We start from the raw sequence: 53849 nt of genomic DNA on the forward strand, positions 1-53849 counted from the left end.
TGTCGCTTGCCAGGGTGATGGGACCACCGTTTTGCCATGAGCATGGGACCGGTTGTTTCCGGTTACTGGCCGTTGTGATGGTGACTGACGAGATGGCTGCTGGTCAATTCGGCTGGTCCGAATTGACCGGCTTTGCGGGGCGGGGTTTCTGACGTTGCCGGTAGGACTCGCCTTCGACGACGAGTTCGTAGGCCGCGGATTGGAGCCGGTCCATCGCCGACTGCGCCAGCAGTGGGTCGGCCATCATGGTGAGAATCTCTGGGGGTTCGCGGTTGCTGGTGATGATCGTTGAGGCGGTGCGGTGGCGTTCCACGATGATTTCATAGAAGTCATTGGTCTCGGTGGTTTCAAGCCGGTGCAACGCGAGGTCATCGATGATGAGTAGCTCGACGCGGTGCAGTTTGCGTACCTCGTCTTCATAGCTGCCGTCTAGCCGTGCCCCGCGTAGGCGTTTGAAGAGTTTGTCGGCGCGTTCGGTGTGCACGCTGTGGTGACGTCGGACCGCGATGTGTCCTAAGGCGTTGGCCAGGAACGTTTTTCCGACCCCGACCGGGCCCATGATGAGCACGTTGTAGGCGTCGGCCAAAAACCGCAGCGAGGTCAACTCTGCCCACAACTGGCGGTCGTAGCTGACCGCGGCGGTATCGTCCCAGGCCTGTAACTGCATCTGCGGATCCAGACGGGCCGCCTTGGCGCGTAGTTGGGCGGATTTGCGGTCGCGGCGGGTGACCTCATCGGCCAGCAGCATCTCCAGGAAATCGTGATGCGGCAACCGATTGGATCGTGCCAAGGCGAGCCGTTCGGGCAGGGTGTCGAGCAGCTGGCCGAGCTTAAGACGGCGCATCAGGACTTTGAGGTCTGCAGAGATCTCGATCGGCTTGACCGCTGGGGTGGCGTCAGGACGGGCGGGGCTCATGATGGCCTCCGCACCGTAAAGTCAGTGGCGGCGCGCACGAATCTGGATGCCGTGGGCGACGGCTTGGGGATCAGCGGCAGCTGCGCACCGGCGCCACGGGTGAGCATGCGCTCGATCAGGCCGACGTCGATGACCTCGGCGTCCAGCGCGCGTCGGCAGGCATCATCGACCGCCTCCGCGCCGTGGCGGCGCACCAATCCCAACAGGCGGTAGACCTGGCGCATCTTGGTCCACGGCAGCGGGTGTTCTAACACCGCGGCGGCGTAGACGCCGACATGGGTGCCGTGGGTGGCTGCCTTGCGCTGCAACGTGTTCAGATCCCGCATGGCATAGACCGACACCTCAGCGGGCAGGTCGGCGGGATCGGTGTGGCGGCGCCCCGGACCCACCACGGGGTGGACCTTGATCAGCTCACCGCGCCAATACAGTTTGACCGTATGCGCATCCACGCGGGCATCGAGGCGGCGGCCAATCAGCTCGCCGGGAACGCTGTAAAGCGCCCGCGCGATCTGCACATGCCGATCCGGGGCCACCTTGGGCCGGCTCCAGGTCGGGATGTCGAACACCTCGTTGGGCACCGGCTTGAGTTGGGGTAGCTCCTCGGCGGCGAACACCTCGACCGGGCGGCACCGGGTGGTGCCGTGGATTCGCATCCCGGCCACCTGCCCACACCACTGCTCAGCTCGCGCGCGGCAGTCACTCAGGTTCCGAAAGTCTTCTCCGGCAAAGAAATTCGATCTCACATATTGGACGCAGCGTTCGACGCGAGGCTTATCGCGGGGGCTGCGGATGCGGGTGGGGTCCACAGCGAATCCCCGAGCCTGGGCATATTCGCGAAATGCGTCGTTGAGCTTCGCGTCGGTCGCATCAGCCTTATCCACGATGGTCTTCATGTTGTCCGGGATCACCACCGCGAACACCCCACCAAAGAACACCCACGCCGCTTCGAACCCGGCGATCACCTCGCCCAGGGTCTGCCGGTAGGTGGGCCAAACGAACATGTGCCGCGAATACACCGCGGTGAAGATCAACCCATGCACCACCCGCCGGCGGCCGTCCTCGATGTCGGTGAGCAGCCCGAGTCGACCGAAGTCGACCTGCAGTTCGCTGCCGGGCTCACAATCGGCCACCGGCACCGTGGCCCGCCGTTGCCCAAAGCCCAATTCCGTTGTGGCATATCGATGCAACGTGCGATACGACACCACCACTCCGCGCCTGCCCAGTAGCGTGTGCACCTTCGTCAAGGTCAAGTCCTGTTTCAGCCACGCCTGGACCTGCTCACGCTGAGTGTCGATGATCTCCCACGTCTGGCTCTTGCCGTTGGGCCGGCTCGGCCGCACCTCGGCGATCACCGCCGCCAACAGCTCGTCAGTCAGCTGACAGGCGTCGCCATCACGGTCCAGCCCGCACGCGCGCGCCCGATCCACATACCGGCGCACCGTTTTGCGGTCGGTGCCCGAGAGCCGGGCCACCTCCCGATACCCGCGACCATCCAGCCACAGCCGCAACATCTCCTTGACTTCGATCACAGAAACCTCCCGGTAGCTCATTCGGCCAATACAGCGGCCGAGCAACCGGAAGCCCCGACGCCACGCCGGGTGGTCCCATAACTGGCAAAACAGCTAGCCAGGTGGTCCCATCACTGGCAAACGGGTGGTCCCATGCTCATGGCAAAACCGGCGCCGAGCTGGCCCCTTGTCCCTGGCAGCCGACACGGCTTGGGCAGCACCACTGCGGCGTCCCTGTCGGTGCCCTCCGGAGACGGGCAGATGGTGGCGCAAGCCTTCACCTGCGCAGACGCCACCTCGGGAGCGTTCGCGAGCTACAACCAGACCAGTAGATACAACATCGCCGGTGCATCGGGAGCCAACGAACCGCTTGTGATCGGAGATGCCAACGGTGCGGCATCACTGAGTTTCAGCGCTACCGCGCCCGGCGCCAACTATGACTGGCTAGGCGCTGCCGTCCCGCTGATTCCGTTCAGCCCCTAAGGGGGGCAAAACCCACGAAAGCTACTGCCGGATTTAACCGGAACCAAACCACGAAAGGTCAAAACACACACCCATGAGCATCTCCGCAACCCTGTACGGCGGGGTCCTGGAATCCCTCGCCAATAAAGAAATCGACCTTGGCAGCGACACCCTCAACGTCATGCTGCTCACCAGTTCCTACGTGCCGTCGGACACACATCGCTACCTGTCCGACCTCACCGGAGAGGCGGTGGGCACCGGCTACACGTCGGGCGGCAAAACACTCACGGGAGTGACCGTCACCTACAACACGGGCACGAAAACACTCACCGTAGACGCCGACGACATCTCGTGGAGTAGCTCCACTCTCACCGCACGCTACGCCGCGATCGTTGACGTCACCCCGGGTTCGGCCAGCACCAACCCGCTAATCAGCTATGTCGACTTCGGTGCTGACGTTTCCGATACCAACGGCACCTTCCAAATCAACTGGAATGCGGCCGGTATCGCCACCGTGTCCCACGCGTAAAACCGAGAGGGAAAACACCCCACACATCTACCGACGCCCTCGGCGATCCGGAGCCTGCCTGTTCTAGTGGAGCAGTTCCCGATACTGCGGACAATACGCGGTCACGGAGACACGGGTGATGTCGTCAACGTTGGCGACGGAGAGGCTGGGGTTGCTTTTCATCCCCGCGCGCCTTATGTCCTCGAAGGTGGACCCGGTGGCGAAGTCGTCGCAGATTTGGTGGCCCACATGGATGGCGTTCGCACGATTGAGGGTGTTGCGTATCCCAATCCGCTCAAGCCCCCGTAGGTAGACCTCATCCGGCGTGAGCGGCGGCGGTGGTGGTGGCAATTCCGCAACCGTTGGCGGAGGAATCGACTGCGGTGGGCTGGAACTGGCCGGAACCGAGACCGCGGGCACCGCGATATGCCGCGCCACAACCGGCAACGCGCGGCCACCCAACACAAACGCAGCCAAGCCCACCGCGCCGACGAGGACGCTAATCAGCAGCAGCCGCAAGGGTAGTGACAGTGGGCGGCGATTCGATACGACTTCCGGCGCGGAGTCTTCAACCGACCACGCCAGTTCGTCGGCCGCGACTTGGTGTTCTACGGAACACCTAGTTGTACCGCCGCTGTCTACGACGGCAGTGTTGGCGTCATCAGTGATGGCGGCCTGGGTGTCGTCACCATCGTCGTGTGCGTCCATCGTGGATAGCTTCGCTCCCTCTCGGTGAGAAAAGGGTAAGTCGCGGATCATCGGAGCACTGCCAGATCGGCCCGCACCAAATCCTCAAAGCGCCTCTGTTCGTCTGCCACGTAGCAGAGGGCATCCACCCCGGCCTGCGTGGGCCGTTGCCCGCCGGTTGCCGAAAGCACCGCCCGAGCCACCCAGATATCAGGGTGGTCGGCGCCCATTCGGTCGGCGAGAAAACAGAGCGTGGCATGCAAAAGCTGAGCGTCGCTGGTCATTTCGATGCCCCGCCAACGTCGTTCAGCCGGTCGTAATCGTCGGCCGCAGCGATCAGCGCACGAGCAAGCCGGCGGGCCTGCTTAGCAGTTACATCCTCTAGGCCAAGGTCTTTGTCGAGATAGATGAACCGCTCGACACTGCCGTCGCCGTGCTGCAGGCCGTCGATGCCGACCGCGAAGCGATCTGAGCCCCACGAGCTGCCGACGAAACGGCGATACACATTGGGAGCGCCATCCGGGCCGGTGGGACCAAGCTGCCACTCGTAAACACGCAGTGCGCCAGCGGGGACGGGGAAGGTATTGTTCGGCATGTCCAGCTCCTTAGCAGTTGGGCCATACCCCGGGACGGTGACCGCCGTCGCCGGGGCCCTCCGCACCTTGCGGAGGCCTCTCTTGCTGCGGAGAACTGGCGAACCGGATAACACCGAGATAACATCGGTCCTGCTTCGTAAGGCTAGATACCCTAGTCTAGCTGCGACAATACAAGTGGTCCCGGCTGGGATCGAACCAGCGACCTTCCGCGTGTGAAGCGGACGCTCTCCCACTGAGCCACGGGACCGGCGCCGAGATGGCGAACGACGTCGAAGACTAGCACGTGCAGACCCCGACGATACCGGCCGCATCGGCATGCCGGGCGCGACGCGATAGCCTAGACACGGCTCGTACCAAGAAATTTGTATGTGCCCGCTCACGTGGACTATCGTCGTGCTTCGCACCGGGCGACGATCTCGTCCGAGGCGCGCGGATGTAGCGCAGTTGGTAGCGCATCACCTTGCCAAGGTGAGGGTCGCGGGTTCGAATCCCGTCATCCGCTCGAAGGTGCAAGTGGCGTGGACCCCAACGGTGGAGTGGCCGAGTGGTGAGGCAACGGCCTGCAAAGCCGTGCACACGGGTTCGATTCCCGTCTCCACCTCCAAGCTTTTGGTTTCCCCGGCGCGATTAGCTCAGCGGGAGAGCGCTTCCCTGACACGGAAGAGGTCACTGGTTCAATCCCAGTATCGCGCACCAGATTTGATGCATGTCAGGGGCACTTTTTCAAACCCCGACTGGTCCGCGTGACCTAGATATGACCTGACGCTCTCGGTTGGCTGGCAAATCACCGAGAGGTATTGACCATGACTGGCAGGAACCGCAAGGTTGCCGCAGCGTTGACGGCGGTAGGTTTCGTCGTCTTATTGCTGGCGGTCGGCGATGGCTTGAATCCGCTTGAGGTCATCCTCGCTGGTGCCATCGTGATCGCCGCTATCTGCGATTACGGGCTGAAGTAACAGCGGACATTGACGGAGGTCCGCCAAGGGGTGTCCACGACCACCGACACCCTTTCATCCGCGGTCTTACCGCATAACGCGGAAGGCCCTGGCGGCTGCGCGAACAGCCCCGGGGTGTGGCCGAACTACCAGAGGAGTTCGACATGCAGAAAAGTACTCGCGCGCGCCGGTGTGCACCGATTATCCCGATTGAATCCCGCCGACCGGCCTACCTCTCGGAAGTGGCGCATATGACCGATGTCGTCGGCCTGGACGATCTGACTACTTTTGAGCTTGCTTCGCTGGCGAACCTGTTGGCGCCGGCGTACACCCGAAAGGTTCTCAAGTAAATCTGACCCTTTAAGCAGGTCACGTGGCGTACCATTCGAATCTGCAGCGTCTTGGCTTTGATGGAGGATGCATCATGTCGCGTTTCGGCAGAATCCTGGTCGCCCTTGTTATTGCTGTTGTCCCGTTGACCGCTTCGGGTTGCTCAACATGCGACATCGGGACAACGTGCTTTTACTAAGCCTTTGCTTTCTAGTACGAGCTCAAGACGGTCGCGATGGCGCCCCACGTGCTGACGGTGCCGCCCGCCGAGAATGTGGTGGACGAGTTCGCGTCGCTTACTGCTAGGGCGGCGTCGGTGCCGCTCTGGTTGTAGCGGTTTGTACCGCCCGCGGGTGTCAATGACACTGTGATGCCCGCGCCCCGGTATCCGGTGGTGGCTTCGACGATCATTTGGTCGTAAGAGCAAGTGACGGATTGTGTTGGGCCCGTTGATCCGGTCGTGCCGACCGTGGATACAACGTTGGAAACGTTCAGGTACGAGAGGGAGCCGGCGGCGCCGCGCGATGGGGTGGACAGCGCGAATGCGATGGTGCTTGCGCCGCCTGGGACATTTGCCAAGCCGAATCGGTATTGCACGGCGTCGCCGCTGTAGCCGGTCGTCAGGGAGATGTTCTCCAACAAACCCATGGGGGTGCCTGCGTAGGTACACGACGTCACTGTGGTGGCGCGGTCCATGTATATGTCTGCGATCACGTAGGCGCCCGCGGTTGCGGTGTGTGTCCATGAGCCACTGGTGATCGGAGACCCTATGGATGCTGATGCGAGCTGGCCGGTGGCGTCGTAGAGGACAGGTATCCTCATGACCCCGGACAGTCCGATCGACGGGGTGATAGTCAGCCCGACTCTGCCCGATTCGATCGGTGCACCGACGATGACACGATATTCATCGAGGTTAAAGCCAGAGTTGATGAGGCTTCTTTCAACGAGGCTGAGGGGCGTCTTCGGGACAAGTTCAAAGACGTCGGCAAGAACATCGGCGACAGCATCAAAGACGCCACGTCGTCGATCGGCGATCACGTCAAGGACGTGAGCCGGTCTATCGGCGATGCGTTCAAAGATTATCTCGACCAAGACGTCAAGGACTCGATCAAAGACCTCGGCCGCGGGCTTCGCGACGAGGTCAAAAGCGGAGACGTGCGCGGCGCTCTAGACGACATCGAAAAGACCGTCCGAGGCACCACTGACCTGATCACAGGAATCGGCGAAGCCTTCGGTGTGCATCTCGACAACGTCGGTTCGATCGGACACACCATCGGCGACACCATCTCCGATCTCGGTGACCGCGTCGACAAGGTCACCGGAAAAGTCCACAACTTCAGCACCGGCCTGCACGCTTTCAAATCCGGCGACATCAGCAAGGGAGTCAACGATCTCGGGTCCGCGTTTCACGGATTGTTGCCGGACAGCTTGCAGGACGGGCTAACCAACACCCTTCAGGTATTCAATGACACGCACGACACCATCAAAGACACTCTCGGCGTAGTCGACGAGCTAAAAGGTGCCTTGAAACTAGGCGGCGAGGCCGGCCTGGGCACAAGTCTTCTAGGCCCAGAAGTAGCGATCCCGGCGGCGTTGCTAGCGGCCGGCGGATACGCCGCATATCACTTGCCGAAACAGGTCATCACCGACGACTTCCTCTTTCGCGGCGCCGACGACTTCCTCAATGGCGGAAGAGGACCGAATAGGGGTGGGGAGTTTCCGCGGCCCGTGATTTCGCTCCCGGAGTTGGGGATGCCGCAGGCGCAGCCATCGATGACACCAACGTCGCAGCTGCCGTCGTTCGCGCCACTGGACACGCCCGACGACGCATCCGACCCACTGAACATGCGGTCAAATCTGCGGGGATATCCTTCCCTCCCCGCGAATTACGTACCCACCCCCGTTGTCCGTGACGGTGGCGGCTCTGGCGGCAGCTCGAACGTGCAGGCGCAGACCGCCACGGTCGAAGCAGGCTCGGCCACCATCATGGCGTCGAGCGTGAGTCTGGGCGGAATCTCGCTGTCGCAAGTCCTCGGCGGGGTATCGCTGCCAGGCGCAGCATCACCCAGCGCAGCAGCGAGCGATCCGCGGAACAAAGCGCTTTCTGGCCTGGGCATGGGACAACCGACAGCACCGAAGTATTGGCCCGGCTATTCCTCGTCGTCTTCGATACCGTCGATCGCCCCGCAAGATCACCACTTCGGCGGCGGCATGATCCCGGGCGATTCGCCGGGATACGACAACCATCTCGGCAGCGTCGGCGGTCGGCCGATTGGTCTTGAGGGCGGCGAGTTCGTCGTCAATCCTGATGCGACGCAAGCGAATCTGCCTTTGTTGCGGGCTATTAACAGCGGTAAACTGTCGCACTTCGACGAAGGGGGCGGCCCCGTCGCCGCACCCGCTCCTGCGCCGGACCCGAATATCACAACCCAGCCCGAACCGCCGACGAGCCGGCCTATCCAGCAGCAGCAGATGGGCCACGGCTCCGGTATCGGCGTCACAGGTGGCGGCGCGCTGGGCATGGCGGAACAGGCCGGGGTGATGGCCGCGACGATGTTCGGGTTCGGCGGCGGCGGAATGGCGGCCCAGATCGGTATGCAGGAAATGAATCTGGCGATCCAGGAGGGCGGCAAGATGGCCGCCGCTGCTGCGATGGCGCTCCCGGAAACGTTCGGCCTGGCGGGCGGCCAGATGGGCGCCCCCGCTATCGGACAGGGCGGCTGGTTCAAGAAAATCGTCGGCGGCATGTTGGGGTCGATGACGAACCTCCCCAACGTTGCCGGTGCGACCCAGCCCCCGAAGCAACACCCGCAAAAGGAGGGCGGACCCGACGCCCAGGTCGCAGACGACCCGTTGATCGTCGTCGGCCATCAGCGCGCACCTTTTCTAAGTCGGGGTATCCCAGAGACGGCACCCATAGGCTCGTGACGGCCCTCCCTTTCACCGCCCCTGGGATGCGAATCCCCCACCCGCTGAAAGGGGTTACGGATGGGGGTCGCCGAGCTCCCGGCGTACACGGTCAGCGGCCAGGTAGTAACCGCCTCCATTACGGGCCCGTGGAAGATGGGGGCTTCCACGTGGCGCGCTGCACGCCGAGAGCAGTCCATCAGCCGGGGAATGCGTAACTGACAGTCGCCGTACCGGACGACGTGATCGCATACACCGCTACTGGTTCCGCGCCCGTGGTCGGAAATTTCACGGGCGTATTGATTCCTACCGGGAAGCCGGTCGAGGCGGTGACACCAGGGCCGCCGATGAAAGCCGCCGCGCTGGAATTGATCAGCACCCCGTCGGAATCGGGGACAGCACCCACGCTGCACACCAATGTTGCGGTGGTGCCGACGCTGACCTGTCCTGTTTGAAGACCTGACATTTATGCACTCGCTTTCTTAGTGGCCGGCACTGGGGTGACCCATCCGGCCCGTATCCATAGCCTTGTTTGTTCGTCGTCGGGCGCATCGAATACGTCGCCGCCGGTGTACGGCTTGCCGTGAACGACACGGTAATTCCCGTTAACTTTGACTTTCATTGTGGCGCTTGGCGTTTCAGCCACCTTGATTCCCTTCTCGCTTGTCGTGAGGAAGACAACTTCGGGGGTAACCTTGACCTCAAGATCGGCAGACAACGGCAGGCCCCGTTCATCGAACGGCCACGGCCCGGTGCAGGACTGCAGCTGATCCCAGGTCAGTGGCCTCACGACGTCGGCAACCCGGTCACGATGTTGACGGCAGTCGGACGCGGAACGCTCAGCGCGACACGTTCTTCCGCGCGCCAGCTGAAGGTGTTGGTGGTCCACTCCGTGTCACCCCACGGGTTGAACTGCAAGAGCAGCCCGAGGCGTGTCCAGAAGATGCCGCCGCCGGCGCGCACGCTCATCACGATCGACGTACCCGCGGGACATTGGGTGGTGCACGCCACCCTGACACCCCACAAGCTCCCGTACGAGGCCGGCGTCCCCTGTTTGATGATTGAAAACGCGTTGGGCTCACCGGCTGGGCCGGCCGACGCCGGGGAGCCGTCCGCGGTCAACCCGAGCGGCCCGGTGGCCTGGTCGAGAATGTAGGTGCCGAATGACGACTTCTCGCGGCGCAGCGCACCCCAGGTTGTCGGGTGCATGATCACCAGATCCGGCTCGGCGAACGCCGCCCCCGTTCTGACGTCGATGTACGCCTTATTCATCGCGTCCAACGGGGTATCGCTACCCACTGCGCGGGTCAGCGTGCCAGAGACGTTGAGCAGCCCGTTGAACGTCGCGTTAGTGGGACCGCCGCTGTAGGAGTTCGATCCGGCCGTGGTCGCCAAGAGCAGAAACTCGCTCTCAGCGTTGATCAGCGAGCGCGTCAACTCCTGCGGTAGCCACGAGCTCAGCGCCGCCTGACCGTAAGCGCTGGTGTCCTGCCACGCCTCAAGGCTCGTGGACACAAGGCCGGCGATCTTCTGCGGTCTCACTTGGTTTTCGGTGATCGTCGGCCCAATGTCGCCCTTCGTGCCACCCTCAGCGACCGCGGCGACCTCAGCCGAGTTGGCCGTGTGGGAAAGCCACGCCGCGCTCGGTCCCGGCATCGCGGCGCCCGGCAGCAGAGACGCGATCCGCGTCGGCTCATAGCCGAGACCCACCGCGTACGGGGTCTGGACCGGGGGCAGATTGCCGGAAAAGCCACCAGAGATACCGGATTCCAATACCGCGGACTTGGTGGTGATCCCTGCCATCCACGGCGCCTGCTCCCCACCCTTCGTTCCGATCTCAATCTGGAACGGCATCTTGGCGTCCATCGCCATCTCCAGCGCCTTCAACTGCGCCGGAGTGATGTCCATCGGGGTAGGCGGCTTAGGACTGACGCCAAAAGCCTTGGTTTCCAGCGTCGAACCGCTGAAAGCCGCCTCCTGGCGAGCCACGGCCTGATTGCCCTCCCGGAAAGCCTTCTGCATCGCCTTCAGGCGCGCCGTCTCTTCGAAAGCGGCGTCAACGCTGTCGTTGTAGGCCTTCGCGCTGATCTCGCCGGCATCGAGCAAAGCTTTCTTGCCGTCAAGCTCGACCTCAAGTTCCCGCGCTCGGCGGCGAACGTCGTCCATATTCATAGGGAATTTCCTTCGCAAAAGTGCAGTCAGAGCACGTTTTTCGTGCACAACGAAATGGGGATTGCTCCGGTGAACGGCTAGCGGTCGAAAGCTGCGGTCGGCGGCGGCGGGAGACTTAACGTCAGCGGCGGTCGTCGGCGGGAGCCCGGCGGGAAGCCTGCGGTTGCGACTACCAAATTACACGCTTGTAAGACGTTTCGGTAGCGGTTTCAAGCCATAAAACGCGTGTCATCCCAGCGCGTAGGCGGCCTTCACCCCAGTCACCAGGGCACGTAGGAGTCGCTGCGTGGCACCCACACCGCGACTCGACAAACACACCGCGTGCGCCGCTTCAGCGATCTCACTGACGATCGCACTGTCCGGGGCATCGGCGTCCTCCTCTAGATCCTTCTGAACAACCTCGATGAGCTTGAATCGGTGGTTCAGCACATCCATCGGCACAGTAGAGTCCATAAGGTCGAACTTGGCGATCTCGTCGAGGAGGACGCGAAAATTGGTGCGGTTATGTTCGTTCATGTTTGTCATCTTTTCTCGGCGCCCACGTGAACACCGGCCAAATGGTCGTATTTCCGCTGCCACTCAGCGATAACCGGATCGAGCTTCTCGAGGCCTTTAGCGAGGCCGTGCTGCTGAAGGCGCGCCTTGTCCAGCTCAAGACGTTTGAGCAGGTTATTGATGCGGCGCATTTCCGCCTCACCGGACCGCTGGCATCCTCGCGAACACCACCGTCGTGGCCGTCCACCCGACGCACCGGGAGGGCCGAGCGGACTTCCGCACTTCGGGCATTTGCTGACTTCCACTAATTTGCTCCTTCGTTAGCTGGAATTGGCCGTGTGCAATAGCGGGTTAGGTTTTTCGCCTGTTTTGGCCCCTTTTTCTTTTTGTTGGCAAATCACACAGGCCGTTGAGGGGGTCGCAACAGGGACCATCCGCCAGAGATTGCAAGCCCCCCACCTGCGGTTTTGCGCTGCTCACCACTGTTTGCCCTTCTGACCTGCGCGAATGTGCCCTGTGCGAGATACACCGCATCGTCAATCGAGGTCATGTTCACGGGTCGCTTCCGCATCGTGTCTAATAAGGACGCGATGGTGAGTGGCGATGAACTTGTTTGCTGGATGGGCTGGTGTCATCAGGAATAGTCACTTCCAACCGCTGTTGCGACCGTTGCAGGTGTTGCGTGCATAGAAGACGACGCAACACTTGCAACGGATGCAACACCTCTGTACGTACCGCGGCCTGCCTTCTGAATGCGTCCTGTCTCAGCCAATCTCGCTAGGTAGGTGCGCGCTTTGTGCGCGTCGATGCCAAGCTTCTCGCTGACGTCTGCGGCTTTCGTTTCGGGGCGCTGGTTTACGAGGTCGAGAATCTCGCGTGTGTCGTCGCCGAGCTGGCTTTGGGCGCGGCGGCTGTCGACGGCTTTCGCTGCTTCAGCGAGCGTGTAGCCGTCAAGGCTCCACAGTCCGCCGTCTGCCCTGAGTGCGTATTCGCCTTCGGCGAGGTCGCGCCCGGTCACGGCTAGCACGGCCTCGTCCTGGTGGCGTTTGCGTGAGAGCACGAGCACGAAATCCGCTGAGCCTGCGATGCCTTGGGTACCGCTGACTGCGTCGACGAAGTCGGCGGCTTCGGCTTTGCGGCTGTGGTGCACGACGAGCAGCGTCGATCCCGGTGAGGCGTCTACCGTTTCCTTGAGCCGGCTACCGATCTTGTAGTCAGTCTGATAGGAGTCTTCGTATGATGCCTTGGGCGGCTTGACTTTTCCGAGTGTGTCCAGGATGACCAGGGATGGCGCAGTCTGGCGGCTCAGGAATTCGGCGATCATTGGCAGCACTTCGTGGGTTTGCGCGCGGATGATGACGTTGATCGCTTCGGGTATCGGCTGATTAGCCGTGATCGTCCGAAAGCGATCCTGTAGCCGGCGATACCCGTCCTCGAGCGCGAGATACAGGACTGGGCGTTGGCTCACGTGCAGGCGGTTCAGGGCTATTCCACCCGAGGCTACGGCTAGGCCGATACCCGCTGCGAGCCAAGACTTCCCGGCTTTTGGTGGTGCTACCAGTAGGCCGAAGCCTTCCGGGATGACACCGGGCACCGTCCATTGCAGTGGTGGGAACTGCTGAGCGTCGAGCCACCTTCCGCTGCGCATTGTGACCAGTACGTCATCAGACTCGGCCTCGTACATCTCGCGTAGTTCGCCGGAGCGGTCGACAGTCATGCGACGGCTCCGCCGCAGCCTTCATGTAGCCGAATCGCTAGGTCGCGGTCGGCTGGGCGGCGATACAAGGCGCGCCGAACTTCCAAGGGCGTCAGCGGCATGTGGCCGCACGCCAAGACGTGTTCGGCGGCGGCGCGCCAGCCGTCTAGAGCGGCGTCGGTGAGTGGCGGCTGGGTGCACTTGCAGATCCACGGGTCCCGACAGCCGCAGTCTAGTGGCACTGACCGGCGCGCCGTGTCGCGTCGTCGCTTCAACTGGGAACGCAGGGTAGAGTACGGGGTACCAGTTGATAAGGACTCCGCCCCCGATTGCACCAGGGGGCGGTTTTCTTTTGCGCTCATGCCACCGCACCGCCGAAAGGCTGCATGGCGGCGTCGATCTCGTCGATACGTAGGCGGACGAGGCGATGACCGCTGCGGTAGCCGCGCAAGCGGCCATCGGCGATCATTTGCCGAATAGTTCTGGTGGTGACGCCTAGATAGTCTGCGGCGTCCGCGATGGAGACGTACTTGTTCGATCTGCCGGGCATTGCAGCACGAGCCTTCCTCGTATGTAAGGAACCCACGCGAAAGGCGCAGGTTGGCTGTGCTGCAGCGCCTACATTACACCGCTATACGCACAAATGTTCTACATGGCTCACTTGGGCGTGTCGGCAGTTACGAGCTCCGACAACAGTTTCGCTATCTGGCGGTCGCGGCCGTGGGCTGCGTGCTGGTAACGCATGGCGGCGGCCGGTGTTGAATGACCAAGGCGTGCCATTAGTTCCGCCAGCGTGGCGCCGGTGGCCGCGGCGAGCACTGCGCCGCTATGCCGTAAGTCGTGCCAGCGCAGATCATCCCGGTTGGCTTTCGCGCGCGCCTTGTAGAACTGGCGGTAGAGGCTGGCCGGCGCCAGGTGCCCGCCCTGTAGAGCGGGAAATAGCAATGCGTCCTTATCGGGCTCTACGAAGCGCGCTAGGTGATCGCTGATGGCCGGTAGTAGGTGCGGCGGTATCTCGACGTCACGCCGCCCGGCATCGCTCTTGGGTGTCGTGGCTTGGAATCCTCCCCCGGCGCGGACCACGGCTCGCTCGACGCGCACAACGCCGTAGGCGCTGTCGGCGGCCTGCACGAGGGTGATGTCTTTGCGGCGCAGCTCGGTCAGTTCCCCGAACCGCAAGGCGCACCATGCAGCGAGCAGAACCATCGGCCTATAGCGTTCGGGCATGGCCTCGGCGATGGCCGCTATTTCGTCAAGTGACGCTGGCCTGATCTTGTGGACACGTCGCGAGCTACCGGCGCCGCGGATGACACAGGGATTCGCTTTGATCTTGCCGTCACTAAGAGCTGTGCCCATGATTGTGCGCAGCAGACCGTAGGCGTGAGCGCGCAGGGTTGGGGTTTTCGTTCCCATCTTGGCGTGCCACGCCCGGACGTCGTCAGCGGTAATGGACGCGATCGGGAAGTTGCCGAACGCGGGCACGATGTGGGCCTCGAGCAGCTTGTCGTAGTGCTCGCGCGTGCGGTCCTTGAGGTCACGTTGAGCCATCCACGTTTTCGAGTAGGTGTCGAAGGTTAACTTCGGCTGTGAGTTCTCGCCAACTTCGGGCGGTTCCCACGCTTTGCGGATGATCTCCGCGTGCCGCAGTGACAGCCACGAGCGGGCCTCGCCTTTGGTGAGGAACAAGGTTGGCGCCTTATAGCGGCGACCATCGGGGCCGAAGTAACGCGCGCGGTAGCCGGTCGCCAGCTTGTCGACGGACCCAAAAGTGCCCGTCTTGCGGCTTTTGCGACCCGCTCCGCGCGTCACTGTGCACCTTTCCGATCTCAGGTCATGACCTGAATATGACCTGACCATAGCACACTCATTTCCTCTTGCTTCCGCTTGGTTCCTGCTGTACTGTTCGAGGTCAGCGCAGGTAGAATACCAAAAACGCTGGTAAAATACATAGTGTCAGCAAACTGAGTGTACTGGTTCAATCCCAGTATCGCGCACCAGCTTTCGTAATGCTCAGGGGCACAATCTGAGCGACAAAGCAGGCCACGTGAACTACATGTGAACTGGTCAACCGGAACGCTAGCAACCCAAATAGAGAGGTAGCTAGCTCATGCCAAAACTCCCGAACCTGTCGGTGCCAAGTGCCACGCTGAACTTCCCAACGACGGAAGGCCCAGCCATGCACAACCACACCATCCCCGACTTCGAGTCAATGCCCGCCCGCGCTCTCGGGGTCGCGCTGTTCGATCTCACCAATGCGCTTGCAAGGAAGGTCGGCCACGACGAGACGCTGCGCCGGCTACAGCGGCACGGCATCGCCAGCATGGACGAGCTGGACAACGAGCTGGCCGAGCTGCTCTGCTCATGACCATGCACGCGGCCTAAGCCGAACTGAGGTCACCGAAGGCGGAAGGCAGGTCAGGCGCTGTTACTGGGCCTGACCTGCCTTTTCCGTGCTGCCACGGAAAAGCGGAAATCCGCTGCCGCTCATCTGGTGCGCGGCTGGCCCTAGCCGTCCAAGCAGTTGGGCTCAGCCCATGCGCGGCGACGCGGAAGGCGGTCGCGGGGCAGCCCCCCGCACGGTCGCGTACGCATTCGCGAGCTGCTCGAGCTGCGCCGGAGCGTACGACCCGCCAGCCTCTTTCTTGATTGCCTGCAGCAGCGCTTCTGCTGTGTCGTTGGAAAGGTCTCTGAGGTTCTCACCGGACATGGGTACGGACGATAGCCGCCCTGTCTGTCAAGTGTTGCTAGATTCGTTCTCCTGCGGCAAGCTGCTGCCGAGTGTGAGGTGGTCTAGTATGCTCGCAGCTGAATTACAGCATGTGTAATACCAGGTCACGAGCGGTTACCGCTTCGGTCGAACGGGTAGGATTAGATGCATGACGACGATCGGCAGGAATCCCAAGGCCAGTCACCTGGTGACGTCGATCGAGCGCGGTCTGAATCGGATTTTGACGAATCCGACGGGCCGGCTGCAGGAAATGCGTCAGGAACTCGAGCGGGAAGAGGGCGTCCGCCGGCATCGCGTCGAGATCAGGTCGCGCGAGACCCGCGAGACGTTGGAGATGGCGGCGAGATATCTGCGGAGCCTGCCGAGCTCCTAGCGCGGATCGAGCGCTTAACCACACAAGTCGAATATTCCTGGTCAGGTCCTTTGGCACGTCCAGAGGACATGGAAAAGTACCGCCAACTCGTGCCCGACGCACCTGAACGGATATTCCGGATGGCTGAGTCACGAACCGTCGACAACTCAGCGCGGCTTGACCGCCTCGTTTCCGCGGAAATCGAACAGGCCAAAACGGATAGGTCCACGGCGGTCGTGTTTCTCCTCATCTTCACAGTGGCCTCGATCGTCTTTTTTGCAGTCAACAATCCGATCGCTGGCGGTGCGCTGATTAGTGTTCCGGTTCTCGCAGTAATCAAGACGATGTGGTCTTCGCCCATTTGGCGAACGAAAACCCGGAACGATGAAAAGGCCGGCTCCGGCGAATAGCACTGCGGGCCGGCGTTACACACTCTGGGCGAGGTGGAAGCGCTTAGGACACCTCAGCGGTGGATTGTCGCGGGCTGCTTTTCATAAGTACCCGGTTTTACCTCCGTCCAGTGGGACGGGCTGTACAGCATGACCTGTTCCCCGTCCTTGGTCACTTCGAGGATGCCGCTATCGCGGACAACGAGGACATGATCGTCGTCGTATTGGTCGACGCGCTTGCTTTGCACTCTGATGTAGAAGGCCATGGTAGAAGCGTGCCATGAAGGCCGGTCCGAAGTCCTCAGTTGACCCGCCATTGTTGCCGTGGCGGGCCGCGGTCGGGGGGCTCGTAACAAACGGTCAGCCGAACGCCACCCCGGACTGCTCTAAAGGGGATCGGGGATGGGGACCCCCGATACCCCCGCCGCCCTACGCCGATAAGGCACTGCGGCTCGGGTTCTGTACGGGTCTGGGGATTTCGGGGGTTAACTTTCAGACACCTCTGACACCGCCGACATGGCGAAATACCTTGTGCAACACGCGATTACGCGCCACGGAAAGCATTGCGATGCACGCGAATTCGAGGCCGTGCTACCCCGCCGAGCGCCAATCAGCGAAGTTTTGGGAAGCGTACAAAATATTTTTTGCAGTGCCGTAGCGGTGTCCGGCCCGGGGAGGACCGGGGTCCCCACCCCTCCCCCGCTCAGTGGGTGCGCGGAGGGTGCTCAGCGTCGCGCTGCGGCTGCTTCGCGTCGGGTCTTGATGCCGTGGCACCACGGGCAGGCGGCTTGCAGCTTGCGGCCGAGCGCCTTGGCTCGGGGGGTGCCTGTTGATGCGATGTTCTCGACGTGGTCTGCGTGGGTGGCGTGGCCGGTGCAGCCTTGCGCGAAGGATGCACACTCAGGGCGAACCGGCAGCGACTATCGCCTCGGCACTTGGTGTGAGCAGAGCGACGGGTCTACCGAGTCTTGGCTAGCCCAAGCGAATAGCTGTCCAGCCTACCCATGGCGGAGATAGTCGCCTGGTAAAAGAAATCTTGCGCAGCGCATGGAAGACTTACTGATTTACCTGTGCATGGTCGTAGCCGTAGGATCGGCGGGTGGCTAGCATTGAGGATGAGATTGAAAAAGCACTAAGTTCCTCGCGCGAGATGATCAGTGCATATCTAGGTTGGTTTCAAGAGATTCAATTCGCCGGCATTCATAATACGGTGTACAACGATATGCTTGAGTTTGTAAATTTTCGCGTCGAGACGATTGATTCCTGTTTAGACCTTATCGCAAAAGATAAAATTGCAGACTCGTTGGGGTTAAGCAGAGCGATACTGGAAAATTATCTTCTGCTCATATTGATGTGCCGTGGACGCAAATTCTTTCGATTGCAGAACCTGGAATCGAAATCTCCCGAAGACTTTGATCTGTACTTGAAAGAACAGCAAGCCAAACTTGAGGAACATAAGAAGACCAGCAGCACAGGCGCACTCTACATAGCGAAATATCCTCGCGCTAAGCGCCACATCATGTACGTGTTCGAAGGGTTGACCAGCGAAGATGACGACGTTTTCATCATCCCGTATCATTTCTTCCAGTTTCAAGAGTTCCATCCTGAAACGATGCGGCTGAATGATTCCGAGTATTTTGAATACTATGAGCCGACTCCTGAGATGAAGAAAGCGCAAAAGGATCAGCGGGTAAACGCTTCTGGCCTTTATCGCTTTTACCTATCCTACGATGCGCTTTTACAGTGCCTAGAACTCAATGGTCTTGTGGACAATGATGTCATCGCTCGAATTGAAGCGCATTACACGTTTCTCGGTAAATTTCTTCATCCGACACATAATGCAGCGCGACTTTTGTATGAACGCTCAAATTTCTACGACGGTGGAACTGCATCGGCATGAAGCGGCCTTACGCGAAGGACTCTGTCCTTCTAGCGGCGCTTTACGTCGCGTATCTGCTAGCGGCAGTGCTCCACGAAGTTGCAGGTTTCTTCGAATCCGCGCCAAAGATGTACATCGAAGACGCCGCAACTTCTGGCCTCCGGGGACTCACTGAGACGGTGTACGCAAACTTCCCGTACTTTTGGTTCCTTTTCAATCGCCCGCCACTTTGGGACAAATACAACTACGCCATCCACTACGTCGATGACGCCACGCTCGCCGGTTATGGGGGTTACGCGAATATTCCAGACTCAGTAATTCCCTTCGACTGGGACATTCACAGACACCTCACCCACGCAATTGGCGGATGGAGCAACACACGCCTCGGTGTGTACCGCTCACCGCTTGGCTAGCGAAAGGAGCGTGCCAGCCCGATCACAACGTTACGGGCAACCGTGGACGTTGCTGGTCTACCACTCGCGCGCTGAGCCGCGGTTAGAGGGGGTGGGAGGCGCCCCCGGCGCTGTTTGTGCGCACCTCGCACGGCCAGCGACTCTTCTCTCTCGGAATAGTCAGGACGAGGCCGGGTCGGCGTCACGCCGCGTTGACGAGGGACCATGTGACAGCCCTTGCGGCCCCGCCTGTCGGCCATCGTGATGTCGGGACGGTTCGTCTTGGCGACATAGAGGCTGCTATCGCTGTACCCCGCAGCGCGCCCAGCAGTGGAGTGGCTACGGGGACAATGGACGCGGCCTGGCGCTCGGGTTTGACTCCGAACACATTGCTGCGCTTAAAGTTCCCCAGTATCGCCACGGCCGCGATGGCCAGTTGACGCCAATGAAAGCGATCGTCACCCGAGGTCCCAATTCTGTTGACACAGTGGAATTTAAATGGGGGGCACACCTACAGAAGGTCGCGTACGGTGATGCCGCCCGGGACCGCGTCGTAGATGGCCTAATTGACTCGGTGCAGCGGATCGGCGAGACCAGCGACAGCTTCGACAGCAACGTGGCCAACTGTATATCCCAGACCCACGCCCTGGCACACCGTCTGCCGCTGGTGAAGCGCTCGGAGTGGGAATATGAGCAAGAGCACCGCATCACCATCACTGAACACATCGGTGGCAGAAGTCTTTCCTACAGGCGTGGTGTGAACAGCCTGGGTAAGCCGTTCTCCGTTTATGCCCAGGGGCCGTTGGAAACGGTGGATGTGCAGTTCCGCCCGGGGGACGCGACCATGTTCAAGCCGTACGTGGCGCTGCCATTCGAACGGGAAGCCTTAGTCGAAGTCATCACAGGCCCAGTGGTGAAGCACCAACTGGTCGAGGCCACGCTGCGGCGGATACTGGATCGAAACGGCTTCCGCGACACCAAAATCAAAGAGTCGCAGTCCCCGTATCAGGGCTGATCCGAATTAGCCGGAAGCGCGTGCAACGTCGGCGCGGACACGGTCGGCCCGCATACACGCCAGCACGTCCATCCCATCCCCGTCATCATCTTGGTCCACCTCCATCGCATCCAGCTTCGTACCCACCGCCGGAACCTGTTGCCCCAGACCATAAACCAAGGCCTGCTGGGCAAAAAGCTTGTGGCACAATTCCGCTGAACGGTGAATGCCCTCCAACGCGGCACCCCAGGGGCGCGGAACAGCGCTCGGTGCGTTCCTGGTCGATGGCGAACGCTTCATCGGTCAGCGGCTCACGCCGATCCGTAAAGGACGGCAACAGCACGCTGGCCGCCCAGTTGGCCCAACAATCATGAGACGCTCACAGCTAGCCTGCGAACGCCTCCACCCAGTTCGGTAAAGCGTTTTCTTCCTGGCCGGCGTACTGAGGGATTACGTGTTCGTCAATCGCACCAGCGGCGGGGGCCTCGAGCCCGAACGTGTCGAGGACACGGCCGACTATTCGATCTGAGAAATCAACTGGAGTAATCGTGCTCTCATCGGCGATCTCAAAATTCGTCGCCAACATCGAACTAACTATCAAATCACTCTCGGGAAGGCTGAAGCCCATGATCACCAATTCGTCAGCTTCCTGCAGTGCCTCCGCAGCCAAAGCCCACAACCGACGAAGCGTGCGATTGCCGTAATAGGGACTTTTTACGGCCGTCGGCGGAACGATCATGGGATCGCGATCGCTCGACAACATGTCATCGCTCCCGTAGTGTTTGTCGAGCGCCCATCCTCTCGCAACCCCCGTGATGTAAATTGTGTCCCCCGGTGGGCTGTCCGGCCCCGAATATCTCCAATTTAAGGACCCGTGCAGTTTTAAAAGGCGCATCCCAGGCGGGAGTTGTCTCAGCCCGCCCAAGACCGAGCCCGTTCGGGAACTAGTAAATGTCAGAGGGATTGGATACAGCTCGACCATGCTCCGCTGCTCCCCCACCTGCTCGGCCCAGGCCGCCTCAACGAGCAGATCATAGTTGAACGTGATTATTTGACATTCGTTGCGCTGCCAATAGTCGACCAATTGACCTAGCCACTCTGGGCAATCCTCATGAGCCCGCACAGCGGTTTCGCGCTCAGCGAGAACATCATGCACGGCGCGCGCGACATCGGAGAAAGCGCCACGATTACGAAACCGCTCGCCGTCGGAAAGCCAGGGTGGCGATTCAATGAGGTAACTCAGCCACTGTTCAAAATTATTTGCTATCGGAGTCGACGCCGCGGGGATATCGGGCTTTCCCTTCGCTTTCAAGTTCGCTTTGACGGCCTCCGAAAGTTCTTTCAGGGTCGGCATTTCATTGCTGATGGCGCGACTGAATCCCGACCCCAACACGAATACTTGGCTCATAATCGCTCGATCCAGACTGGTCTGTCGATCGTTACGGCCCGGGTTGCCACGTACTCGCGCCATATGGGGATGACGACACACATACCAGGCCGATGCCGCGGGGCGACACGGCCGAGCCTTCGCCGCTTTGGCAGGGTGCACCGATCTCGTGCACGCCAGACCATCCGGCTGTTTGCACCCAATTGCCGAACGACGGGCATGCCAGCACCGACCCATCGACCGCGTAGCCGAATGTCGGTCCATATGGCTCGTACGGCCGGCCGAGCACAGCGCCGTGGGCCATCGGCGGACCGCACTTCAGGCTGGGGTTGTCCGCGGTAACCGTGACGGTCGGTGGTGTTGATGTCGCTGGCGGGATGGCTGGTGCCGCGATGGGCGGTGGAGCGGCAGGTGGCGGCGCGGCGGCGATTGACGACGACGCGGTGGTGGCCGGCGGGACGGGTGCCGAACTGGGCCCCGATACGTTATGTCGCCACGTCCCAAAATGAACGCCGTAATCACTAACGCGCCGGCGGCGACGGTGGCGAGCAAATCCGCAGAGACCGGGCAACGGCCGCCGATCATCTTGTGCTCCCTCGACTTCCGATGCGTCGTTGTCGACCGACCACGCCAGCCCGGCCTCGCCCAGTTCTCTGGCAGCCGTGACCTCGACGGTTTGAGGATCGGCGGCGGCCGCCGCGGTGTCGTCGGTGTCCTTTTCAGTCATCCCAGATGTCCTCGGGGGCAATCACGGTATTCGGCCTCAACGGTACGGCCTAGCCGTAGCTGTTGTGGACGATATGCGATGATCACCGCCGCCACGACCGGCTCAGCGTCATAGGTCGAGGTAGTCCTCGGCGAGCGGCACAGTCCGATCGTCGTAAGTCACAACCCGGTGGTCGGCGTGGACAGTGACACCTTCCCCAGTGCGGCGCCAAAACTGCCGTCTTTTCAGCGGGTGGGCGACGGTTATAGCCGCCGAGTCGCGTAAATCGTGGGCGGCTCAGCTTCCGACTAACTCCGGCCCCAGGGCATTCACCGGCCGGGGGCGGGCATGGGCATGTTCGGCATCGGCGACATGCTCGGCCTGTTCTCCATCGGCATTTTCATGCCTTTCATCATTGAGGCACAGCAATCCTTCGACTGGGCTGCCGGCGGGTCCGCTTTCATCATGGAGCAGCAGTCCGACTTAGCGAAGAGGAGATAGACGACGGCGATGATGACAACGATGCCGACGGCGATGCCGACGATGGCGAGGATTCGGTAAAGCCAGCGAGTCCACGCCGGGCCGGTCGGAGTAGGTGATGTGGTGGAAGCGGTGTCGGTCATCACTCCTTGCCTTTCATGCGGGATAACCTCGTATTATCCGTCGGCGGCAGCCAGCTAGCCAGGCCAACGCCTTACCCTGAGATTCCCGGCGCACGCTCGAGGTGTCTCGTCGTCACACCTCGTCAATCACGCCACCAAGCGTGGTGACTAGTCCGAAGGGTCGAAAGGGCCAGGAATTTCTGGCGGTTGGCAGCCCCCTCTCGCGTTGTCCCACAATGGATTTGCCCCTTAGGCATGATCGGTGCAGGGATTCAAGGTCGCTCCCCACAGTGCTAGCACCTATCGGGTCCTGACCAGCCGTTCGGCAAAGAACCCTATCGAGCCGCCAGCTCATCGTTGATGTTGGTCCATTGGCCTTCGCCCTTGTGGTTGCCCATGTTTCGGCATTGGCCATCGAGGATGATCTGCCCGTAGGCGTGGTCGGACGGCATGTAGCTGATGCTGGCGGCCACGCCGTCTTTGTTCAGTGAGGCGCCGTGGTAGTGCTGTCCAGCTGGCGCCCCCTCGTTCCAGCCGTGCGCGATCATCGCCGCGCGTACTTGCTGGAAATACGCATCGGGGTCCCCGTGGATCAGGAAGCTGAGCGTGACGGTGCCCTGAAACGGCGGATCCCCTTGGTCGTTGCACGAGGCGAACGAGAACGCCCCGCTGACTCCCTCCAGCTTCGCGGCGGCGACGATCTGCTTGGCCGGCTCGATCACCTGCGCCTTGGTCTGGTCGTCGCTCATGGGATGGGCCGTATCCTCGTACGGATTCGTCGATCCCGCGGCATGTGGTTTGTGTAGCACTGGCGCGCATCCTCCTAACAACACGGCGACGACCACTAGCGAACTGATCAGCGCTTGGCGCAACGGCATACGTTGTTCCTCAATGGTGGTGTTGAGCATCGAAAACATGGTTGTCGGTGATAGACCCTGGCGACCGCTCCCACTCCGGGTCGATGACGGCGGGCGTGTGCGGGCCGATGGTGACCGGGGGCAGGCCGGGGATCCTGACCTGTACGCCACCCAACGAATGGCGATGATCGGCGGTCATGCCGTCGGCTTGTAGTTGGTCACCGTGGCCGGACACGATGTCGGACATGCCATAGAGGGCTTCGCTGCCCCGGTGGTAGTAGTACGAGTGGTCATGGGGATTGATGCCATCGGAGCCGGGGACCTCGGCGCGGAAGCGTACCGACCCGAACCCGTCGACCGCGGGGTCGGTACCCAGGCTGGGGTTGGTGCCGAAGAAGTTCTCGCCGAAGAGTTTCTTGCTCGCGCCGTCGAGATGTCCGAGCATGCCGACCGGATCGGTGGAGGCATCCCCCACGAAGACGTGTCCACCGTCGAGGTGGAATTGTTCGGCGCTGCGGGCCATGTCGGTTCCGGGGCAGCCCAGCAGCACGGCGTCGTTGGCGTGCATGTTGTGCATGGCGAAGGCGTCGGCGACGGTGGTCGAACCATACGAGTGGCCCAAGACGGTGACATGTTGGCCCGCCCCGAGGTGCGTCGCCCACAGACCGTTGACGTCCTGGGCCAGCGACGCACTGCCCGCGCGAGCCAGCGCCGGGGTGGAGATGCGCTGGACGTCGTCGAATCCGTTGGGGGCGTCGTAGCCCATCCACGCGATGACCGCCGTCGGGTTATGGGGGTCGGCGGCGTTAGCCTGTTCGAACAGGTTGATCGCGTCGTTGTGGCCGTCGTGTAGCCAGCCGCCTTTGACGCTGCTGCTGGTGCCGGGCACGATCACCGCGGTGTTCTTGGCGGTGTCGGGGTTGCCGATCGCGATCGCCGCACGGCCCTTGCCGCCGAATGCCGTTGGGTCATAAGCGAATAGGTAGACCGGTTTCGGGTGAAGCGGGTCTCCGGCGTCGTGGTCGAGGCCTAGCTTGGTCTCGTTGGCGTTCTGGTAGCGGGTCACATCCGTGGCCGACAAACCGAACTTCGCGGGGTCGCGAAGCACGTCATCCACCGAGACACCGTTGCGGCTGGCGATGCCCCGCACGCGGTCGAGGTCTTGGTTCATCACCGTGAGGTTGGCGTCATTGCGCGCCAGAATGGGGACGCCGTTGAGGTTGCCGATCTGGTCGGGGTGCTCGGCCATGAAGCGCTGCCGCTGCTGGGGGGTCAGGGATGTCCACCAGCGATTGACGTCCTCGGGACTGGCGCTCGGCGGGGGGATCTCGGTGTCGGCGTCAACTGGCGCCAGGACGTTCGGGTCGTAGCCATCGGTGCGCAAATTGCCCAGACAGTTCTGCAGCGTGGCCGAGTAGCCGTCACGAATCGACTGCAGGTCGCCAAGAGCATCCCGGACGTCATCGGTTGCGTCGGCCCTCGCGTCGTCGATCAGCTTCTTCAGAAAGGCCTCGGTTTTCGCGTCGGGGTGGCCGTATTGCAGGTCGTGCTGGGCCGCGTCGATGATGTGGTCGAGTCCCTGCAGCGCGTGTTCCAGCGTGGAGATTCGTTGAGCTCCGGCTTTCTGCGCCTCGGCCAACGCGGCGGCGATGTTCTCCAGATCGCTACCGATTTTGGGTAACTGCTCGGATTGCGCACCCAAGGATTTGATGACCCGCTGCACTTCAGCGGAGTCGTTGATCGGGTGATCGCCGTTCTGGTGGTTCCAGGCCGCATCAAAGCGCTTCCGGGCTTGCTCGAAGGCGTGGTCGGCTTCGGCCGTGTGTCGACCCGCGCCGTGGAAGGCTTCCGCCAGGCTCGAAATCTGAGCCGGGCTGCCCGCCTGCAGGCTCTGGTTGATCGCCCAGGGGTCTCCACCGGCCCGGGCGATCAGATCGGCCACGCTGAGCCACTTCAGCTGCATCGCTCCGCCCGAAAACCTAGCTGATAATTCTCCACACCAGCTATGACGCTACCCCACCCGGGGGTCGTCCAAGTTAGCTACATCCGGCGACGCGCCGCAAGTCACTGCCGCGCTCCGCCGTGGCCGATGCCCTCCGATTCCCGGGCTCGCCCGGGTGCACTCAAACGGCCACCCGGCGCCGGGGCCTGGGGTTACGATCTGCGCACGGAGCTACAGATTCGAGGTGGCCATGCATCGCACCCGACGTTTTGTCACCACATTCATCGCGGCCATCGCGCCGATGATCGCCGTCGCCACATTCGCCGCGACACCACCCGCCGCGGCCGACCCGATATGCGGGACGGCGGGAACGCCGCCCTGCGCGGGACCTAGCCCGTTGACACCCGAACAGCAGTGCGCGTTCATCGCGTGGCGATCGATGATGCCGTGCAACTGGCTCGGAATGCAGGTGCCCGCCGGCACGCCGGGAAGTTGGGACAACCCACCGGCACCGCCACCCGAGCCGTAATCCTCGCTTACCAACCCCAGTCGTCATCGTCGAGGACGTCCACGGTGAGGCTGCTGTCGGCGGGTGCTTTGGTCCCGTAGGTAAAGGTGAGCAGGGTGCGGTCGTCGTCGAGGGGTTCCGTCGCGACGACGGTGGCGTGCCCGACCTTCATGCGGATCCTGTCTCCGGGCTTCAGTTCGTCGACGCGTTTCAGGGGCACGCTCAACCCATCAGCACCGGTGCAACAGGTAATTCCGCAGATACCGTGGTCATCATCGCCATCCTTTCACGGCTGGCAATGCCTCCCGCGGCCACGCAAGCGCATTCGCGGACGCGGCGTCCTCACGTGTCGTTCAGATGCGCTGCGCCGCAACGGAATACCGCCCTGGCGGCGCGCTCCGGAGTAGGCGCCGAGACCCCTGGAACTATTCAGTTCTGCACGAGATCGGGGATCGGCTCCGCGTCCGTCAGCCAGTGGCGTCCGACCTGTCGTGCCGCCTCCCACTTGGGGATGCTGACCGCATCGTCCTGGCCGAGGTCCTCGGGGGTCGGGCCGATGCGCTCGGCCAGCGAGGCGAGGGCCCCGAGGTCGAAGTTGTAGACCTCGGCCGCCGCCAGGCCCAGCATCTGGCGGGTCTCCTCGACGGGAATGTCCCAGAAGGAGCGGCGCAGCCAGTCGCGGGTATGCGGCCAGGTACCCTCCGGATGGGGAAAGTCGTTGCCCCACAGTATGTTCGATACGCCGATCTCGTAGCGGCGTGCCAGCTCCCGGCGTTCGGTGGTGGTGGCCCCGATGAAGCAGTTCCGGTCGAAGTAGGCCGACGGCGGCATCGTCAGGTCGCCCTCCATCAGATGGCTCATCTTCTTGGCCGAGTGCTCACGCAAATACCGCGTGTCCATCAGCCAGAGCAGATCGTTGGCCCAGAACGCGCCGCACTCGGTGACCCCCCAGCGCAGCCCGGGGAAGCGCTCGAACACGCCCGACCACAGCGCGAACCACAGGGGCCGGGCGCCCCACCAGCGCACCTCGGTCACGTAGATGCCCAGGTGCCCGCCGTACTCCTCCTGCGGGGCGGGACCGGAATGGCTGTGGATCGGCATCTGCAGGTCCTGACAGGCGGCCCAGACCTTGTCGTAGCGACGATCGTGATACGGCGGGTAGCCGACCCAGCGCGCGGGAATCAGGATCCCGCCGCGCAGTCCGGATTCCGCCGCTCGGGTGATCTCGGCGACCGCCGCGTCGACGTCGGCCAGTATCGGCACCACCGCCACCCCGGCGCGCCGCTCGGGGCTGTGGCTGCACAGTTCGGCCAGCCAGCGGTTGTGGGCCCGCGCCCCGGCCATGGCGCGCCCCGGGTCGAGGTCGCCCGACTGGCCCAGTCCGGCGCCGAACGGGGCGCCGGCCACGCCGGTCACGGCGTCGGCGTCGGGGAAGATGACCTCGCCGACCACCCCGTCGCCGTCGAGTTCCCTGTCGCGCAGGCCGACGTCCCATCCCCCGGCGATGCCGTCGCCGTGCTCGGAGAACCACTCCTGCGCGAACTCCTCGTCGATGAACCCGCCTGCCTGCGCCGCGGCGGTCTTCTCGGCCAGGTAGGCCTCGAAGTCCTCGCGGTACTGGGGGTCGACGTATTCGCGGTACCGCTCGGTGGGGAGTTCGGCGTGGGTGTCCGCGGAGATGATGATGTAGGGGTTCACGGGCGGTCCTTCCTTACCAGGCACGGATGGGGTCGGGTTCGAAGACGGTGCTGCGCGCGTCGGCGGGCACGGTGTCCAGCGGCTCGGCGACCTCGGCCACGGTCGGGCCGATCCGCTCGACGAGCGGCGCGAGAACCTGGAGGTCGAAGCCGTACACGGCGGCCGCGTTCCCGCCCAAAATGGCCGCCACCTCCTCGGCCGGAACGCGGGAGAAGGTGTGGCGCAACGCTTCCCGCGTGTAGGGGGCGGTGCCCTCGTAGTGCGGGTAGTCGCTTCCCCACATGATGCGGTCGACGCCGATGCGGTGCCGCTCGGCGCACTCGACGGGACGCATGAAACTGGCGCCGACGTAACACTGGCGGGCCCAGAATTCGCTCGGCTTGAGGCTCAGCGAGCCGGCGGTGGGCCCGGCGAACCGGGCGATCGCCGAGTTCTCCCGCCCGTAGCGGGCCGCCGCCACGTCGAGCGAGTCGAGGGTCGCCGGGATCCACCCCGCGCCCTGCTCGGTGAAGACCACGGTGAGGTCCGGATGGCGATCCAGCGCGCCGCTGAAGATCAAGTGCCACAACGCACGATGCGCCCACCAGTGCGTCTCGTACACCCACACCGCGAACGAGCTGCCCCACCCGTCCGTCGGGCTCGGCCCGGCATTGCCGCCGTGGTGGTTGACCACCAGGCCGGCCTCCGCGCACGCCGCCCACAGCGGCTCCCAGTGCTCGGCGTAGAGCGCGGGAATGCCCGTGCCCGGGGCGATCCCGGGCAGCAACACCCCGCCGCGCAGGCCCAGCTTGGCGATCTGCGCCACCTCGGCGATGGCCTCGTCGATGTCCGGCAGCAGGATCTGGCCCACCCCGGCGCGCCGCTCGGGCGAGGCGGAGCAGAAGTCGGCGAGCCAGCGATTGTGCGCGCGCAGCCCGGCCCAGCGCAGCTCGAGCTCGCGGGCGGTCTCGGGTGGCGGGGCGGCCAGGCTCGCCTGAGGAAAGAACGGCGGCACGGTGTTGGGGTAAATGACTTCCCCCGCAATGCCTTCGGAATCCAGGTCGGCGTTGCGCCGATCGCTGTTCCAGTTGCGCTCGGCCTCGGGCTCGGTGAGATCACCGAACGGGTTGACGTATGTCTTTGCCCAACCGTCGAATTCGTCCCGGTACTGCGGATCGAGGTACTCGCGGTAGGCGAGCAGGTCGGCACCCGCGTGGCAGTCAGCCGAAATGACGGTGTAGCGGTCCATGGGTCAGGCCCGCGCCGGCTCGGGCCTCGGGGCGGCGAGCAGGGCGACGTCGTCGTAGCGCTGGTGCACGTAGGGCAGCAGCCACTCCTGCGGCACCCGCGCCGCGATCCGGCCCACCTGGACGGTGCGCCGCCGACACCAGGTGATCGACCTGATCTGACGAACGACGATGTCGGCCACCGGATCCAACGGCGACTCCCCCAGCTCGAGGGTGCCGTCGATGTTCTCCAACAGCTCGTAGTGGCGGTGGTACTCGCCATAAACCAGGTGGGGGTCGGTGATGCCGCTGCCATCGGGGGCCCGCAGGAACTTGAAGTAGAACTCGGTATTCATCTGGTCGGGGGGCAATTCCGCCGGGCCGGTGATCTGTCCGTTCAGCCTGATGAGCGCATAGCCCAGCCGGTCCACGGTGGCGGTGACGCGATCGCCGTCGCGCTCCACCTCGATGCGGGCCAATTTCTTTGGCTCGCCGAATGTTTCGCGCCCGCCGGTGACCGACTGTTCGGTGGACTGGGGCATGAAGAGCGGGTAGTCGCCCTCGACGTCGCCGTGCCGGGCGGTCACCGAGAACACCGCCGACCCGAAGGGCGCCATGCCCTCGATCCGCACCCGCTGCAGCTGGATGCGCACCAGTGGTTCGGCTGCGGGCTGCAGCGGGCGGGGCAGCACGGCCGCGACGATCTCCGGATCGGTGAGGTAGGTGACGGTCACCGCCTCGGTGGCGATGGGCGCCTTGGTGGCATCGATCTCGTGGTCGACCTGCGCCTCGGGCGGGCGAGGACCGTAGCGAATGACGTTGGTGTTCAACGCTTTCCTCCTTCACTGTTTTCGGCGTGCCGCCCGAGGACGTCGACGAGGTAGTCGGGCGCGCCGCGGGAAAGGATCGAGGCCGCCTTGGCGCTCACCACCTGATCGGCCGGGGTGGGCGGGCCCATCATCCAGAAGCGGTCCGCGCGAATCCCGTCCACCACCTGGTCGGCGACGGTCTCGAGCGGGGTGAACTCGACGTGCGCGCCGGCGGCCTCGAAGCGGGCCACGACCTTGTCCAGCGTCTGCTCGGGCGTGCGACGTTGCTGGGTCGCGGCGTAGCGCTCCGGGCGATGCCGCCACGACTCCCAGATGCCGGTGTTCAAAAAGCCGCCGGGGAACAGGACGTGCGCCCGGACGCCCGTCCCCGCCATCTCCAGGTGGGTGTAGAGGCTCTCGGTGAGGCAGAGCACCGCCGCCTTGGTCATCGGGTAGACCGCGGTGGCGGGTCCGCCCATGGCGCCCCGGGCGATCGGGGCGAACCCGCCGTTGCCCGAGCAGGTGTTGACCACGTGTCCCTCGCCCTGCTCGAGCAGGAGCGGCACGAACGCCTTGATGCCGTGGATGATGCCGAGCACGTTGACGTCGATCCCCCAGCGCCAGTCGGCCAGGTCGTGCTCCCACATGTAGCCCTCGGAGACGCCGCCGGTGCCGGCGTTGTTGCACACCACGTGGACCGCGCCGAAGCGCGAGACCGCCTCCTTGGCCAGCGACTCGACCGAGGAATAGTCGGTGACGTCGGTGAGAACCCCGGCGGCCTCGACGCCCTCCTCCGCGAGCGCCCGAGTCGCCTCCTCGAGGGGTTCGGCGAGCACGTCGGCCAGCACCACCCTCATGCCCTCGCGGCCGAAACGGCGGCCCATGGCCCGGCCGATGCCCCCGGCCCCGCCGGTCACGACCGCCACCTTGCCCCGCAGGTCTTCCATTGTGGTCATGGTCACATGGTCGCGTATACCACCGCAAGCAGTCGCATTATGCGACTATCGGGCTACTGTTCTTCCATGGCGCCGCGCCCCTCCCCGCAGACCGAACGGGTGGTGAACCTGTTCGAGCAGCTGGCGGGCGACGGGAGCCGCGGGATGACATTGGCCGAGGTGTCGCGCCACTTGAGCGTGCACAAGGCCAGCTGCCACTCGATGTTGTCCGAGCTACTGCGGGCCGGCTGGCTGCTGCGCGACCCGGTGCGCAAGACCTACCACCTCGGTCCCGCTCTGGTCCGGCTCGGCCGCGAGGCCGCGGGCCGCTACCCGGCGCTGGTGTTGGCCCGCTCCGCGATGGCCGAGCTGTCGGCCGCGACGGGCGCGCACTGCGTGGCCTTCTCGGTGAGCGAGGACTACTCCACCGTCGTCGATCAGGTCCGGAGCCGTCGCGGCGGCGGTCACCCGATGCCGATCGGCACCCAGTTCCCGCACCGTCCGCCGTACGGGGCGTCGACCGTTGCCTGGGCCGGTCCCGAGGTCCGGGAGCGCTGGCTGGCCACGCTGCCCGACGACGTGCGCGATCGCTACCGCGAGGCCATCACCAATGCCCGGCGGCGTGGGTACGCGGTCGGCCTGCATCTCCTGCCCGATCTGCGCCTGCAGGAACTGGCCCTGATCGTGCGCAGTGCCGAGGTGCGGTCCACCCGGCTGAGCCGGCTGGCGCAGGAATTGACCGACGAGCTGATCCACCAGGAGGAGTGGTTCCCGATCGACCTCGACGCGGACCGCACCTACGAGGTGAGCCACATCGACTCCCCGATCCTGGGCCCCGGGTCGCGCATCGCCCTGATGCTCAGCCTGGTCCCCAGCGCCGAGCCGACGAGCGGCGCGGCGGTCACCGGCCTTGGGGCGCAACTCGCTTCGGCGACGCGCCGGCTGAGCGCCGCCCTGAGCGACGAATCCGGTTAGTGCCGCTGCGGAGCCAGCCGCTTGAGGGCCAGGCCCCCTTCGAATGGTCGGTAGCCGAAGGCCGCCGGGGCGCGATATCCCGTGTCCTCGAGGGGGGTCCGCACCTCGGCGACGGTGGGCCCGATCTTGCCGGCGATCGGCACCAGCGCTTCGAGATCGAATCGGTACAGGCGACCGGCGTTGCCGCCCAAGATCTTTCGGCAGACGTCCTCCGGCCTGTCGTGCAGGGCCCAACGAATGGCCAACGTGGAGTGGGGCGCAAATCCCTCCTCGTGGGGATAGTCACTGCCCCACATGATGTGATCGGGGCCCATGAAGTCGATCATCGAGGAGTCGTACGGCATCAGCTCGGTGGCCAAATAGCAGTTCCGCTGGACGTATTCGCTCGGAGTCAGGGAGAGCTCGTCGACCGACGATCCGCCGAACATTCCATAGGTGCGGTTGCCCGCGTCCGACTTCATGGTCGGCACCATGGCGTCGAGGACGGCGAGTTGCCCGGGCACCCAGAGCGTGCCCTGCTCGGTCGGCACGAAGCGCAACGTCGGGTAGCGCTCGAACACCCCGGCCAGGATCAGGTGACCCAGGGTCCGCTGGGCCCACAACGCCATTTCGGTGATCAACACCGCGTTGGAGGCCGGCTGGTCCATCGGCATCTCGGGACTGCCGGCGCCCGCGTGCTGCACCACCGTGAGGTCCAATTCCGCGCACAGCGCCCAAAGTGGTTCGTAGCGGGTGTGAAACAGCGGGGCCACCTGCGAATCGCCGGGCGACACCGGCGGGATGAGCACGCCGCCAAAGCAATCCTGCTCCGCGCCCCAGCGGATCTCCTCCAGCGCCAACTCGACATCGTTGGGAAAGATCTGGATCAGCCCGCGCCGCCGGGCGGGCGCCAGCGAACAGAAGTCGACCTGCCACCGGTTGTGGGCCTGCACGCCGGCCCAACGTTGTTCGAACTCCGCACGCGTGCGCGGCAAGCTGATGGTGATGTTGGGGGTCGTCGGGAAGAACGGCGGAACGGTGTTGGGCAGCAGGACCTCGGCGGCCACCCCGTCGGCGTCCATCTCGGCGATCCGAAGCTCGTGGTCCCAGTTCCGGTTGGCTGTGGCCACGATCAGATCGTCGAACGGGCTGGCGTAGGCCTTGGCCCACGCATCGAACTCCTCGTGCAGGCCGGCAGGCAGGTACGGTTTGTAGTCGTAAAGGTCCGCCCCGGCGTGGGTGTCCGTCGAGATGACGACGTAGCGATCCAGCGTGTCCCAGCTTGTAGCCATCGCACCTCCAAAGGTACGTCGAGTATAGGAGAAACGGGTCGGCTCGCGAAGGGCCAACGAAACGTTCGGTCCGCGACCGGAGCAAGATGTCCTCCGTGAGTTGGACGAGGCACGACGGCAGGGCGCTCGCGGACATCAGCCTGGACGGCGAAGCGCTGCACGCCGAGCTGGAAGACTATATCCGCGTTGACAATCCGCATCTGACGGACGTTCGACTCGAGCGGGCCACCGCGAGCGAGTCGTCCGACGCCGAACCGCAGAAGCGCTGGTATGAAGTCACCTACCTGGCCGAAGACCCGGAGGGCAACCGGTAGCCGCGGGACGCGGCGGCCCATTTTCCCGCGCGCACGCCGACCGCGGCGCTAAATTCCTGTCCTGAGCGTTGCGAAGGAGTCGGCCGGTGCGGTCAATCATTGCCGTCGTCGTCGCGGTCGGTTGCGCGCTCATCGCGGCGCCGGCGGCCGCGGCCGACGACGACTTCGTCGCCCTGGCGGTGTCCGTCGGCAGCGGACGCGCCGCCGGCTGGGGCACCGGGGGCAGCCAGGAGCAGGCAAACCGGATCGCGCTCGCCCACTGCACCGCCGAGGCCGGCGACGTCTGCGAAGTCGTGGCCGGCACGCGCAACGGCTGCGCATCGGTGGCGTTCGACCGTTCCGGCCGGTTCCAGGGCGGATCCGGCCCGGACACAACCGCATCCAATGCGGACGCCCTGGCCAAGCTGGGCGCGCCCAACGGACGAATCAAGGCCTCCCACTGCTCGTCGTGAAATCCGGGACGACGCCTCGCGCGATGCCGAGATGGACACCGCGATTTCGGCTATCGTTCACTTAAGTCGTCCTTGACTTGCCGCCGATTGGCCCGCGCATAGAGGGGAGGCCATGGCTCATCCGAGGGCCGGTTTTGCCACGTGGTCGGCCGCCTGCGCGATCGCCCTGGCCACGGGCGCGCTGGCCGGCGCGGCACCGGCGGCGGCCGATGACGACGCCGACGATGCGTTTCTCGCCGGCCTCGACAGGGGCGGGATCACGATGTTCGACGACGACGATGCGATCGCGACGGCCCATGCGGTGTGCAGCAGCATCGAAACGAACCCGAATGTATCGATGCTGGCGATCAAACTGACCAAGCAAACGCCCATGTCGGCGAAGCAATCCGGATACTTCATCGGCCTTTCGGTGGCCAGCTACTGCCCGGAATACAAAGACGACGTCGATCCGTCGATGGGCTGGCTGATACCGCCCCCGATCCTGTGAGAGCGCAGAATCCCGCTCAGCCCTGCGCCGCGGTCAGCCAGAACACCGTGCGCTCGATGCCGAGCACGATCTCGGTGACGTCGATCTCGCCCTGAGCGAATCGCGTGAGAAACCCGTACACGACGCCGGGCAGGATGAGCTCGAGGTCTTTGGCGAACCCCGGATCGGCTTGGGCCAGAATGGCTTTGGCGACCGGGACGACGGCATCGACACCGCGCTGGATGAGGCGTTTTCCCCCGGGCCCCGATCGCGCCTGGAAGTAGGAGCGCAGCATCAACGGGTGGCGTTCCCACGGCTCGAAGATGGTCCTCATCACGTGCATCAGGTCGACATAGATCGAATCGCCGGGCAGGTCCTCGATCAGCGACGGCAATCGCGCGTAGCGGTTGGCGTCCATCCAGCCTTCCAGCGCGGCGACGATGAGCTCGTCGCGCGTCGGATACCGCTTGTAGATGGTCGCCAACGAAACGCGGGCCCGTCGCGCCACCTCGCGCAGCTGCACGGCCTCGTAGCCCTCGGTGTCGAGCATTTCGACCACGATGTCCAGGATCGGATCGACCCGGGGCCCGGACGCGCTGTCCACGGTCTGTACTCGGGACCCTGTCGTCTTCACAGTAACCATGTTACTGTGCGCACGTGAGTAACGGCGTTACTCCGGCCTGATCTGGGCCGATGACCAAGAAAAGAGGAACGCGCCGTGGGTTCGTTAGATGGCAAAGTCGCCTTCATCACCGGGGTGGCCCGCGGCCAGGGCCGCAGCCACGCGGTGCGGCTCGCCCGCGAGGGCGCCAACATCATCGGGATCGACATCTGCGCCGACATCCCCGCCAACGGATATCCGATGGCCTGCCGGCAGGAACTGGACGAGACCGTCGCCCTCGTCGAAGAGGCCGGCGGAAAGATGCTGGGCACCGTCGCCGATGTGCGCGACTTCGAGCAGGTCAAGACCGCGATGGATAGCGGCGTCGAACACTTCGGCCGCCTCGACATCGTGTTGGCCAACGCCGGGATCGCGCCATTGGCGTTCCGCGAGTTGAGCATTGAGGAGGAACTGGCGCAGTGGCGCGCGGTCACCGGCGTCAACCTCGACGGCGCCTACCACACGGCGTGGGCGGCCGTTCCGCACCTGCTGTCCGGTAATCGCGGCGGGGTGATCATCTTCACCAGCTCGACGGCGGGCATCAAAGGTTTCGGCGGCCTGCAAGGCGGCGGCCTGGGCTACGCGGCGTCCAAGCACGGCATCGTCGGCCTGATGCGCACCCTGGCCAATGCGCTTGCGCCGCTGAACATTCGGGTGAACACCGTGCACCCGACCGCGGTCAACACCATGATGGCGACCAATGACGACATGACCGACTTCCTGGAGAAGAATCCCGGCGCCGGCCCCCATCTGCAAAACCCGATGCCCGTCGGCATGCTGGAACCCGAAGACGTCAGCGCCGCGATCGCCTACCTGGTCTCCGACGAGGCGAAGTACGTGACCGGCGTGACCTTCCCCGTCGATGCCGGCTTCTGCAACAAGGTCTGATAGCCCGTGACAACGAACGACGCAACGGGCCGGGTCGCCGGCAAACGGATCCTGATCACCGGGGCCGCGCGCGGCATGGGACGCTCGCACGCGGTGCGGCTGGCCGAGGAGGGCGCCGACTGCGTCCTCGTCGACATCTGTTCCACCCCAGCGGGTTTGGAATACCCGCTGGCCACCGAGGACGACCTGAACGAGACCGCGAACCTGGTCGAGAAACACGGCCGCCGGGCGATCACCGCGGTCGTCGACGTGCGCGACGAGGCCGCCATGAAAACGGCGGTCGACGCGGCCGCCGGCGAACTCGGCGGTCTCGACGGTGCGGTCGCCAACGCCGGCGTGCTCACCGTCGGCACCTGGGACACCACCACCGCCGAGCAGTGGCGGCTGGTCGTCGACGTCAACCTCATCGGCGCATGGAACACCTGCGCGGCCGCGCTGCCCCACCTCGTCGAGCGCGGCGGCGGGAGCCTGGTCAACATCAGTTCCTCGGCCGGCATCAAGGGGACCCCGCTGCACGTGCCCTACACCGCGTCCAAGCACGGCATCGTGGGCATGACGCTCGCGCTGGCCAACGAGCTTGCCGCACAGAACATTCGGGTCAACACCGTGCACCCCACCGGCGTGGCGACCGGCATGGCGCCCCCGACGATGCACACATTGATCGCCGAGCAGCGGCCCGACCTGGTGCCCATCTTCCTCAACGCGCTGCCCGCGCCGCTGATCGAGGCGGCCGATGTGAGCAACGCGGTGCTCTACCTCCTCTCCGATGAATCCCGTTATGTCACGGGGCTTGAGCTGAAAGTGGACGCCGGTGTCACCATCAGATAGTGCTTTGACGGACGACGGTGCGCGACATGAACGGGGGGTGCGCACCTTCGCCGAGGTGATGACGGTCGACCCGCCCGGCGATCGGGGACCCTTCACCGCAGGGCTGATCGACTTCGTCTTCGGCGAGGTGTGGTCGCGGCCCGGGCTCAGCCGCCGCGATCGACGGTTCGTGACGCTGGCCTGCGTCGCGGCCGCCGACGCACAGGCCCCGCTCGAGCAGCACGTCTATGCGGCGTTGAACAGCGGTGACCTCACCATCACCGAAATGCGGGAAACGGTCCTGCATTTCGCCGTCTACGCCGGCTGGCCGAAGGCCTCGCGGTTCAACATCGCCGTGGACCAGGAGTGGGCCAGGATCGCCGAGGAACGCGGCGAGGCACTCCCTCCCCCGGAACCGTTGCTGCCGCTGGTCACCGCCAGCGACCCCGAGCAGCGGCTGCAGGGCGGCGAAGCATCGTTCAAGGAGATCAACTGCCTGCCGTTCGCGCCGATGCGCGACAACCCCTACTCCGGCGCGGGCATCCTGAACTTCGTCTTCGGCGAGATGTGGCTGCGGCCCGGCTTGGGCATGAAGGAACGCCGCCTCATCACGGTGGCCTGCGTCGCCTTCCAGGACGCCGTAATCCCGATCATCTCCCACGTGTACGCGGCGCTGAAGAGCGGCGACGTCTCGTTCGAGGAGATGGACGAATTGGCGCTGCAGTTCGCGGCGTACTACGGCTGCGCCAAGGCCGACTACCTCAACCAGGTGATCGCGGAGCAGAAGCAGCGGGTGACGGCCGAAAACCGGGCCGATCCCGCGACCGTCGGCTGACACGACAACGGAGGACACTGCCATGACGGCAACCGCGTCGTCACCGACGCTCTCGGGTGCGTTACTCATTGGCGGGGAACGCATTACCGCGGCATCCGGCGGAACCTACCGCCACGTCTACCCGGGCACCGGCCTGCCCAACGCGTCCATACCCCTGGCCGGCCGAAGCGAGGTCGATCGGGCCGTGGACAGCGCGTGGGACGCGCACCGGGAATGGATGTCCTACCCCGTCGATCGCCGCCGCGACCTGTTGTTCGCGCTGGCCGATGTGGTGCGCGACCACTTCGCCGAGCTGAGCGAGCTCAACGTGCACGACTACGGCGTCCCGATCGCGGTCGCCGGCAACTCCGTACTGACGGAGCGGTTCCTGCGCTACTACGCCGGCTACGTCGACAAGTCGCACGGCGCAAGCACTCCCGTCGCCGGCGCGTTCGACGTCAACATCGTCGAGCGCGAACCGTACGGCGTCGTCGGCGTCCTGGCCCCGTGGAACGGGCCGCTGGTCGTGGTCGGCGCGGCCGTGGCCCCCGCGCTGGCGGCGGGAAACGCCGTCATCCTCAAACCCTCGGAGGTTGCGTCGTTGGCGCCCTTGCGCTTTGGCGAACTCTGCCTGGAAGCGGGCCTGCCGCCGGGGTTGGTGAACGTGCTGCCGGCCGGCCCGGAGGGCGGCGACGCGCTGGTGCGTCACCCGGGAGTCCGCAAGATCCACTTCACCGGCGGGCAGGCGACCGCGCAGAAGGTGCTGCAGGCCGCATCGCACAACCTCACACCCGTGACGGCCGAATTGGGCGGCAAGTCGGCATATCTCGTGTTCGCCGACGCCGACCTCGACATGGCCGCCGTCATCGCGGCCCACCAGGGGCCCATCACCCAGGCCGGCCAGAGTTGCGCCTGCGCCTCGCGGATCCTCGTCCAGGCGTCGGTGTACACGGCGTTCGTGGAGAAGCTCGTGGCGACCGTGCGGGCCGCGAAGGTCGGGGATCCGCTGCAGCCCGACGTCATGTTCGGGCCCGTCGTCAGCGAAGCCGCCGCCGAGCGCATCCTCGGTGTGATCGACCAGGCGGTCAGCGAGAAGGCCGGTGACCTGATCACCGGCGGGCGCCGGCTGGGCGGCGAACTCGAGTCCGGCTATTTCATCGAGCCGACGATCTTCGCCAACGTCGACAACCGCTCGGCGCTGGCGCAGACCGAGACATTCGGGCCGGTGGCTTCCGTCATGCCGTTCGGCGACGAGGACGAGGCGGTCAGGATCGCCAACGATTCGCGCTACGGCCTCAACGCCTTCGTGGCGACCTCCGACCTGGAGCGGGCACACCGGGTGGCGCGCCGGCTGGAGGCGGGTTCGGTGTGGGTGAACAGGCACAGCGACATCGCGCCCCAAGGCCCCTACGGCGGATACAAACAAAGCGGGTTCGGCCGCACCGGCGGCATCGAAGGCCTTTATGACTTTCTGCAGGTGAAGAACATCCGCATCGGCATGAGCTGACGCACAGAGTTCCGAAACACGGTGTCCATCAGGTATTTCCGCTAGTGGCGTACAGTCGCGTTCATGAATTTGGTCGAGTGGCTGCGGACCCCCCGCTACTTGCGGACACGCTTCATGATGGAAACGCGGCCCCTGAACAGCCTCGAGATGGAGATCGTGTTCCTCGAGGTCTCCGCCCGCGACGCGCTGGTGCGCGTGCCCGTGGCGTTCATGCTCCTGCCGAAGACCGTCCGCCCGTGGCGTGATCAACCGTCCAAGCCGGAGCAGGACAAGTAGGGCGCGGCCCTCGTCTGCCGTAAACCCTTGGGAGCCGCCGCCGCATCGGGCATGCTGACTCCTATGCATGCGATCAACGGGGTCCGTGACCCGGCGGCAGGTTTTCCCCTCGACACCGCGGCGGACGACGCCGGCGAGCGCCGGCAGGCCAACCGTGCGGTCGCCGTCAGCGCCGTCGGGCTGGCGTTGACCGGCCTGGTGGAACTGGTCATCGCGCTGTTGTCCGGTTCGGTGGCGCTGCTCGGCGATGCGCTGCACAACCTGTCCGACGTCTCCACCAGTGCCCTGGTGTTCGTCGGGTTCCGCGCCTCGCGCAAGGTCCCCACCGAGCGGTACCCCTACGGCTACGAACGCGCCGAGGACCTCGCGGGCATCGGGGTGGCGCTGGTGATCTGGGGCAGCGCCGTGGTCGCCGGCTTCGAGAGCGTCACCAAGTTGCTCCGTCACGGCGGCACCGGCTACGTGGGCTGGGGCATCGCCGCGGCCGTCGTGGGCGTCGCCGGCAACCAGCTGGTGGCCCGCTACAAACTGGTGGTAGGCAAGCGAATTCGGTCGGCCACCATGGTCGCCGACGCCAAGCACTCCTGGCTCGACGCGTTGTCGTCGGCCGGGGCGGTGCTGGGGCTGATCGGCGTGGCGCTCGGCTGGGGCTGGGCCGACGCGGTCGCCGGAATCGTCGTCACCGGATTCATCTGCCACGTCGGCTGGGAGGTCACCGCCGACATCGCGCATCGCCTGCTCGACGGCGTCGACCCCGACATCATCACCACCGCCGAGGCCGTCGCCGCCTCGGTGCCCGGCGTGACGCACGCGCACGCCCGGGCCCGATGGACCGGCCGGACCCTGCGCGTGGAAGTGGAAGGGTTCCTGAACGCGGACACGTCACTGGCCGCATCCGATCAGATCGGTCGCAGCGTCGCCGCGGCCCTGGCGCCGCGGATCCCGGAGATGCAGAGCTTCACCTGGACGGCGCGGGCGGCCTGACCGGTCGGCTCAGTTGCCGGGGGCGCCTTCGGGCTTGGGCCCGCGGTCCTCGCCGGTGATGTACTTCGGGCAGTAGTGGGCGGCGGAGAGGAAGGTGAACTTGGCCGCGCTGGCGCCCTGGAAGGCGGGGTTCTGGTTGCGCAGGTCCGTCACGATCTTCGCGTCCGACTGGCCGTCGTCGAGCAGCTCACACACCGACTTGCCGATGGTGATCGCGTTGCCGGCGTCCTGGTAGGTGATGCCGGCGTCGCGCAGGTCCTTGAGGAAATCCTGATCGTTGTCGACGTCCGCGTGAGCCGGGACGGCCAGGCCGAGCGCGGCGGCGACGCTGCAAAGCGCGAGCAGAAATCGCATCATCGCGGGGCGTTCGTGACCGCCGTGATCGCGTTCGGGCAGTACGTGTTGGCGGCAATGGCCGCGAACTGGTTGGCCTTGTCCTCGTTCAGCGCAGAGTTCTTGGCCAACAGCGTCTTGACCACGTCGGGCATCTGCGTGCCCTGACCGACGGTGTCGCACACCCACTTGCCAGCTCCCACCGCCTTATCGGAATCGGCAAAGGTGATGCCGGCCGCGCGCAGTGACGCGATGAACGCTTCGTCGGTGCCGTCGACGCCGTCAACGGGGTCGGCGTGCGCCGAAGCGGCCAGGCCGATCGTGACCGCGAGGCCGGACAGGGCGAGCAGGAGCTTCATGGCTTACGGATTCTCCCAGAGGGAACGCCCGCGCGCATCTCCTGCCGAAGCCGTCAACCTCCGGTTGACACCCGGGCTGCGTCAACCTAGCGTTGACGACATGTCCGAGCCCATCCGCATCGCGTATCCGATCCGCCTCGACGAGTTGATCACCGCGATCAAGACCACCCACCCCGACGTGCTGGATCAGCTGACCGACGCCGTGCTGGCCGCCGAGCACCTGGGCGAGATCTCCGACCACCTGATCGGCCACTTCGTGGACCAGGCCCGCCGCTCCGGAGCGTCGTGGACCGACATCGGCAAGAGCATGGGCGTCACCAAACAAGCCGCCCAGAAACGATTCGTCCCCCGCGCCGAGGCCACCACCCTGGACCCGGAGCAAGGCTTCGCGCGGTTCACCCCGCGGGCGCGTGGCGCGGTGGTGGCGGCCCAGAACGCCGCGCACGAGGCCGGTAACGGCGAGATCACCCCCGACCACCTGCTGATCGGGGTGCTCGCCGATGCGGCCGCGCTCGCCACGGTGTTGTTGCGCCTGCAAAAGATCGACACCGAGGCGCTACGCGATGCCGCGGCCGCGTCGATCGCCGCGCTGCGCGTGGAAGACCAACCCCCCGAACTCATCCCGTTCAGCGGGCCGGCGCGCAAGGCGCTCGAGTTGACCGTGCGCGAGGCGCTTCGGCTCGGCCACAACTACGTCGGCACCGAGCACCAGCTGCTGGCGTTGCTCGAACTGGAGGCCGCCTCCTCCACCCCTGGGCCGCTGCACCGATGCGGCGTCGACAAGGACCGGCTCGAGGCGGATCTGATCGCGGCGCTGGAATCGCTCGGTGGCGGGAAACCCGTTGTCCCGGACGGCGGCGGTGACGGCTGACGGCCGCGGCCGACCCCTCCCTCGGGCGCTACCGCGTGTGCGATCATGCGAGGGTCCCCGCAACGGTGCCAAGGAGGCAAGACATGGCGAAGATGCGCCGCTGGCTGGTATCGGTGTCGGCCGTGTTGGTTGCCGCGGCGAGCGTGACGGCCGTCGTTCCGGCGCCGCGCGCGTGGGCCGGTGACGCGCCGATCGGCCACATCGGGGACACGCTGCGCGTGGACAACGGCACGTTCATCGCGGACGTGACCGTGAGCGGCGTGGCGCCCTGCGACCCGCCGCCCGGGTTCGGCTACACGCGCGAGGGCACCTACAAGGGCTTCCCCGGCAGCAGCGTCGAGCGCGCCGACGTGACGATTCGCGCGATCCGCGTGCCCAATCCGTACATCATGGCGACCATCTTCAGTTTCAACGGGGTGACCCCGAACGCCGACGCGTACAAGCCGCGGGCCTCCGATGCGCCCGACGCGCTGGACAACGTGATCGTCAACGCGCCCAACGGGGCGATCGTGCGCGGTGAGGTGTATTGGGACGCCTACCGCGACCCCGTCTCCACCGTCGTCCTGCTGGACAAGAAGACCGGCTATCACCTCGCCCAGTGGAATCTTTGATCCGAACCGTCCACGTCGCGGCGGCGGATTCCGGTGCCGCCGCCGAGCTGGCCGCCGTTGCGACCCTTACCTTTCCGCTGGCGTGCCCGCCCACCGCGGCCCCGGAGAACATCGCGGCCTTCGTGGCCGCCAACCTGTCGGCCGAGCGCTTCGCGGACTACCTCGCCGATCCGCACCGCGCCGTCCTCACCGCGTCTTGCGACGGCCGGATCATCGGCTACGCCATGCTGATTCGCGAACCCGGCGGTGTTGCCGCCGAGCTGTCCAAGATCTACGTGCTGCCCGCGTACCACGGCGGCGGGGTGTCGACGGCCCTGATGGACCGCGCGCTGGCCACCGCCGGCGAGTGGGGCGCGCGGCGCGTGTGGCTGGGGGTCAATCAGGCAAACCAACGCGCGCAACGCTTTTACGCCAAGAGCGGCTTCGAGATCAGCGGCACCAGGACGTTTCGTCTCGGCGCCGGCCTCGAGCACGACTATGTCATGGTTCGCGAGCTGGGCTAGCCGCCGCCGTCAACGCCAGCAGCCGGGATGTGGCCCGTAGGTACTTCTTTCGGTATCCGCCGGCCAGCATCTCCTCGCTGAAGATGGTGTCCAGTTTGGCGCCCGACGCCACCACGGGAATGCCGGCGTCGTAGAGCCGGTCGGTGAGCGACACCAGCCGCAGCGCGACGTTCTGGTCGTCGATCCCGTGCACGCCGGTCACAAACACCGCGCGCACGCCCTCGATCAACGTCAGGTACCGCGACGGGTGCATGGTGGCCAGGTGCGCGCACAGCGCGTCGAAGTCGTCGAGCGTGGCGCCGTCGACGCGCGCCGCGCGCGCCGCCACCTGTTCGTCGGACAGCGGCTGCGGGGCCGGCGGCAGGCCGCGGTGCCGGTAGTCGGGCCCCTCGATCCGCACGCTGGTGAAAATGCTTGCCAGCGTGTTGATCTCGCGCAGGAAATCCTGCGCCGCGAAGCGGCCCTCGCCGAGCTGCTCGGGCAGCGTGTTGGAGGTGGCGGCCACCGACACCCCGCGCTCGACCAGCGACGAGAGCAGCCGCGCGATCAGCGTGGTGTTGCCCGGGTCGTCGAGCTCGAACTCGTCGATGCAGACCGCCGTGTAGGTGCCCAGCAGGTCGACGCATTCGGCGAAGCCGAACACCCCGGCGAGCTGGGTGAGCTCCCCGAAGGTCGCGAAAGCCTTGGGGGGCGGGCCATCCGGCGTCCCGCCCTTCGACCCACCCGGCCCGTCACCGGGCAGTTCGTAGTAGGCCGAAGCCAGCAGGTGCGTCTTGCCCACGCCGAACCCGCCGTCGAGGTACAGCCCGACACCGGGCAGAACCTGCCGTCGTCCCAACAACTTTCGGCGGCCCGCGCGGCGCTGCGTGGCCTGCCGGCAGAAGTCCTGGCATGCCAGCACCGCGGCGGCCTGCGTCGGCTCGGCCGGATCGGGCTCATACGTCGCAAAGCTCACGTCGGCGAACGTCGGGGGCGGCCTCAATTGGGCGATCAGGCGCTCCGGCGAGACGGTCGGATGCCGATCCACCAGGCGCGCGATGGCGCCCGAAACGCTCGCGGAGGTGGACCCGTGCATGCAGGAACTGTAGCGGCGTGCTGCAATCAGACCCATGCCCGAGACGCCGCTGTCGCTGCTGGGCTCGGTGCGCGACCTCGAGGACGGCGAACTCCCCCGGCTCTACGGCTATCCCGAGCACGACGCGACCTGGGTGCGGGCGAACTTCATCACCAGCGTCGACGGCGGCGCCACCTCGGGCGGCAGCAGCGGGGCGATGGGCGGGCCGGGCGACCGGTTCATCTTCAACCTGCTGCGTGAGCTCGCCGACGTCATCGTGGTCGGCGCGGGCACCGTGCGGATCGAGGGCTACTCCGGGGCGCAGCTGAGCGCCGCCCAGCGCCAGCACCGGCAGGCCCGCGGGCAAAGCGAGGTCCCGCCACTGGCGATCGTGACCAAATCGGGCCACCTCAACCGGGACATGGCCGTGTTCACCCGCACCGAGGTGCCGCCGCTGGTGCTCACCTGCGCCGCGGCGGCCGCACAGACGCGGCGGCTGCTCAGCGGCGTGTGCGAGGTCCTCGACTGCTCCGGCGGCGATCCCGAGAAGGTCGACGAGGCCGCCCTGCTGGCGGCCCTGGGCGAGCGCGGGCTGCGCCGCATCCTCACCGAGGGCGGCCCGATGCTGCTGGGCTCGCTGATCGACCGCGACATGCTCGACGAGCTGTGCCTGACGATCGCGCCCTACATCGTCGGCGGCCAGGCGCGACGCATCGCGGCCGGCCCGGGCCAGCTGCTCACCGGGATGCGGTGCGCCCACGTCCTGACCGACGACGCCGGCTACCTTTACACCCGCTACGTCCGGGCCTAGCTACTGTGGTCGGCATGAGTCGGCCGTACACGTGCGCCACGATCCTCGTTGCGGTGACCGCGCTGCTGGCCGGCTGCGTCCCGGGCCTGGCCGCCAACCCGCGCTTCGCCACGAATTCCGGTGCGCGGCCGCAGGGAGCGGCCACCTCGAAGCCGGCACCGTCCGGCCCGCCCCCGATCGCCGCGCCCAAGAACGACCTGGCGTGGCACGACTGCACCTCGCGGGTGTTCGCCGACGCGGCGGTTCCCGCCGCCGCGGGTGTGCAGCTCGACTGCGCCACCTACGACTCCGACTTGGACCCGGTCAACGGCGGGGGCGGCAGCCTGAGCATCGGGGTGGTGCGCGCCCGCACGAACAAGACGCCCCACGACGCCGGGCCGCTGGTCTTCACCACCGGCTCGGATCTGCCGTCGTCGGCGCAGCTGCCGGTCTGGCTGTCCCGGGCCGGCGCCGACGTGCTCGCCGCCCACCCGATCGTCGCCGTCGACCGTCGCGGCATCGGCATGTCGAGCCCCATCGACTGCCGGGACAAGTTCGACCGCCAGGAGATGCGCGACCAGTCGCAGTTCCAGACCGGCGACGACCCGGTGGCCAACCTGTCCGAGGTCGCCAACACCGCGACCACCAACTGCACCGACGCCATCGCGCCCGGGGCCTCCGCCTACGACGACGCGCACGCCGCCTCCGACATCGAGCGGTTGCGCAGCACGTGGGACGTGCCCGCCCTGGCGCTGATCGGCATCGGCAACGGCGCCCAGGTGGCGCTGGCCTACGCCGGATCGCGACCCGACAAGGTCGCCCGCCTCGTCCTCGACTCACCGGTCGCGTTGGGCACCAACGCCGAAGCCGCCGCCGAGCAACAGGTCAAGGGGCAGCAGGCCGCCCTCGACGCCTTCGCCGCCCAGTGCATCGCGGTGAACTGCGCGCTCGGTCCGGACCCGAAGGGCGCCGTCAGCGCCCTGCTGGCCGACGCCCGCGCCGGCAGGGGCCCCGGCGGCGCGTCGGTGGCACAGGTCGCCAACGCCATCACCGTCGCGCTGGGCTTCCCGTCCGGTGGTCGCGTCAACGCCACGACCGACCTGGCCAACGCGCTCGCGGCCGCCCGCTCCGGTGACACCAACGGGCTGAACAACCTGATCAACCACGCCAACGCCGTGCAGGACTCCGACGGCCAGTTCGTCAACGTCTGCAGTGACGCCGTCAACCGCCCGACACCGGACCGGGTGCGGGAGCTGTTCGTCGCCTGGGGCAAGCTCTATCCCCAGTTCGGTACCGTCGCCGCGCTCAACATGGTCAAGTGCGTGCACTGGCCCACCGGTTCCCCGCCGCCCTCCCCGAAGACCCTGAAGGTCGACGTGCTGCTGCTCGGCGTGCAGAACGACCCGATCGTGGGGACCGACGGGGTCGCGGCGACCGCGGCCAGCATCATCAACGCCAACGCGGCCAGCAAGCGGGTGATGTGGCAGGGCATCGGACATGGCGCCAGCATCTATTCGGGCTGCGCGGTTGCGCCGCTGAACGGCTACCTCAGCAGCGGCAAATTGCCCAACACCGACACCTACTGCCCGGCCTGATGCTGCCTTCAGCGGCGCCGGCGCGCCGGTGTACGGTGCGCTGGTGACGGCAGCTGAATCGATCCGAACCGGCTCGCGCGAGCGGCTCCTGACCGCCTTTCGTCCCCGCGCCGGCGCGCCGAGCGTGGCGAACATCTTGCGGTCCGCGCTGTGGCCGATCGCCATCCTCTCGGTGCTGCACCGCAGCATCGTCATCACCACCAACGGCAACATCACCGACGACTTCAAACCCGTCTACCGGGCGGTGGTGAACTTCCGGCGCGGCTGGGACATCTACAACGAGCACTTCGACTACGTCGATCCGCACTACCTGTATCCGCCCGGCGGCACGCTGCTGATGGCACCGTTCGGGTACCTGCCCGAGTATCCGTCGCGCTACCTGTTCATCCTGATCAACACCGTGGCCATCCTGGCCGCCTGGTATCTGCTGCTGCGGATGTTCAACTACACGCTGTCCTCGGTCGCCGCACCCGCGCTGCTGCTGGCCATGTTCTGCACCGAGACGGTGACCAACACGCTGGTGTTCACCAACATCAACGGCTGCGTGCTGCTCGCCGAGATGCTGTTCTTGCGGTGGCTGCTCGACGGCCGGATCGGCCGGCAGTGGTGGGCCGGCGTGGCGATCGGCCTGACGCTGACGCTCAAACCGGTGCTGTTGCCGTTGCTGTTGCTGCCCGTGCTGAACCGCCAGTGGCGGACGCTGGTGCCCGCCTTCGTGATTCCCGTCGTCGTCAACGCGGCCGCGTGGCCGTTGGTCAGTGATCCGATGGACTTCGTGACCCGCACGGTGCCCTACTTTTTGGGCACCCGCGACTATTTCAACAGCTCGATCGAGGGCAACGGCGTGTACTTCGGCCTGCCCACCTGGCTGATCGTGTTCCTGCGAATCCTGTTCACGCTGTTGGCCATTGGGGCCCTGTGGCTGCTGTACCGCCACTACCGCACCCGGGACCCGCGGTTCTGGTTGACCAACTCCGCGGGTGTGCTACTGCTGTGGTCGTTCCTGGTGTCGTCGCTGGCCCAGGGCTACTACTCGATGATGCTGTTCCCGTTTTTGATGACGGTCGTGCTGCCCAACTCGTTGATCCGCAACTGGCCCGCGTGGCTGGGGATCTACGGCTTCATGACCCTGGACCGCTGGCTGCTGTTCAACTGGATGCGCTGGGGCCGGGCGCTGGAGTACCTCAAGATCACCTACGGCTGGTCGCTGCTGCTGATCGTGGTGTTCACCGTGCTGTACTTCCGGTACCTCGATGCCAAGGCTGACAACCGGCAGGATGACGGGATCGATCCGGCGTGGCTGATGACCGAGCGGCAGCGCGCTACCGTGGATGCATGACCTCCCCCGACGTATCGCGTCCGAAGCTGCAGCTGACCGACGACGAGTGGCGCCAGAAACTCACCCCGGAAGAGTTTCACGTGCTGCGCCAAGCCGGCACCGAGCGACCCTTCACGGGTGAATACACCGACACCAAGACCGAAGGCGTGTACCAGTGCCGCGCCTGCGGTGCCGAATTGTTCCGCAGCACAGAGAAATTCGAGTCGCACTGCGGCTGGCCGTCGTTCTTCGACCCGGCGAAATCCGATGCGGTGATCCTGCGGCCCGACCATTCGATGGGGACGACGCGCACCGAGGTGCTGTGCGCGAACTGCCACAGCCACCTGGGCCACGTGTTCGCCGGTGAGGGCTACCCGACGCCGACCGACCAGCGGTACTGCATCAACTCGGTCTGCCTGCGACTGGTGCCGTCGGGGGCTTGAGTCCCAGCAGTCACAAGAATCGGGGGGCATTCTTTGTGCCCACCTCCCAGCGACAACGTCGTTAACGGGTGTGACCAGGGGAAACACGTTGTCGCTGGGAGGTGGGCAAAAGCCCCCTTCCCTCCCCCAGTGACAGACGCGACGGGTGTGACGCCCAGGCCCTCAGTCGACCCGCGTGGCGTGCACTTCCCAGAACGGCGCGTACACCCGACTGCCGTCGAGCCAGGGCTCCATGGCGCGGAACCGTTCCAGCAACTTCGCCGCCTCGTCGGCCATGTCGGGATTGCGCGCGGCCATCAACTCGATGGACTCGGCGCTGATGTTGACCTGGTAGGTGGTCGTGCCCAGATACGTGATGTCCCACCCGGCGCCGGGAAGCACGTCGCGAAAGTCGCTCTCGGACAACGACCGCAGCATCTTGAAGCCGTTGATGTTGTGTTCGCCGAATTCGAACATGTACAGCCGCGCGCCCGGCCTGGTGGCGCGCCGCAGCGCCTCGGCGTAGGACCGTCGCAGCTCGGGCTCGGTGCTGAACGTGTGATAGAAGGCGCAGTCCACCACGGTGTCGAAGTGGCCGTCGAACCCGTCCAGCTTCGTGGCGTCGGCCACCTCGAAATTGACTGACACCCCGGCCTTTTCGGCGTTCGCCCGGGCGCGCTCGATGGCGCCGGCCGAACCGTCGATGCCGGTCGCCGAATAGCCCTTCGAGGCGTAGTAGATGGCGTGGTGGCCGGGGCCGGTGCCCGGGTCGAGCACCTCGCCTTTGATCGCGCCCAACGCCACGAGCTGCTGGACCACCGGTTGCGGGCCGCCGATGTCCCACGGCGTGGCGGTGGGCAGGCCGTGCGACGTCCGGTCGTCGCGGTACATCTGCTCGAAACGGGTGGGGTCGGTCGGATCGAAGGGCGCTGTCATGGCAGCGCTTTCACCAACTGCTCGACGGCCACCCGGGGGCCGGTGAAGAACGGCGTCTCCTCGCGGGTGTGCCGGCGGGCGTCGGTGGCGCGCAGCTCCCGCATCAGGTCGACGATGCGGTGCAGCTCGGGAGCCTCGAACGCCAGGATCCACTCGTAGTCGCCGAGCGCGAACGCCGGGACCGTGTTGGCGCGGACGTCCTTGTATTCGCGGGCGGCCATGCCGTGCTCGGCGAGCATGCGGCGGCGTTCCTCGTCGGGCAGCAGATACCACTCATAGGACCGCACAAAGGGATACACGCAGATGTAGTTGCCGGGCTCCTCGCCGGCCAGGAACGCCGGGATGTGGCTCTTGTTGAACTCGGCAGGCCGATGCAGGGCGACGCTGCTCCACACGGGCGAGCTGGCCCGTCCCAGCGCGGTGGTGCGGCGGAAATCGGCGTAGGTGGCCTGCAGCGCCTCGACGCGTTCGGCGTGCGTCCAGATCATGAAGTCCGCGTCGGCCCGCATGCCCGCCACGTCGTAGAGGCCGCGCACCACGACGCCGCGCTCCTCCTGTTGCTTGAGGAACGTCGACGCCTCGTCGATCACGTCGTCGCGCTCCTCGCCCAGCTCACCCGGCTCCACCGAGAAAACCGAGAACATCAGGTAGCGAATCTGGGAGTTGAGCGAGTCGTAGTCGAGCTTGGCCATGAAACCTATCGTGCCACTTGCGGGTCCGGGCCTCCGATGGCCCTGATCACATCCTCGGCCGCGCGCCCGGCCGCGCCGACGCAGGCGGGCACGCCGATGCCGTCGAGGTAGCTCCCCGCCACCGCGAGCGTCGGCGGCAGGCCGGCGCGCACCTCGGCGACCAGGTCGGCATGGCCGGGGCCGTACTGCGGCATGGCGTCGATCCAGCGCTGCACCCGGACGTCGACGGGGTCGATGTCGAGCCCGAACACCGTGGCCACATCCCCCAGCGCCCAGGCCAGCAGCTCGTCGTCGGAGGTGCTGGCCGCCACGTGGTCGCCGAACCGCCCGAACGACAACCGCAACAGCTGCACGTCGGCCCGCGCGCCCCACTTGCGGGACGACAGCGTGATGGCCTTGGCCCGCAACCGCTCCCCGGTGGCCACCAGCACGCCCGAACAGTCGGGGAACGCGGTGTCAGCCGGCACGGCCAGCGCCAGCACCACCGACGATGCGCTGGTGATGCGCCCGGCCGCGGCGACGCTGCGGGGCGCGATGCCGCCGAGCAGGCGGCACGATTCATGCACGGGGACGGCCAGGATCACCGCGTCGGCGAGCCAGCGGGCGCCGGTGTCGTCGAACACCGCCCAGCCCGCGTCGGCGCGCTCGAGCCGCGACGCGGCGGCGCGCACCCAGCGCGCCCGGGCGCGCGCGGCGAGCTCCTCGACCAGCACCCGGTACCCGCCGTCGAGCGCGCCGAACACCGGCGCGCCGGTGGCCGGCGGCAGGACCCGCCCGACGGCGTCGGTCAGGCTGGCGGCGCCACGGTCCAGCGCCGCGGCCACGGTCGGCGCGGCCGCACGCAGGCCGATGGTGGCCGCCGAGCCCGCGTAGACCCCGCTCAGCAGCGGGTCCACCGACCGCGAGACCACCTGGTCGCCGAACCGGTCGCCCACCAGGTCGGCCACTGCGGGGTCGCTGCCGGCGACCCACTCCAACGGGCGGGAGGGTTCGGCGTCGATGCGGGCGACGGTCGCCTTGTCGACCAATCCCGCCACCGACGCCGCCGACGACGGGATGCCCACGACCGTGCCGGTGGGCAGCGGGCGCAGCCGTTGCCCGCTGTAGATCAGCGGGCGGGCGCCGGTCGAAACCACTTGGCGCCCGGTCAGATTCAGCTCGTCCAGCAGCGCCGGCAGCTCGGGTCGGCGCAGCACGAACGCCTCGGCGCCCAGATCCATCGGCGCCCCGCCGACCAGCTCGGTGCGCAGGATCCCGCCGAGCCGCTCCCCCGGGTCGAACAGCGTGATGGCCGCGTCGTCGCCGAGGGACATGCGCAGCCGGTAGGCCGCCGTCAGCCCCGAAATCCCGCCCCCGACAACGCAATACGAGCGGGACGTCATAGCGAGTGGACCAGCGACACCAGGTCGGTCAGCACTGCGGGGTCGGTCTCGGGCAGCACGCCGTGGCCGAGGTTGAAGACGTGACCGGCGGCGCCGGCGTCGACCGCGCGCCGACCGTCGTCGACGACGGCGCGCGCCGCGCGTTCGACCACCGGCCAGCCCGCCAGCAGGACCACCGGATCGAGGTTGCCCTGCAGCGCCGTGCCGGGTTCCACCCGGGCCGCCGCGTCGGCGAGCGAGGTTCGCCAATCCACGCCCACCACCGTCGCGCCGACCTCCGACATCGCGCCCAGCAGTTCGGCCGTGCCGACGCCGAAGTGCGTCATCGGCACGCCGTACTCGGCCAGGGCGGCGAAGATCCGGGCGCTGTGCGGCTGCACGTAGGCGCGGTAGTTGGCCAGCGACAGCGTCCCCGCCCACGAGTCGAACACCTGGATTGCGTCCACCCCGGCATCCAGTTGCACCCGCAAGAAGCCGACGGTGATGTCGGTCAGCTTCTTCATCAACGCATGCCAGCTGTCGGGATCGGCCAGCATCATCGCCTTCGTGCGCGCGTGGTGGCGGCTGGGCCCGCCCTCGATCAGGTAGGACGCCAGGGTGAACGGCGCGCCGGCGAAACCGATCAGCGGAACATCGCCGAGCGCGGACACCAGCAGCGACACGGCGTCGGAAATCGGTTGAACCCGTTGCCGCTCAAGCGGTTTGATCGCGGCGACGTCGGCCGCGGTGCGCACCGGCGACTCGATCACCGGACCGACCCCGGCGACGATGTCCAGGTCGATGCCGGCGCCGAGCAGCGGCACCACGATGTCGGAGAACAGGATCGCCGCGTCGACGTCGTGCCGGCGCACCGGCTGCAGGGTGATCTCGCCGACCAGCTCGGCGTCGAAACACGCCGACAGCATGTCGTGCTGGGCCCGCAGCGCCCGGTATTCGGGCAGCGACCGGCCGGCCTGCCGCATGAACCACACCGGGATCCGGCGGGGTTTTCGGCCGCCCGCCGCGGCCAGATACGGCGACTCGGGAAGGTCGCGGCGAGTGTCCGCACTGGTGTGCGTGGGCCTGTTCATCGGCCTCAATGCTGCCATGACCGCAGAACGCCGAACCCCGCTGCGTACTATCGCGACCGCAACCGTTTGAACGTCAGGAGCCCGGATGCCGGTCAGCCAGCCCCCAGCCAATTACGACGAGTTCCCCAGCCTGCGGTGCGAGCTCGGTGAGAACGGCGTGCTGACGCTGGTTCTCGACTCCCCGGGGCTGAATTCGGTGGGGCCGCAGATGCATCGCGACCTCGCCGACATCTGGCCGGTGATCGACCGCGACCCGGCCGTGCGCGTCGTCCTGGTCCGCGGCGAGGGCAAGGCCTTTTCCTCCGGCGGCAGCTTCGACCTGATCGCCGAGACCATCGGCGAGTATGAGGGCCGGATCCGCATCATGCGCGAAGCCCGCGACCTGGTGCACAACATGATCAACTGCGACACCCCGGTCGTGTCGGCGATCCGGGGGCCGGCGGTGGGTGCGGGCCTGGTGGTGGCGCTGCTGGCCGACATCTCGGTGGCGGGCCGGACCGCGAAGCTGATCGACGGGCACACCAAGCTCGGCGTGGCCGCCGGCGACCACGCCGCGATCTGCTGGCCACTGCTGGTCGGCATGGCCAAGGCCAAGTACTACCTGCTGACCTGCGAAACCCTGCTCGGCGAGGAGGCCGAGCGGATCGGCCTGGTCTCCACCTGCGTCGACGACGACGACGTCCTGTCCACCGCCACCCGGATCGCCGAGAACCTGGCGCAGGGCGCGCAGAACGCCATCCAGTGGACCAAGCGCAGCCTCAACCACTGGTACCGCATGATGGGCCCCACCTTCGAGACCTCGGTGGGCCTGGAATTCCTCAGCTTCAGCGGCCCCGACGTGCAGGAAGGCCTGGCCGCCCACCGCGAGAAGCGCCCCGCCCGGTTTACCGGCGGATCTGCCACCTGAGCAGGACATATACGTTTGGTGGAGGGCTGGTAACGGGTTGGTCGCGGCGGGTTTGAAACCCGGCGCGCCTGTCGCAGCGTGTCAGCCGATGGGTCTACCGTCGATCCCTGTGACCCCTGCCGTGACGATACAGAGCGGTCGGGATGAAGAGGAGCGGTGCCAAGTGACCTCATCCGAACCGGCCCCCTTCCGCGAGGCGGTGGCGGCGATGAACGCCGTGGCCGTGCGGCCGGAGATCGAGCTGGGTCCGATCCGGCCGCCGCAACGCCTCGCTCCCCACAGCTACGCGCTGGGCGCCGAGGTCAAACATCCCGACCGCGAGATCATCCCCGAACGGTCCGACGGCGACGCCTTCGGCCGGCTGATCCTGCTGTATGACCCCGAAGGGGCCGACGCGTGGGACGGCACCATCCGCATGGTCGCCTACATCCAGGCCGACCTCGACCCCAGCGAGGCCGTCGATCCGCTGCTGCCCGAAGTAGCGTGGAGCTGGCTGGTCGAGGCACTGGAGTCACGCATGGAACACGTCGTCGCGCTGGGCGGCACCGTCACCGCCACCACCTCGGTGCGCTACGGCGACATCTCGGGGCCGCCGCGCGCCCACCAGCTCGAGCTGCGGGCGTCCTGGACCGCCACGTCGCCCGCGGTCGGCGCGCATGTCGAGGCGTTCTGCGAGGTGCTGGAGCACGCCGCGGGCCTGCCGCCCGCCGGAGTCACCGACCTGAGCTCGCGGTCACGCGCCTAGCATGGGCGAACCGTCGCCCGACGGGCCGGGCAGCAGCGCGCCCGGCAGCACCGAACCCGCCCCCACCCCACTTCCACGCCCGGCCGAAGGCGTCCCGCCCATCTCGGTGAGCGTGTACGAAATCGAGGCCGCGGCGCAGCGCCTGGACCGTGGGCGCGGGCCGTTCGCGGTGGACGCCGAGCGGGCGTCGGGTTTCCGCTACTCCAACCGGGCCTACCTGATCCAGATCCGCCGGGCGGGCTCCGGCACCG

Annotated in this window: 65 protein-coding genes, 4 tRNA genes and 2 pseudogenes (1 of these 71 running past the window's edge); 35 read left to right on the plus strand and 36 right to left on the minus strand. The window is 65.7% G+C overall.

All coding sequences use genetic code 11. The features are described from left to right. Positions 1-103: 103 nt before the first annotated feature. A complete protein-coding gene (locus K883_RS00005; protein ID WP_014711800.1) occupies positions 104-916 on the minus strand; it encodes an ATP-binding protein in 813 nt (270 codons plus the stop codon). Next, positions 913-2466, minus strand: a complete 1554-nt coding sequence (gene istA, locus K883_RS00010; RefSeq protein ID WP_033712892.1) for an IS21 family transposase — start codon at positions 2464-2466, stop codon at positions 913-915. The genes K883_RS00005 and istA overlap by 4 nt, the downstream gene beginning before the upstream one ends. Before the next feature lie 168 nt (positions 2467-2634). Between istA and K883_RS00015 the strand changes: the two genes are divergently transcribed. Then, entirely contained in the window at positions 2635-2907 is a 273-nt protein-coding gene (locus K883_RS00015; RefSeq protein ID WP_156035603.1) for a hypothetical protein, read from the plus strand. Between the two features lie 73 nt (positions 2908-2980). After that, a complete protein-coding gene (locus K883_RS00020) occupies positions 2981-3415 on the plus strand; it encodes a hypothetical protein (protein ID WP_020823063.1) in 435 nt (144 codons plus the stop codon). Positions 3416-3478: 63 nt separating this feature from the next. Here the strand turns inward: K883_RS00020 and K883_RS00025 are convergent, their stop codons facing one another. From K883_RS00025 to K883_RS00040, 4 genes are all read right to left on the minus strand, one after another. Next, on the minus strand, positions 3479-4102 hold the full coding sequence (locus K883_RS00025; protein WP_157895596.1) for a DUF732 domain-containing protein: 624 nt from the start codon (positions 4100-4102) through the stop codon (positions 3479-3481). A gap of 47 nt (positions 4103-4149) precedes the next feature. Continuing rightward, positions 4150-4365 (minus strand): hypothetical protein, encoded by a 216-nt coding sequence (locus K883_RS00030; protein ID WP_036453290.1) that lies wholly within the window; start codon positions 4363-4365, stop codon positions 4150-4152. Continuing rightward, a complete protein-coding gene (locus K883_RS00035) occupies positions 4362-4676 on the minus strand; it encodes a hypothetical protein (RefSeq protein ID WP_131820968.1) in 315 nt (104 codons plus the stop codon). The genes K883_RS00030 and K883_RS00035 overlap by 4 nt, the downstream gene beginning before the upstream one ends. A 176-nt stretch (positions 4677-4852) precedes the next feature. Further along, positions 4853-4924: transfer RNA gene (locus tag K883_RS00040), tRNA-Val, on the minus strand. Between the two features lie 182 nt (positions 4925-5106). On the opposite strand from K883_RS00040, the gene K883_RS00045 reads away from it, so the two are divergent. The 5 genes from K883_RS00045 to K883_RS27385 all read left to right on the plus strand — a co-directional run bounded on the left by K883_RS00045 (position 5107) and on the right by K883_RS27385 (position 5962). After that, positions 5107-5179: transfer RNA gene (locus tag K883_RS00045), tRNA-Gly, on the plus strand. Between the two features lie 28 nt (positions 5180-5207). Further along, positions 5208-5281 (plus strand) — tRNA-Cys (locus K883_RS00050). A gap of 17 nt (positions 5282-5298) precedes the next feature. Then, positions 5299-5373: transfer RNA gene (locus K883_RS00055), tRNA-Val, on the plus strand. Between the two features lie 107 nt (positions 5374-5480). Beyond that, complete coding sequence (locus tag K883_RS27380) at positions 5481-5633, plus strand: hypothetical protein (protein ID WP_156035605.1); 153 nt, start codon at positions 5481-5483, stop codon at positions 5631-5633. A gap of 143 nt (positions 5634-5776) precedes the next feature. Beyond that, positions 5777-5962, plus strand: a complete 186-nt coding sequence (locus tag K883_RS27385; RefSeq protein ID WP_131820967.1) for a hypothetical protein — start codon at positions 5777-5779, stop codon at positions 5960-5962. Between the two features lie 190 nt (positions 5963-6152). On the opposite strand, the gene K883_RS27390 is transcribed toward K883_RS27385, so the two are convergent. Continuing rightward, complete coding sequence (locus K883_RS27390) at positions 6153-7034, minus strand: hypothetical protein (protein WP_131820966.1); 882 nt, start codon at positions 7032-7034, stop codon at positions 6153-6155. Here K883_RS27390 and K883_RS00065 point away from each other — a divergent pair. After that, complete coding sequence (locus K883_RS00065; RefSeq protein ID WP_036453296.1) at positions 6990-8870, plus strand: hypothetical protein; 1881 nt, start codon at positions 6990-6992, stop codon at positions 8868-8870. The genes K883_RS27390 and K883_RS00065 overlap by 45 nt on opposite strands. 178 nt (positions 8871-9048) lie before the next feature. Here K883_RS00065 and K883_RS27395 read toward each other — a convergent pair whose 3' ends face one another. From K883_RS27395 to K883_RS00090, 8 genes are all read right to left on the minus strand, one after another. Next, on the minus strand, positions 9049-9315 hold the full coding sequence (locus tag K883_RS27395; protein WP_131820903.1) for a hypothetical protein: 267 nt from the start codon (positions 9313-9315) through the stop codon (positions 9049-9051). Next, positions 9316-9639, minus strand: a complete 324-nt coding sequence (locus K883_RS27400) for a hypothetical protein (RefSeq protein ID WP_131820902.1) — start codon at positions 9637-9639, stop codon at positions 9316-9318. Next, positions 9636-11021 carry a phage major capsid protein gene (locus K883_RS00070; protein ID WP_081914337.1) on the minus strand — a complete coding sequence of 462 codons (1386 nt, stop codon included), beginning with the start codon at positions 11019-11021 and terminating at the stop codon, positions 9636-9638. The genes K883_RS27400 and K883_RS00070 overlap by 4 nt, the downstream gene beginning before the upstream one ends. 228 nt (positions 11022-11249) lie before the next feature. Continuing rightward, a complete protein-coding gene (locus K883_RS00075) occupies positions 11250-11537 on the minus strand; it encodes a hypothetical protein (protein WP_131820901.1) in 288 nt (95 codons plus the stop codon). 5 nt (positions 11538-11542) lie between these two features. Beyond that, positions 11543-11707, minus strand: coding sequence for a hypothetical protein (locus K883_RS27405; RefSeq protein ID WP_156035607.1), 165 nt, complete (start codon positions 11705-11707; stop codon positions 11543-11545). 443 nt (positions 11708-12150) lie between these two features. Continuing rightward, entirely contained in the window at positions 12151-13233 is a 1083-nt protein-coding gene (locus K883_RS00080) for an AAA family ATPase (RefSeq protein ID WP_036453301.1), read from the minus strand. Between the two features lie 337 nt (positions 13234-13570). Further along, on the minus strand, positions 13571-13762 hold the full coding sequence (locus tag K883_RS00085; protein ID WP_036453302.1) for an excisionase family DNA-binding protein: 192 nt from the start codon (positions 13760-13762) through the stop codon (positions 13571-13573). Between the two features lie 107 nt (positions 13763-13869). Further along, entirely contained in the window at positions 13870-15021 is a 1152-nt protein-coding gene (locus K883_RS00090) for a tyrosine-type recombinase/integrase (RefSeq protein WP_036453304.1), read from the minus strand. Positions 15022-15319: 298 nt separating this feature from the next. On the opposite strand from K883_RS00090, the gene K883_RS00095 reads away from it, so the two are divergent. Beyond that, on the plus strand, positions 15320-15577 hold the full coding sequence (locus tag K883_RS00095) for a hypothetical protein (protein ID WP_131820900.1): 258 nt from the start codon (positions 15320-15322) through the stop codon (positions 15575-15577). Between the two features lie 162 nt (positions 15578-15739). On the opposite strand, the gene K883_RS27410 is transcribed toward K883_RS00095, so the two are convergent. Next, entirely contained in the window at positions 15740-15919 is a 180-nt protein-coding gene (locus tag K883_RS27410; protein ID WP_104150870.1) for a hypothetical protein, read from the minus strand. A gap of 169 nt (positions 15920-16088) precedes the next feature. Between K883_RS27410 and K883_RS00100 the strand changes: the two genes are divergently transcribed. Both K883_RS00100 and K883_RS00105 read left to right on the plus strand, forming a co-directional pair. Further along, positions 16089-16313: a hypothetical protein gene (locus K883_RS00100; RefSeq protein WP_020823067.1), complete on the plus strand. Its 225-nt coding sequence runs from the start codon at positions 16089-16091 to the stop codon at positions 16311-16313. Between the two features lie 68 nt (positions 16314-16381). Next, entirely contained in the window at positions 16382-16702 is a 321-nt protein-coding gene (locus K883_RS00105) for a hypothetical protein (RefSeq protein ID WP_020823068.1), read from the plus strand. Positions 16703-16755: 53 nt separating this feature from the next. Here K883_RS00105 and K883_RS00110 read toward each other — a convergent pair whose 3' ends face one another. After that, a complete protein-coding gene (locus K883_RS00110; protein WP_020823069.1) occupies positions 16756-16947 on the minus strand; it encodes a hypothetical protein in 192 nt (63 codons plus the stop codon). 833 nt (positions 16948-17780) lie between these two features. Between K883_RS00110 and K883_RS27415 the strand changes: the two genes are divergently transcribed. The 3 genes and pseudogenes from K883_RS27415 to K883_RS00125 all read left to right on the plus strand — a co-directional run. Further along, on the plus strand, positions 17781-18581 hold the full coding sequence (locus K883_RS27415; protein ID WP_020823070.1) for a hypothetical protein: 801 nt from the start codon (positions 17781-17783) through the stop codon (positions 18579-18581). Beyond that, entirely contained in the window at positions 18578-18973 is a 396-nt protein-coding gene (locus K883_RS00120) for a hypothetical protein (protein WP_036453308.1), read from the plus strand. The genes K883_RS27415 and K883_RS00120 overlap by 4 nt, the downstream gene beginning before the upstream one ends. 319 nt (positions 18974-19292) lie before the next feature. Then, a pseudogene (locus tag K883_RS00125) lies at positions 19293-19967 on the plus strand (DUF2971 domain-containing protein); the annotation flags it as partial. Positions 19968-19973: 6 nt separating this feature from the next. On the opposite strand, the gene K883_RS00130 reads toward K883_RS00125, so the two are convergent. From K883_RS00130 to K883_RS00145, 5 genes are all read right to left on the minus strand, one after another. Continuing rightward, on the minus strand, positions 19974-20183 hold the full coding sequence (locus K883_RS00130) for a hypothetical protein (protein ID WP_020823073.1): 210 nt from the start codon (positions 20181-20183) through the stop codon (positions 19974-19976). A gap of 148 nt (positions 20184-20331) precedes the next feature. Then, positions 20332-21354: an SIR2 family protein gene (locus tag K883_RS00135; protein WP_020823074.1), complete on the minus strand. Its 1023-nt coding sequence runs from the start codon at positions 21352-21354 to the stop codon at positions 20332-20334. Positions 21355-22368: 1014 nt separating this feature from the next. Next, on the minus strand, positions 22369-22662 hold the full coding sequence (locus K883_RS27830) for a hypothetical protein (RefSeq protein ID WP_162143675.1): 294 nt from the start codon (positions 22660-22662) through the stop codon (positions 22369-22371). A 314-nt stretch (positions 22663-22976) separates the two neighbouring features. After that, positions 22977-23549 carry a hypothetical protein gene (locus tag K883_RS00140; RefSeq protein WP_036453312.1) on the minus strand — a complete coding sequence of 191 codons (573 nt, stop codon included), beginning with the start codon at positions 23547-23549 and terminating at the stop codon, positions 22977-22979. After that, positions 23530-25461, minus strand: a complete 1932-nt coding sequence (locus K883_RS00145) for a putative alpha/beta hydrolase (RefSeq protein WP_020823077.1) — start codon at positions 25459-25461, stop codon at positions 23530-23532. The genes K883_RS00140 and K883_RS00145 overlap by 20 nt, the downstream gene beginning before the upstream one ends. A gap of 223 nt (positions 25462-25684) precedes the next feature. On the opposite strand from K883_RS00145, the gene K883_RS28510 reads away from it, so the two are divergent. Then, positions 25685-25969, plus strand: a complete 285-nt coding sequence (locus K883_RS28510; protein ID WP_330217017.1) for a hypothetical protein — start codon at positions 25685-25687, stop codon at positions 25967-25969. Positions 25970-25976: 7 nt separating this feature from the next. On the opposite strand, the gene K883_RS00155 is transcribed toward K883_RS28510, so the two are convergent. The 5 genes from K883_RS00155 to K883_RS00175 form a co-directional block, all read right to left on the minus strand. Then, a complete protein-coding gene (locus K883_RS00155) occupies positions 25977-26168 on the minus strand; it encodes a hypothetical protein (protein WP_008258453.1) in 192 nt (63 codons plus the stop codon). 209 nt (positions 26169-26377) lie between these two features. Beyond that, on the minus strand, positions 26378-27646 hold the full coding sequence (locus tag K883_RS00160) for an amidohydrolase family protein (RefSeq protein WP_020823079.1): 1269 nt from the start codon (positions 27644-27646) through the stop codon (positions 26378-26380). Between the two features lie 13 nt (positions 27647-27659). Then, positions 27660-28874 carry an amidohydrolase family protein gene (locus K883_RS00165; RefSeq protein WP_020823080.1) on the minus strand — a complete coding sequence of 405 codons (1215 nt, stop codon included), beginning with the start codon at positions 28872-28874 and terminating at the stop codon, positions 27660-27662. 3 nt (positions 28875-28877) lie between these two features. Continuing rightward, complete coding sequence (locus K883_RS00170; RefSeq protein WP_020823081.1) at positions 28878-29681, minus strand: acetoacetate decarboxylase family protein; 804 nt, start codon at positions 29679-29681, stop codon at positions 28878-28880. After that, complete coding sequence (locus tag K883_RS00175) at positions 29678-30607, minus strand: SDR family NAD(P)-dependent oxidoreductase (RefSeq protein WP_369798899.1); 930 nt, start codon at positions 30605-30607, stop codon at positions 29678-29680. The genes K883_RS00170 and K883_RS00175 overlap by 4 nt, the downstream gene beginning before the upstream one ends. A 75-nt stretch (positions 30608-30682) precedes the next feature. Here K883_RS00175 and K883_RS00180 point away from each other — a divergent pair, with 75 nt between their 5' ends. Further along, positions 30683-31570 carry an IclR family transcriptional regulator gene (locus K883_RS00180; protein ID WP_020823083.1) on the plus strand — a complete coding sequence of 296 codons (888 nt, stop codon included), beginning with the start codon at positions 30683-30685 and terminating at the stop codon, positions 31568-31570. Here the strand turns inward: K883_RS00180 and K883_RS00185 are convergent. Then, on the minus strand, positions 31567-32841 hold the full coding sequence (locus K883_RS00185; protein WP_020823084.1) for an amidohydrolase family protein: 1275 nt from the start codon (positions 32839-32841) through the stop codon (positions 31567-31569). The two genes, K883_RS00180 and K883_RS00185, sit on opposite strands and share 4 nt — an antisense overlap. Before the next feature lie 95 nt (positions 32842-32936). Here K883_RS00185 and K883_RS00190 point away from each other — a divergent pair, with 95 nt between their 5' ends. The 3 genes from K883_RS00190 (at position 32937) to K883_RS00200 (ending at position 34094) form a co-directional block, all read left to right on the plus strand. After that, positions 32937-33155: a hypothetical protein gene (locus K883_RS00190; protein WP_020823085.1), complete on the plus strand. Its 219-nt coding sequence runs from the start codon at positions 32937-32939 to the stop codon at positions 33153-33155. An 86-nt stretch (positions 33156-33241) separates the two neighbouring features. Further along, positions 33242-33607, plus strand: a complete 366-nt coding sequence (locus K883_RS00195; RefSeq protein ID WP_020823086.1) for a DUF4189 domain-containing protein — start codon at positions 33242-33244, stop codon at positions 33605-33607. 112 nt (positions 33608-33719) lie between these two features. Then, positions 33720-34094 (plus strand): DUF732 domain-containing protein, encoded by a 375-nt coding sequence (locus K883_RS00200; RefSeq protein ID WP_020823087.1) that lies wholly within the window; start codon positions 33720-33722, stop codon positions 34092-34094. A gap of 16 nt (positions 34095-34110) precedes the next feature. Here the strand turns inward: K883_RS00200 and K883_RS00205 are convergent, their stop codons facing one another. Next, positions 34111-34677, minus strand: coding sequence for a TetR/AcrR family transcriptional regulator (locus K883_RS00205; RefSeq protein ID WP_020823088.1), 567 nt, complete (start codon positions 34675-34677; stop codon positions 34111-34113). Positions 34678-34791: 114 nt separating this feature from the next. Between K883_RS00205 and K883_RS00210 the strand changes: the two genes are divergently transcribed. The 6 genes from K883_RS00210 to K883_RS00235 all read left to right on the plus strand — a co-directional run bounded on the left by K883_RS00210 (position 34792) and on the right by K883_RS00235 (position 40010). Further along, entirely contained in the window at positions 34792-35622 is an 831-nt protein-coding gene (locus tag K883_RS00210) for a mycofactocin-coupled SDR family oxidoreductase (RefSeq protein ID WP_020823089.1), read from the plus strand. 6 nt (positions 35623-35628) lie between these two features. After that, positions 35629-36450 carry a mycofactocin-coupled SDR family oxidoreductase gene (locus K883_RS00215; RefSeq protein WP_020823090.1) on the plus strand — a complete coding sequence of 274 codons (822 nt, stop codon included), beginning with the start codon at positions 35629-35631 and terminating at the stop codon, positions 36448-36450. A 58-nt stretch (positions 36451-36508) separates the two neighbouring features. Continuing rightward, complete coding sequence (locus K883_RS00220) at positions 36509-37264, plus strand: carboxymuconolactone decarboxylase family protein (RefSeq protein WP_369798900.1); 756 nt, start codon at positions 36509-36511, stop codon at positions 37262-37264. Between the two features lie 22 nt (positions 37265-37286). Beyond that, positions 37287-38750, plus strand: coding sequence for an aldehyde dehydrogenase family protein (locus K883_RS00225; protein WP_020823092.1), 1464 nt, complete (start codon positions 37287-37289; stop codon positions 38748-38750). A 63-nt stretch (positions 38751-38813) separates the two neighbouring features. Continuing rightward, the gene (locus K883_RS00230) at positions 38814-39026 is read left to right on the plus strand and encodes a hypothetical protein (RefSeq protein WP_008258482.1); all 213 of its coding nucleotides are present in this window, start codon (positions 38814-38816) and stop codon (positions 39024-39026) included. Between the two features lie 63 nt (positions 39027-39089). Further along, a complete protein-coding gene (locus K883_RS00235; protein WP_008258485.1) occupies positions 39090-40010 on the plus strand; it encodes a cation diffusion facilitator family transporter in 921 nt (306 codons plus the stop codon). 9 nt (positions 40011-40019) lie between these two features. Here K883_RS00235 and K883_RS00240 read toward each other — a convergent pair whose 3' ends face one another. Further along, the gene (locus K883_RS00240) at positions 40020-40364 is read right to left on the minus strand and encodes a DUF732 domain-containing protein (RefSeq protein WP_036455220.1); all 345 of its coding nucleotides are present in this window, start codon (positions 40362-40364) and stop codon (positions 40020-40022) included. Then, on the minus strand, positions 40364-40702 hold the full coding sequence (locus K883_RS00245; RefSeq protein WP_008258488.1) for a DUF732 domain-containing protein: 339 nt from the start codon (positions 40700-40702) through the stop codon (positions 40364-40366). The genes K883_RS00240 and K883_RS00245 overlap by 1 nt, the downstream gene beginning before the upstream one ends. 100 nt (positions 40703-40802) lie before the next feature. Here K883_RS00245 and K883_RS00250 point away from each other — a divergent pair, with 100 nt between their 5' ends. The 3 genes from K883_RS00250 (at position 40803) to K883_RS00260 (ending at position 42687) form a co-directional block, all read left to right on the plus strand. Further along, complete coding sequence (locus K883_RS00250) at positions 40803-41573, plus strand: Clp protease N-terminal domain-containing protein (protein ID WP_008258490.1); 771 nt, start codon at positions 40803-40805, stop codon at positions 41571-41573. 92 nt (positions 41574-41665) lie between these two features. Beyond that, positions 41666-42184, plus strand: a complete 519-nt coding sequence (locus K883_RS00255; protein ID WP_179945079.1) for a hypothetical protein — start codon at positions 41666-41668, stop codon at positions 42182-42184. Continuing rightward, positions 42172-42687 carry a GNAT family N-acetyltransferase gene (locus tag K883_RS00260; protein WP_020823096.1) on the plus strand — a complete coding sequence of 172 codons (516 nt, stop codon included), beginning with the start codon at positions 42172-42174 and terminating at the stop codon, positions 42685-42687. Before K883_RS00255 ends, K883_RS00260 begins: the two co-directional genes overlap by 13 nt. Here the strand turns inward: K883_RS00260 and zapE are convergent. Then, positions 42665-43798 carry a cell division protein ZapE gene (gene zapE, locus K883_RS00265; RefSeq protein WP_020823097.1) on the minus strand — a complete coding sequence of 378 codons (1134 nt, stop codon included), beginning with the start codon at positions 43796-43798 and terminating at the stop codon, positions 42665-42667. The genes K883_RS00260 and zapE overlap by 23 nt on opposite strands. Here zapE and K883_RS00270 point away from each other — a divergent pair. The 4 genes from K883_RS00270 to msrB are packed head-to-tail and all read left to right on the plus strand — an operon-like array spanning position 43797 to position 47887. Continuing rightward, positions 43797-44552 (plus strand): pyrimidine reductase family protein, encoded by a 756-nt coding sequence (locus K883_RS00270; RefSeq protein WP_020823098.1) that lies wholly within the window; start codon positions 43797-43799, stop codon positions 44550-44552. The two genes, zapE and K883_RS00270, sit on opposite strands and share 2 nt — an antisense overlap. A gap of 14 nt (positions 44553-44566) precedes the next feature. Continuing rightward, on the plus strand, positions 44567-46126 hold the full coding sequence (locus tag K883_RS00275) for an alpha/beta hydrolase (RefSeq protein WP_072501376.1): 1560 nt from the start codon (positions 44567-44569) through the stop codon (positions 46124-46126). Positions 46127-46154: 28 nt separating this feature from the next. Beyond that, positions 46155-47465, plus strand: coding sequence for an arabinofuranan 3-O-arabinosyltransferase (aftC, locus tag K883_RS00280; protein WP_020823100.1), 1311 nt, complete (start codon positions 46155-46157; stop codon positions 47463-47465). Beyond that, entirely contained in the window at positions 47462-47887 is a 426-nt protein-coding gene (gene msrB, locus K883_RS00285; protein WP_008258507.1) for a peptide-methionine (R)-S-oxide reductase MsrB, read from the plus strand. Before aftC ends, msrB begins: the two co-directional genes overlap by 4 nt. Before the next feature lie 162 nt (positions 47888-48049). Here the strand turns inward: msrB and K883_RS00290 are convergent, their stop codons facing one another. The 4 genes from K883_RS00290 to hemE are packed head-to-tail and all read right to left on the minus strand — an operon-like array spanning position 48050 to position 51946. After that, positions 48050-48802: a class I SAM-dependent methyltransferase gene (locus K883_RS00290; protein ID WP_020823101.1), complete on the minus strand. Its 753-nt coding sequence runs from the start codon at positions 48800-48802 to the stop codon at positions 48050-48052. Beyond that, positions 48799-49494 (minus strand): hydrogen peroxide-dependent heme synthase, encoded by a 696-nt coding sequence (gene hemQ / locus K883_RS00295; RefSeq protein WP_008258510.1) that lies wholly within the window; start codon positions 49492-49494, stop codon positions 48799-48801. The genes K883_RS00290 and hemQ overlap by 4 nt, the downstream gene beginning before the upstream one ends. Before the next feature lie 5 nt (positions 49495-49499). Next, positions 49500-50876, minus strand: a complete 1377-nt coding sequence (locus tag K883_RS00300) for a protoporphyrinogen oxidase (RefSeq protein ID WP_020823102.1) — start codon at positions 50874-50876, stop codon at positions 49500-49502. Further along, on the minus strand, positions 50873-51946 hold the full coding sequence (gene hemE, locus K883_RS00305) for a uroporphyrinogen decarboxylase (protein ID WP_020823103.1): 1074 nt from the start codon (positions 51944-51946) through the stop codon (positions 50873-50875). Before hemE ends, K883_RS00300 begins: the two co-directional genes overlap by 4 nt. A gap of 85 nt (positions 51947-52031) precedes the next feature. Between hemE and K883_RS00310 the strand changes: the two genes are divergently transcribed. The 3 genes and pseudogenes from K883_RS00310 to K883_RS00320 all read left to right on the plus strand — a co-directional run. Beyond that, positions 52032-52853 (plus strand): enoyl-CoA hydratase/isomerase family protein, encoded by an 822-nt coding sequence (locus K883_RS00310; protein WP_008258514.1) that lies wholly within the window; start codon positions 52032-52034, stop codon positions 52851-52853. A gap of 78 nt (positions 52854-52931) precedes the next feature. Then, a pseudogene (locus K883_RS00315) lies at positions 52932-53598 on the plus strand (DUF3000 domain-containing protein). 1 nt (position 53599) lies between these two features. Continuing rightward, positions 53600-53849 carry the 5' end (the start) of an HRDC domain-containing protein gene (locus tag K883_RS00320; RefSeq protein WP_020823104.1) on the plus strand. Its footprint extends 1043 nt past the window's final position, so the window shows 250 of its 1293 coding nt (coding positions 1-250); it begins with the start codon at positions 53600-53602; its stop codon lies beyond the right edge, outside the window.

Origin of the sequence: Mycobacterium sp. TKK-01-0059, from assembly GCF_000709305.1 — a bacterium.
Classification (GTDB): Bacteria; Actinomycetota; Actinomycetes; order Mycobacteriales; family Mycobacteriaceae; genus Mycobacterium; species Mycobacterium intracellulare.

What these genes read in the sequence shown, in the direction of transcription:
- K883_RS00005 (WP_014711800.1), bottom strand. Translation starts at nt 916, where the DNA reads ATGAGCCCCGCCCGTCCTGACGCCACCCCAGCGGTCAAGCCGATCGAG.
- istA (WP_033712892.1), bottom strand. Translation starts at nt 2,466, where the DNA reads ATGAGCTACCGGGAGGTTTCTGTGATCGAAGTCAAGGAGATGTTGCGG.
- K883_RS00020 (WP_020823063.1), top strand. Translation starts at nt 2,981, where the DNA reads ATGAGCATCTCCGCAACCCTGTACGGCGGGGTCCTGGAATCCCTCGCC.
- K883_RS00025 (WP_157895596.1), bottom strand. Translation starts at nt 4,102, where the DNA reads ATGGACGCACACGACGATGGTGACGACACCCAGGCCGCCATCACTGAT.
- K883_RS00030 (WP_036453290.1), bottom strand. Translation starts at nt 4,365, where the DNA reads ATGACCAGCGACGCTCAGCTTTTGCATGCCACGCTCTGTTTTCTCGCC.
- K883_RS00035 (WP_131820968.1), bottom strand. Translation starts at nt 4,676, where the DNA reads ATGCCGAACAATACCTTCCCCGTCCCCGCTGGCGCACTGCGTGTTTAC.
- K883_RS27380 (WP_156035605.1), top strand. Translation starts at nt 5,481, where the DNA reads ATGACTGGCAGGAACCGCAAGGTTGCCGCAGCGTTGACGGCGGTAGGT.
- K883_RS27385 (WP_131820967.1), top strand. Translation starts at nt 5,777, where the DNA reads ATGCAGAAAAGTACTCGCGCGCGCCGGTGTGCACCGATTATCCCGATT.
- K883_RS27395 (WP_131820903.1), bottom strand. Translation starts at nt 9,315, where the DNA reads ATGTCAGGTCTTCAAACAGGACAGGTCAGCGTCGGCACCACCGCAACA.
- K883_RS00070 (WP_081914337.1), bottom strand. Translation starts at nt 11,021, where the DNA reads ATGAATATGGACGACGTTCGCCGCCGAGCGCGGGAACTTGAGGTCGAG.
- K883_RS00075 (WP_131820901.1), bottom strand. Translation starts at nt 11,537, where the DNA reads ATGAACGAACATAACCGCACCAATTTTCGCGTCCTCCTCGACGAGATC.
- K883_RS27405 (WP_156035607.1), bottom strand. Translation starts at nt 11,707, where the DNA reads ATGCGCCGCATCAATAACCTGCTCAAACGTCTTGAGCTGGACAAGGCG.
- K883_RS00080 (WP_036453301.1), bottom strand. Translation starts at nt 13,233, where the DNA reads ATGACTGTCGACCGCTCCGGCGAACTACGCGAGATGTACGAGGCCGAG.
- K883_RS00085 (WP_036453302.1), bottom strand. Translation starts at nt 13,762, where the DNA reads ATGCCCGGCAGATCGAACAAGTACGTCTCCATCGCGGACGCCGCAGAC.
- K883_RS00095 (WP_131820900.1), top strand. Translation starts at nt 15,320, where the DNA reads ATGCCAAAACTCCCGAACCTGTCGGTGCCAAGTGCCACGCTGAACTTC.
- K883_RS27410 (WP_104150870.1), bottom strand. Translation starts at nt 15,919, where the DNA reads ATGTCCGGTGAGAACCTCAGAGACCTTTCCAACGACACAGCAGAAGCG.
- K883_RS00100 (WP_020823067.1), top strand. Translation starts at nt 16,089, where the DNA reads ATGACGACGATCGGCAGGAATCCCAAGGCCAGTCACCTGGTGACGTCG.
- K883_RS00105 (WP_020823068.1), top strand. Translation starts at nt 16,382, where the DNA reads ATGGAAAAGTACCGCCAACTCGTGCCCGACGCACCTGAACGGATATTC.
- K883_RS00110 (WP_020823069.1), bottom strand. Translation starts at nt 16,947, where the DNA reads ATGGCCTTCTACATCAGAGTGCAAAGCAAGCGCGTCGACCAATACGAC.
- K883_RS00120 (WP_036453308.1), top strand. Translation starts at nt 18,578, where the DNA reads ATGAAGCGGCCTTACGCGAAGGACTCTGTCCTTCTAGCGGCGCTTTAC.
- K883_RS00135 (WP_020823074.1), bottom strand. Translation starts at nt 21,354, where the DNA reads ATGAGCCAAGTATTCGTGTTGGGGTCGGGATTCAGTCGCGCCATCAGC.
- K883_RS27830 (WP_162143675.1), bottom strand. Translation starts at nt 22,662, where the DNA reads ATGACCGACACCGCTTCCACCACATCACCTACTCCGACCGGCCCGGCG.
- K883_RS00140 (WP_036453312.1), bottom strand. Translation starts at nt 23,549, where the DNA reads ATGCTCAACACCACCATTGAGGAACAACGTATGCCGTTGCGCCAAGCG.
- K883_RS00145 (WP_020823077.1), bottom strand. Translation starts at nt 25,461, where the DNA reads ATGCAGCTGAAGTGGCTCAGCGTGGCCGATCTGATCGCCCGGGCCGGT.
- K883_RS00165 (WP_020823080.1), bottom strand. Translation starts at nt 28,874, where the DNA reads ATGGACCGCTACACCGTCATTTCGGCTGACTGCCACGCGGGTGCCGAC.
- K883_RS00175 (WP_369798899.1), bottom strand. Translation starts at nt 30,607, where the DNA reads ATGGAAGACCTGCGGGGCAAGGTGGCGGTCGTGACCGGCGGGGCCGGG.
- K883_RS00180 (WP_020823083.1), top strand. Translation starts at nt 30,683, where the DNA reads ATGGCGCCGCGCCCCTCCCCGCAGACCGAACGGGTGGTGAACCTGTTC.
- K883_RS00185 (WP_020823084.1), bottom strand. Translation starts at nt 32,841, where the DNA reads ATGGCTACAAGCTGGGACACGCTGGATCGCTACGTCGTCATCTCGACG.
- K883_RS00200 (WP_020823087.1), top strand. Translation starts at nt 33,720, where the DNA reads ATGGCTCATCCGAGGGCCGGTTTTGCCACGTGGTCGGCCGCCTGCGCG.
- K883_RS00220 (WP_369798900.1), top strand. Translation starts at nt 36,509, where the DNA reads ATGACGGTCGACCCGCCCGGCGATCGGGGACCCTTCACCGCAGGGCTG.
- K883_RS00225 (WP_020823092.1), top strand. Translation starts at nt 37,287, where the DNA reads ATGACGGCAACCGCGTCGTCACCGACGCTCTCGGGTGCGTTACTCATT.
- K883_RS00230 (WP_008258482.1), top strand. Translation starts at nt 38,814, where the DNA reads ATGAATTTGGTCGAGTGGCTGCGGACCCCCCGCTACTTGCGGACACGC.
- K883_RS00235 (WP_008258485.1), top strand. Translation starts at nt 39,090, where the DNA reads ATGCATGCGATCAACGGGGTCCGTGACCCGGCGGCAGGTTTTCCCCTC.
- K883_RS00240 (WP_036455220.1), bottom strand. Translation starts at nt 40,364, where the DNA reads ATGCGATTTCTGCTCGCGCTTTGCAGCGTCGCCGCCGCGCTCGGCCTG.
- K883_RS00245 (WP_008258488.1), bottom strand. Translation starts at nt 40,702, where the DNA reads ATGAAGCTCCTGCTCGCCCTGTCCGGCCTCGCGGTCACGATCGGCCTG.
- K883_RS00250 (WP_008258490.1), top strand. Translation starts at nt 40,803, where the DNA reads ATGTCCGAGCCCATCCGCATCGCGTATCCGATCCGCCTCGACGAGTTG.
- K883_RS00255 (WP_179945079.1), top strand. Translation starts at nt 41,666, where the DNA reads ATGCGCCGCTGGCTGGTATCGGTGTCGGCCGTGTTGGTTGCCGCGGCG.
- K883_RS00270 (WP_020823098.1), top strand. Translation starts at nt 43,797, where the DNA reads ATGCCCGAGACGCCGCTGTCGCTGCTGGGCTCGGTGCGCGACCTCGAG.
- zapE (WP_020823097.1), bottom strand. Translation starts at nt 43,798, where the DNA reads ATGGGTCTGATTGCAGCACGCCGCTACAGTTCCTGCATGCACGGGTCC.
- K883_RS00275 (WP_072501376.1), top strand. Translation starts at nt 44,567, where the DNA reads ATGAGTCGGCCGTACACGTGCGCCACGATCCTCGTTGCGGTGACCGCG.
- msrB (WP_008258507.1), top strand. Translation starts at nt 47,462, where the DNA reads ATGACCTCCCCCGACGTATCGCGTCCGAAGCTGCAGCTGACCGACGAC.
- K883_RS00290 (WP_020823101.1), bottom strand. Translation starts at nt 48,802, where the DNA reads ATGACAGCGCCCTTCGATCCGACCGACCCCACCCGTTTCGAGCAGATG.
- hemQ (WP_008258510.1), bottom strand. Translation starts at nt 49,494, where the DNA reads ATGGCCAAGCTCGACTACGACTCGCTCAACTCCCAGATTCGCTACCTG.
- K883_RS00300 (WP_020823102.1), bottom strand. Translation starts at nt 50,876, where the DNA reads ATGACGTCCCGCTCGTATTGCGTTGTCGGGGGCGGGATTTCGGGGCTG.
- hemE (WP_020823103.1), bottom strand. Translation starts at nt 51,946, where the DNA reads ATGAACAGGCCCACGCACACCAGTGCGGACACTCGCCGCGACCTTCCC.
- K883_RS00310 (WP_008258514.1), top strand. Translation starts at nt 52,032, where the DNA reads ATGCCGGTCAGCCAGCCCCCAGCCAATTACGACGAGTTCCCCAGCCTG.